This is a genomic window from Colwellia sp. MB3u-55, from assembly GCF_014076785.1.
Taxonomy (GTDB): Bacteria; Pseudomonadota; Gammaproteobacteria; order Enterobacterales; family Alteromonadaceae; genus Colwellia_A.
In genome coordinates, this window is sequence record NZ_JACGUS010000122.1 from 1 (window position 1) to 57,671 (window position 57,671).

The window sequence follows — 57,671 nt, forward strand, 5'->3', positions numbered from 1 at the left end:
TTAAAGAAAAACTCGTTTACCTAAAGTAAAGAGTTAGATATAAAACCCATTCGTTTATACCTTTGGAGCGTTGCTCCGTTGCTGCAGGCCTTGCCTGAAGCGAGATGCGCATGATACGCTTCTCAATTTTGATGTCAACGTTTTATTTAATTTAATTTGAAGTTTCTTTTCGAAGATTCAAACCTTACCTATAAAACATTAAGTTAACTACTTTACCCTAAAGTGATGTAGATAACTTATCAAAACGTTCGTTTGGGTTACCCCTTGGAACTGGAGCGCATTCTAGACATTTCTCGCTGGGCGTCAACCCTTTTTTGTAATAACTTTGAAATAAACATTTATTCGCTCGATTAACGTACAAACTGTATTTTTATTGTGGTTTAATCAAACAACTAATGCCTTTTTCTCATAAAGCTGGTGCTACAGACAGTTAATTACTGCTGTTATTTATCTTTCGAATTATCAACCGTATTAAAGTCTTCATCTTTGTCATCACCGACGACATCTTCTAATTTTAACTTATTAACAGAGCGGATAGTCGTAAACGGCCCCGAGCAAGCATAAAAGCCAAATACGATAAGTAAAACATTCTCTGGGCTAGAAGCGATAATGACGAAGGCGAGTACAATCAGCAAAACCACAAAAAAATTAACCTTCCCCTTCCAATCGACTTCTTTAAAACTGTTGTAACGAAAGTTACTGACCATCAATAATCCTGCAAGCATAGTAATAATGCCAACAACAATGCCATAGTCTTGGCCATTTATTTGATATTCTGCACCAACCCAGACCAAACTGGCAATAACTGCCGCAGCCGCGGGGCTTGCTAAACCTTGGAAAAAGCGTGCATCAGCAATACCAACCTGCGTATTAAAACGTGCTAAACGAAGTGCTGCACAGGCAACAAAGACAAAAGCGGCTAACCAACCAAATTTTCCGTAACTCGATAACGCCCAATTATAAGCGACAAGTCCGGGGGCTATACCAAAAGAGACCATATCAGCCATACTGTCATATTCGGCACCAAATTCACTTTGTGTATTTGTCATCCGAGCAACGCGCCCATCTAAACCATCAAATATCATGGCAATGAATATTGCTACAGCTGCACTAATAAAATGACCATTCATTGAGGAAACTATGGCAAAAAAACCAGAAAAAAGTCCTGCGGTTGTTAATAGGTTCGGTAATAGGTAAATACCTTTCGAAGGACTACTGGTATTTGTTTTTTTATCATTCATTATTGTTACAACGCTTGTTTAAAAATATATAGGTATAGTTACTCAAAACTAACATAAAAAACTATTATGGGTATATTAGAGAGTAATAGCATAATAATTCCTCGTTATAATTTGTAAAGTCCCAATTGTATTGTTATATAAAGTATTAGGGCTTTTCTTTATGTTGTTAATAGGTGATCAATGAGTTTTCGTATTCTGTTATTTGGGCTGATATTTTATTTTGGCTTTTGTTCGGCGAGTGAACTAATGGTCTATCGCTGGGTAGATGAAAACAATGTTGTTCATTTTAGTCAACATCAACCTGTTGGTGGTGAGTACACCCAATTTCTAGTGTCTAATCAGTCAAGTGTAACTAGTCGCGCAGACATTATTACAAACCCGCTAGTTTCAGATGACGATGTGATCTCTCAACAAAATCAAGATAACCTCACGGCGACTATAAACAGACCTGAAAAATGTCTAGAGGCACAAGAAAATATTGCCATGTTAATGGCTTTTGATAAGGTCCAATATACGGATGAAAAAGGCAGTAAACAGATATTAACAAAAACAGAGAAACAACAGCAATTAGCGATAAACCAAAAACGCACAGAAGTTTACTGTGCGTCTTTAAGTGACATGCCATAATAAAAAATTTGCTAGTGAGTAAAAACTAATTCTCCGTCACTGACTTCAATACTTATTTCTGCCTTGTTTTTAAAAGCTCCTGACAATATTTTCTGAGCTAATGGGTTTTCAATTTTTTGTCTAATTACCCTTTTCAAAGGTCTTGCTCCAAATAGAGGATCAAATCCAGCCAAAGAAATCAGCGCAAGTGCTTCTTGGCTAATTGATAGCTTAATATCTTGGTCTGCTAAACGATCTCTTAGACCATCAATTTGTATTGCTGCTATTTTTTCTATCTGTTGTGATATTAATGGATGAAAAACAACTGTTTCATCAATGCGATTAATAAACTCAGGCTTAAAATGTAAACTCACTTCTGACATTACCTTAGATTTCATTTCTTCATACTGACCATCATCAGCAAATTTTTGAATGTGATCAGAGCCAATATTAGAAGTCATAATGATAACAGTGTTTTTAAAATCAACGGTTCGCCCTTGGCCATCCGTTAAACGTCCATCATCGAGCACTTGTAATAATATATTAAAAACATCACTGTGCGCTTTTTCAATTTCGTCAAGAAGAATAACAGAATAAGGTTTGCGTCGAACAGCTTCCGTTAAAAAGCCCCCTTCTTCATACCCTACATATCCGGGAGGAGCCCCCACTAATCGAGAAACTGAATGTTTTTCCATAAATTCAGACATATCGACACGAATAAGTGCATCTTCACTGTCAAAAAGATAATGGGCTAATGCTTTCGTAAGTTCGGTTTTACCCACACCAGTAGGACCTAAAAATAAAAACGATCCTATCGGCTGGCTTGGATCGGCAAGCCCAGCTCTTGAACGTCGGATAGCATTCGAAACACTGATAACCGCTTCGTTTTGTCCTATAACACGCTGATGTAAGTTATCCTCCATTTGCAGTAACTTATCGCATTCTTCTTCAAGCATCTTAGAAACAGGAATACCCGTTGCTCGACTTAATACGTCAGCAATTTCAACTTCAGTGACTTTATTTTTTAATAACGTCATTTCTTGCATTTCGGCTTGGCTTGCTAAGTCGAGTTGTTTTTCTAATTCCGGTATTTTGCCATATTGTAGTTCTGACATTTGGTTAAGGTCGCCCAATCGTCTGGCAGCCTCTAAGTCAAGTCGAGCTTGTTCTAGATCTGTTTTAATAGCCTGTGTACCATGTAAAGCAGCCTTTTCGGTTTTCCAAATTTCATCTAACTCATCAAAATTAGTCTGACAAACGCTTAGATCCAATGAGATAAGTCCTAAACGTTTTTTAGAAGCCTCATCTGAATCTTTCTCTAATGCCCGTTGTTCTAATTTCAGTTGAATAATGCGCCGCTCTAATCGGTCTAAGTCTTCAGGCTTAGAATCTATTTGCATACGAATACTAGAAGCCGCTTCATCGATAAGATCAATCGCTTTGTCGGGTAATTGTCTATCACTGATATAACGATGTGACAAAGTAGCAGCGGCGACTATGGCTGGATCGGTAATATCAACACTGTGATGAAGTTCGTAACGCTCCTTTAAGCCGCGCAATATGGCAATCGTATCTTCAACACTAGGTTCTTCGATTAATATTTTTTGAAAACGACGCTCTAAAGCTGCATCTTTTTCAATATATTTACGATATTCGTCCAATGTTGTCGCGCCGACACAATGTAAATCACCACGGGCAAGTGCTGGTTTTAACATATTTCCTGCGTCCATCGCACCATCTGACTTACCTGCACCGACCATAGTATGAAGTTCATCAATAAATAAAATGACTTGCCCTTCTTCTTTGGCTAGCTCACTCAATACCGCCTTTAAACGTTCTTCAAATTCACCACGATATTTTGCGCCAGCAACCAAAGCCCCCATATCCAATGACAATACCCGCTTACCTTTTAACCCTTCAGGAACTTCGTAATTAATGATACGTTGTGCTAACCCTTCGGCGATGGCTGTTTTACCAACACCTGGCTGACCAATTAATACCGGATTATTTTTCGTACGACGTTGTAAAACTTGTATCGTGCGACGTATTTCATCATCTCGCCCAATAACGGGATCTAGTTTGCCCTGCTCAGCAAGCTCTGTTAGGTTCACCGTATATTTATCAAGGGCTTGTCGAATATCTTCAGCATTAGGCTCATCAACTTTTTGACCGCCACGCACATGTAATATTGCATCTTGAACACGTTGTTCACTTGCCCCGAGCGACTTTAATATTTGACCTAGCTTACCTTTGTCTTCAATAGCGGCAAGGATAAAAACATCAGAAGATATATACTTATCACCCATTTTTTGTGCGAACTTATCGCAAAGGTTAAGTAAGTTCCCCATAGCAGAAGAAAGTTGTACGTCGCCACCCGATCCAGACACTTGCGCAAGTTGTTCTATAACTGTTTCTACTTGTGTTCGCAGTGAAAGAACATTAATTCCTGCACTTTTCAATAGGGGTATAATGCTACTCGCGTTTTGGTTTAATAGCGCTAACATGATATGCACGGGTTCTATAAATTGATGATCCCGACCTAATGCTATTGACTGTGCATCTGAAATAGCGACTTGAAATGCTTGGGTTAATCTGTCTAAACGCATGAGGCTCTCCTGCCTAACAAAGAAAAATATTCTTTTATACCTTATAGATAAGGATATAATTGAAATTTTTCAAGGAACAAAGTGAAAAGCTTTTGATTTGAAATAAGATTTAGTTTGTTTTTTAAACTTATTGTCGACAAATGATGGAAACCATTCGTCCGGTAATGGTATCTCGTCGATAAGAGTAATACTGCTGTTCATTAGAATAGGTACAATGGTTTAAATGATGAACCTTATTAATACCAAGCGTATTTAGTTGGATTCTTGCTATCATTGCTAAATTAACTAGGTATTTAGCTTTATGTTTTTCTAGCGCTAATGGTTCATTTATAGCTGTGAAAGCCGATACAAATTTTTCTGACTGACTTTCAAAGGCACACTTTACTTCTTGCCCTACTTCAAAAGCATATTCACCAATACAAGGCCCCAACCAAGCAATGATATTTTTATTGTCTGTTTTCATATTATTGACGGTATTGGTAATAATATTTTTAGCTAAGGGTTTCCAACCACCATGAATCGCAGCAACTTCACTGCCGTCTATCGCAGTTAATAATATCGGTAGACAATCAGCGGTCATCACGGCTAAAGCAATATTCTTCTGCGGAGTGATTATAGCATCAGCCACTAAAGGCGTTTTTGAATAAGATTCTATGGTCACAACTTTATTACCATGAACTTGTTCAAGCCATTGAATTTTTGTATTAAGCGGTAAGTATGCGAGTAACGAAGCTCTATTTTTGTTGACATTAACCAAGTCATCACCAACATGTTCGCCCAAGTTAAATTGGCCGTATACTGAAGAATAGCTGTGATTAAAAGATAACGATTTTTTTTGAGGATGGAGTCTTGTCGTAGTAAAAGCCAGTACATTTAGTACTGGCCATTCTATATTGTAGAGACTGTTATAAATAGTCGTCTGTTGCGTTGATTTTCGAATCTTCACGCAAAACATTTGTTAAATTAACCATGTCATCTGGAATAGGTGCATGCCAAGTCATTTCTTCACCCGTTATAGGGTGAAATAATGACAACATTGCCGCATGTAATGCTTGGCGCTTAAAACTACGCAATAAATCCCGCAAATCTTCTGTCGCATTTTTAGGAGGACGAGGACGACCACCGTAATTAGGATCTCCAATCAATGGATGGGTAATATGCGCCATATGAACACGAATTTGATGTGTACGACCCGTTTCAAGACGTAATCTTAAACGTGTGTGCAAACGGAATTTTTCCATTACACGATAATGCGTTACCGATGGACGTCCAAAAGGACTAACAGCCATGTGTGTTCTTTTAGTTGAATGGCGACCTATAGGTTCATCAACCATACCACCAGCTGTCATTAGACCATTAGCAATCGCTTCATACTCACGCGTTATTTCACGTTCTTGTATAGCATCGACTAAGTTTGTTTGCGCTGCAATTGTTTTAGCAATAACCATCAAACCCGTTGTATCTTTATCTAGTCTGTGGACGATGCCGGCACGAGGGACAACATCAAGCTGTGGGCAATGATACAGTAAAGCATTAAGTACCGTGCCATCAGGATTACCTGCACCTGGGTGAACTACAAAACCAGCAGGTTTATTAATAACTATAATATCGTCATCTTCATAAACAATATTTAAAGGAATATTTTGTGGTTCAAATCGCACGTCGCCTTCAACTTCAGTTGATATTTTGATCACTTCCCCACCAAACATTTTCTCGCGTGGTATTATCAAAATAGCGCCGTTTAAAGTAACGTGACCTGCTAAGATCCATTCTTTTATGCGAGAACGAGAATATTCAGGGAACATCTCAGCTAATGTTTGGTCGAATCGTTTACCTAAACAAGTTTCAGGAACCGTATCTGTATGTTGAATTATTTCAGCCATTAAAATTTCTATTTAACTCTCTATAAATTTACTATGAATTAGCGCTGTGCAAGGCAAGTATGCTAGGTTAGAATGCCAGTGTTTATTTTACCTCTTTGCTCTATTAATTACATTAAGTAATTTGCAAAGGGCGTATATTTATTTAACTAATACCTTTAACTAAAACAAAGTAGTGATAACAAAGTCTATGCAAAATTTGACAATAAAAATGATAATACTAGTGCTTTCATTAGGGCTAGCGGCGTGTTCATCATCAAACAAAACCGACATTGAAAAAGTACCAGACAAGTCAGCACAAGCATTGTTCACCGATGCTAGAACTGCGCTTGATAGTGGTTTATATCAACGAGCTATCCAGATTTTATCAGCAATTGACTCACGCTTTCCATTTGGTCCTATCTCTCATCAAGTGCAATTAGACTTAATTTACGCCTATTATAAGAGTGGTAATTCAGCTCAAGGTATTGCTTTGGCGGATCGATTCCTGCGTTTAAATCCTGATCATGTCAATCTTGATTATGTTTATTACATGCGAGCGTTAATCAATATTTCAACTGAAGAGAATCTTTTTCAAGAGTTAGCAGGCATTGATCGTTCCGACAGAGATCCAACGGCTGCTCGCGAAGCATTCAAAGACTTTAAAACGATTTTGACTGAGCTACCGCAAAGTAAATATGCCGCTGATGCACGCAAACGTATGATTGGTATAAAGTCACGTTTAGCTAAGTATGAATTGACCGTCGCTCGTTTTTATATGAAACGTGATGCTTGGGCATCAGCAGCAAATCGTGGTAAGTACATTGTTGAATACTTCTCGCCTAGCCAGGAAGTGGAACAAGCCTTAGAGATTATGATTGAGTGTTACGACAAGTTAGATTTAATGGATTTAAAAATTAATGCGAAGCAAGTCTTAGCAGCAAATTATCCAAATAATAAGTTTTTAACTCGTTAAATTTTAACTGTTTGTTAGCATTGAAATAGAAGCTATAAAAATTTTCTTTATCAATGGTAACGTTTAAATGATTAAAAAGCCCATTGAGATATAATACTCAATGGGCTTTTTTTATGATGAGATTAACTGATAAAATTAAATAGCGGCTTCATCTTCTTCACCCGTACGGATTCTGATCACCCGCTCAACATCAGTGATAAATATTTTTCCATCACCAATTTTACCGGTTTGCGCTGTTTCTATAATAGCATTAACACAACGCTCAACTTGTTCTGTGGTGACAACAATTTCTAATTTTACTTTCGGTAAGAAATCGACCATATATTCTGCACCACGATAGAGCTCAGTGTGCCCTTTTTGTCGGCCAAAACCTTTAACTTCTGAAACAGTCATACCTGTGATGCCAATTTCACTTAATGCTTCACGCACATCATCCATTTTGAATGGTTTGATAATTGCTTCTATTTTTTTCATTGTTTTTATCCATTAACCGCGAAATATACTTTGAATTGTACACAATTATATCAAATAAACCCAAGCGCTATATTTGTTGTAAGCGATTTAAATTTCAGATAGCGAACAAACTAGTTAATACCGGTTACCTATATATTGAAGTATCACAGGTATACGTTACACTAAGATAATTTAACTTATCGAATAACTATCAAAGGAAGTTGAATGGAAACGCAATTGATCATAAATGAAATGAGAGTATTACCTCAAATAGATGCCGTGTTTGAGATAAAGCGCCGTATTGAATTTATCAAAAAAACACTTAAGACTGCCGGACTAAAAAATTTAGTGCTAGGCATTAGTGGTGGTGTCGACTCTTCTACCTGTGGACGTCTTGCACAACTTGCTATTGATGAGCTCAATTATGAAGAAAGAATAGCTAACAATAATTCGATATCGCCCTATCAATTTATTGCGGTTCGTTTACCTTATGGTGTGCAAGCAGATGAAGACGATGCCCAGCTCGCTTTGGACTTTATTCAACCAACACATAGTTTAGTAACCAATATTTTGAATGCAGTTAATGGCATTCACATCGAAACGCTTAACGCGCTTAACCAAGCAAATATCTTATCGGCAGACGATGCACGAATCGATTTTTCAAAAGGTAATGCCAAAGCTAGAAGCCGAATGGTAACGCAATATCACATTGCAGGTATTATTGGCGCACTTGTTTTAGGGACAGATCATTCAGCAGAAAACATCACCGGATTTTTCACTAAATGGGGTGATGGTGCCTGTGATTTAGCGCCTTTATTTGGTTTGTCTAAGCGCCAAGTACGCTTATTAGCAGAAAATTTAGGTGCGCCAGACTTATTAATTAATAAAGCTCCAACCGCGGATCTTGAAGAATTGGATCCGGGAAAAACTGACGAAGATGCACTAGGTATGAGTTATGAACAGTTAGATGATTTCTTGGAAGGCAAACCAGTAGCAGCAGAGGTGCAAGCACTTATCATTAATATTTATCAAAAAACCCAACATAAGCGATTACCTATTCCAACAATCTACGATTAACTTTTAAGCGTTAAACTTGTAAATTTAACGTTAACAGCTATACCTAGTAATACATCTACTCTAGCCAACGGACGGCTTAATGTTATGTCATACTTATCGTTTAAAATAATGGGTTTCACTCTTATTGAAACCTTAATCGCGCTAGCTATATTAATTGTTCTTACCGCTATAGCTGTTCCTACGTTTGCAGATTTAAGGATAAGAATACGTGTTGATAATGAGATCACAGCCTTACATCGACTATTATTATTAACAAGAAATCATGCGGTTAATCAGGAACGTTTTGTTACTGTTTGCCCACTTACCCCTTCTAATCAGTGCTCAAACGAATGGCATAAAACACTGACTGTATTTTATGATGATAACAAAAACAAAGCGCTTGATGCCTCAAGTGCTGAAGTGATTATAAAAATAAAATTAGCTATAAAATCAGGCGATAAATTACAGTATGCTCAAGGTAGAACAGCATTAATTTACGCACCCAGTGGACGGCTTGCAGTGTGGGGAGGTAATGGTACTTTCCGCTATTGCCCAAAATCACACAGTAATAGATCAAGAGGAATTATCATTTCAGGCGCTGGACGGTTTTATTTATCGAGCGACCAAAATATGGATGGAACCGATGAAAATCGTAGCGGTCGACTCATTCGCTGTCACTAATCTATGACAACAAGCGCTTTAAAAGGTATATAGCTTATTATCATTCCAACAATAACAAGCCCTGATATCGATAACAGCAACCTAGCGAAAGAGTGACTTAAGTGATATAACTTAATTATCTTGAAATATTCTCACACAGTTTTGAATATGATGTAATCCCCATGAGACTAACTCAGTGCTCTCATGGGTATAACAAGAAATTAAGGCTTATATTATGAAGTATGATTATTTGCAATCAAACAAAAGGCGACAGGGCTTTACACTCGTTGAATTGATGATAACTATCGCTATTGGAGCAACGTTAATGGCGATAGCGCTACCAAAATTCAATAGTTTTTTAGTTGAAACACGCGTTGACAATGAAATTTCTCATTTACAAAGACTACTATTAACAGCAAGAAATACCGCCATAAATGCAGAACAATCGGTTACCTTGTGCCCACTTAATGCAAGTAATCGTTGTGATACTAATTGGCAAAACGAAGTCAGTGTTTTTATTGATATAGATGGCGATAAAACTTATGAGCCCGCCAGTGACGAAAGAATAGTTGCAGTAAAAGCTAAGATAAAAACTAATGACAAACTTCAGTACGGCCAAGATAGCATTATATACAGACCTACAGGCAACATCATGGGTGGCGTTAGTGCTAGCCCATTTAAATATTGTCCAAAAGACTACCCGGCCAAGTCAAGAGGTATTACAGTAACTACCTCTGGACGTTCCTACGTTACCTCAGACACAGATAGCGACGGCATTGATGAAGACCGCTCAGGCAATGAGATTACTTGCAGCTAAGTCTCCTATTTAACGAGCAGTGTTTTCATCTAATTTTTTTGAAAGTGCATTGGAAAAATCATCATTTGATTTAACACATTCCTTTACTTGATGAACTTTCTGCTTTTGCTTTGAAAAGCCAGTTGCTATTTTTTTGCTGACTAACCAATCAGCATATTTTGACAGTTTATTGGAGTCAATAATGCCAAAATGAATAATGTCTGTCCCGCCCATTAGTTCAACATGACATTTAACCTTAATTTTTGTCGATTTGTCTGTCGTCTTTGCCACGCTATCAATACTTATAAAAAATAGACTTACAAAAAGTAAGTTAAGTGCTAAGCAATGCTTAAATAACAATTTCATTATATTACTCCCAGCAATTGGTGGATGTAGCTGTTTTCTGGCCACTATCGGTTACCGATAAAGTTAAACAAGAAGAATCATTAGTCGCTTGCGTACCTCTCGCAGTAGCTTTAAGGGTATATGTTACCCCAACTACTGCAGCATCAATGCTATAAAAGCCCGAGTCGGTAATATAAGGATCTGCAGGCGCACCTAATTTTTTCATATCTGTGGTATATGCTCGATGGTCAATAAAATACTGTTCTTGCAAACTTGCTAAGCGCAATAATTCACGTTGGCCCTCGCTACGATTTGCCCTTGAAATATTATCAATATATGACGGATAAGCAATCGAAGCTAGAATACCCACTACAGCAACCGATATCATTAGCTCAAGCAAAGTGAAACCTTTAGCTCGTCCCTTATTTTTACTCACTATCATTAATTTGACTCCGTTACATAAAGGTAAATTCTTGACGTTTCTAGGCTAACGCCTAACGGAATAATTTTCCCAGCTAATAGTTTTATCGTGGCAATGACTTCTGCTTCCTCTTCATCAGGCGGACAATCGCCTTCGCAAGGTTCTTGAGGCGCTTTTGGGTCTTTAGTAATAATAATTGAAGGAGTATCAGGAATACCGGCCGCTATTTCCCATGTTCTCCAGTCATAGACAGTCGTGCCAAGCGCTAGGTCCACAGCATATAAAATACCCGAACCATCACTTAATTCACAACTGTTAGGATCAGTAGAGACCGCGGCAGGCGTAAATGAAGTGAAGTAAGCAACGCCATTAATAACGATGGCTGAGGCCGTGTTTTTCTCACCATCACCAACGAAATCCATAAACCAACCTTTTTTATTACCGACGTTTATTTCAAGTGTCTGTAAATTTTCGGCAGTCAATGCCTGCCCAAACGGGTTGTTTGTATAGTCATAAAGATCTGTCGCTAAAATAGCAGTGGGTATTGCCAATTGTGGGTGCGTAGGTGAAGTAACAAATGATGTAGTTACAATATTGGCATCTTTAAGCATGAAAAATTTATCGTCAGTATCATTGGCCGCAGGTGTTGATCGGTCGCCACTACCAATAAGTATCGCTTCGTAGGGCCTTTCCTGTTTTGTTACCACGGTTGAACTAGTACCATTAGTATCAACTGATGTAGTTTCTATCGTATCTGCAATATACGTTCTAGCAATTGAAGGTTCGCTAAAAAAGCGTCGATCTGTCGCATGAGTTGTTCCACCCAACTCAGCTAATTTAAAAGCAGTCCATGGCGATGTTCCACTAAAGGGAGCATCGCCTGGCATATCAACACGCCAAAAATTTCCACCGGTATCACCAAAATAAAGACGATCGGTTAAGCCATCAGAATCACTGTCTAAGATAGCGAGGCTAGAAGGCACGCTATCAGTTATCTCAGTAAATTGAGTATTAGTCGCACTCGTTGCATCAGGGCTTAAACTCCATTTTAGTACACCTGTTTCTGCATCAACCATATAAACAGCTCGGCCTAAGGTATCATCTGCCCCAACAGTTAAGTTATCTTTAGTTGTGTCATACCCGCCAGCAAAAAAGAGTACAGGTTTTGGTGTACCATTTTCTATATTAAGCGCTGAAAACCCTATTTTAGGTTGCGACCATGATTGTCCTAAATGGCTAAATCCTGGTGAGTTTGCATCTAGGTGCCACAATAACTTAGGAGTATCGGGGTCACTAACATCCATAGCATAATATGAAGAGCCACCACGGCGTAAACCAAAAAATATCCATGCTTTATCTCCACTTGCACTATCAATAGACCCATCACCATTGACGTCCAGTAAGTATGAAACGGCTGGGCTGTCTATGCCGTATGATTTACCTGATGACGTAAAATTTTCACGTAAAGCTTTTATTTTTGAAAAAAATTCTTTAGGCATAAAAGCCCAATTTTCATCAACTGTTGCTCCATTATCGTCAAACATATGTAAAACGCCGGCATTGGTGCCAACTATTATACGAATATCTTGATCATTACTTGCACCACCATAATTAATAACTAATGGTTTAGAGTGCAATGGGTCACCAAAAACATCACTGCGGATATCTGTAGTTGAATTATCGTTGTCTTCATCATCAACATCAATTCCCTTGGCCCAATTGAGCATGTCACCAATGTCATCAATTTCAGTAACCAATTCACTTGCTAACGTGGCTTCGTCACCGTAGGATGTTTCGGCATTCGTTCGTGTAAGTGGCATTAAGGCACCATTAACACCAATATCACTGACAATAACGCGTGTAGATTTAGTACGTAACATTTCAGCTACACCACCTTTTTTAACATCGTTACCATCTGCATTGGTATCTGTACTCCAAAAGGTTTTGGCATTTTTTGAAATATTGCCATTATCATCAATAGCACCAGCACCCGTTCTATCAACTTGCTGGCCATCGGTCACTTTTAGTTTTTTTAAATTTCCTTGCCACCTTGCACCATGATCAGGAACGAACATCGCATAATAAACTGAATCTAACGTTTCAGTTCTATCAAAATTATTTGAGGCAACCGAAGGAGCTGTAAAGCTAGTATTCACTTCCAAAATATTGGTTAATGCCGATTGAAGTGAAGCCAGTAAAGCACTGGGATCTTTAGCCGGGTAATATTGACCACCCCCCAATTTTGCAGCTTCACGTAATAACGCTCCCGCATCATCAATAGCATCTTGGCCAAACCCTATCGTAAAGAGTGTTGATGATTGCACATCAGGTAAGGTGCTATGTAAATCATGGGTGTGCATCCAACCAGCAAGTGCCGCTAAATAGTTATTAGTACCATTAACGTTAAACGGTAGGCCAATATCAGGTAAGTTTTGAATATAAGTGTTAGCGGCAAGATCCCTAGTCGGTTCCCCATCTGTAATCATAATCACATAAACTTCATTAGTACATGAATTAAAGGGTGATTGATAAACACCCGCATCTTCAATTGAGGTATCTCTTGGCGGTGTATTACCTTTGTAGCTACTGCCAGAATTAGAGTCGTTATTGCCAAAATCCACCGACAGGCCACTAAAATAACGTGACGCTTCATAAAGAGATTCACAAAGCGGGGTATTCGTTTCACCATCAATCTCTAAATCAATAATATTTACTAATTCAGCGCGAGCTGCTGCGGTCATTTCTTGAATACCAAAAACGACTCTGCCACCATCGCGAACAAATTCGCCAGAATGATTATAATTAAAAACTTGTAAACCAAAATCAACAGAAGGTGCCGATTCAATTAAATCAGTAACGGTATCTTGTGCTATTTCCAAACGGGTACGATTAACCTGCTCAAGCGTTTCACTGTTTGCCCAACGCAAATAGTTGTCAGTGTAAAGGGTTACAACTTCGCCTGACCAGACAACATTTGAGTTATTGGCGTTTGCCGTATAATAAACAGGACTTTGTTTCGAACCCTCTCCATCGATGGGAAAGCCATCGGGTAAATCAACGACAGAACCGTTATTTGTTTTTATACCTGCATTATCCTCAGGGTTTGCAGGCACTAAATTAACATCATCTTCGCAGTCAATGACATCAATATTAGCACCATTGTTATCGGGGATTTCTTGCCAGCTACCTGAGTTTCCTTGAAAGGCATATTCACGAATGTGTCCGGTATAAAAGCCAACAGATGCTAAACGTTCACGGGCAGTTGCACAGCTATTAATAGCATCAAGAAAACGACGGCTTTCACTAGGACTATCTGGAACAAGGGAAGAAGAGCCATCAATGCCACTTCGAGTAAAATAAATAAATTTACTTGATAAGGAGTTATCGCTTCCAACCGCGGGGTAAACTCTATTAGGATCATAGGGTTCATCGACTGACTCTAAACTATTCATGCTGCCAGAATTATCAAAAATAATCAGTACTTGTGGTTTATTACCGGTACGCTGAGCTGCATCACCAATATAGAGTTCAATATCTTCACTATAAGAAGCAAGAGATGTAAATATCAATGCGCTACATAATAATTTTTTCATGATCAATTCCCCACATTAAGTAGTTGTTGCGATACACCAGAATTAACTTCTATGGTGCTTTTGTTGGTGCGACCATACAGTCGAGTGACCTGCACTTTAAGTACATTACACTTAAATACCTGTACGGAAGAAGCTGCTCGAGAGTGGGGGCAATCGGCTGCAATCTTATACGGATTAGCCAGCGTAATTTCTGCACTGGTATTACTTGCACTACTCACTACGGGTGAGAGTGGAAATTTGGCGATTTCAGAAGCAAAAGCATTGGTTCCACTTATTTGCGTGACTTCTTTATAAATAACTTCATCAATAGCACTAACCGCTTCTTGGGTAGCAACCACCTTTTCTTCACTTGCTCCTGACATTTTCATATCAATAGTGGTATTTTGCATTAATGCGGCAGCAACAGCGGTTAAAGCAATCAAAAAAACTAGTGAAACGATTAGCACAACACCGCTTTGTTTGTGACCTAGTTTTAAATTACCAGAATAAATTAAACAACGGTTTCTTATAACTTTTATGGCCATGAGTCGACCCTCGCATTGTAAAGTGTGATGGTAGAACTAAATAATAAACGTCGATAATTATCCCCTTTACCTTCACCATCAATAAAGTTGATAGGAAGATCACCAAGCTGATAAGTGTTAAGGTTTTCATAATCTCTGTCAGGCAAGATATTTCGCGCTAAGACAAAAATCTTAACCGCAAGTATCCGTACATTACTTTCATTATCCCAGTAAGCTGTTGTCATGTTATCTGCAGAAATAAAAGCATTGACGATACCGTTGTTGGTCGTATCTACGCCATACATAAAGCGGATGTATTCAATGCCTTCAACGACCATATCAAGATTCATCACCGAAGCTTTATTTTGTAATCGACCTTGCACTAGAACCGGCACTTTATTGGTGCCTTGATTATCTTCACGCACATAGTAAATGTGCTGCTGATATTCCCAGATCTTGCCCAAATTTAATGTTGGTATGGCAGCGCCACCCGCAAATATCGCAGCCGTATTAGGGTTTGAAATGATATAGTAATTGTCACTAGAAATATCGGCTAGCGCTGTCGTTGATGAAACAGCCCTTTTTAATTGCAATACATCGGAATCAATTTTAGCATTGGTAATACAGCCCATTAAGTTGACATTGTTGACTGTTTTCCCCCATAAGGTTCTAAAATGGCCAATAGCTGCAGGAAAACTGGCATTATTTACGCCTTCACCAATACAATCACCAGAAACTGTTGATGGTAAAGGTGAACTTACCAAGCCACTTACATCGAGGTTTCCTGATAAGTCGCCCCAAAAGCTTTGTCGTAATAAGTCATCACTGAGTAAGCTAATCGCATACCTGCCATTTTCTTGTAACTCTCCATAACTGGTGGTCTCAACAGTGGTCGTTTTCATACCAACAAAAACACTTAATATACCTAGCAGCAACATTAAACCTACCGCAAGCGATATAAATATTTCGATTAAACTAAAACCTCGTTGAGCCTTAACCATTATTATCTCTTACTAAAAAAATCAATATTGTCTATAATTCTAAGCATTAACATCACGATGAACGTTAACAGTGATTGCTTTGCGTGCCTTAATATATAAAAGCTTCAACCGTAACTTGTCGACGTTTACGGGTACTTGTACCACACGCGTTGGCCAGTGTTGCAGCTGCAGAACTATTGTTATCGGCGTCATAACCATCAGCCGTTGCGACTCTGCCCTGCCAGCTGATCACAACAGTAACTGCATTTTTATTATGATCAATACAACCGACAGCACCAACTAAGCCACCGGTATTTTTACCACCAGCAGTAACATCAGCGCCCATAAGTTTGACTTCCCATTCATACAAATCATTGGTGGTCATTTGTGCACTTGTACACAAGGAAGCAACTGAATTACACCTAACGTCAGCATCAGGCGGAGTATTTAATGCTGCGCCATAAACACCTTGATAACTCTCTAAAGTAAGAATATCAGAATCATTACTGCGCATTCGTTCGATAATATCTTGAGCTAACGCTGAGGCTACAGAGCGTTGCATCGCATCAAAACTGCCTTTCTTAGCTGACGCCTGCATGGCAACTGCACCAAAAATCCCCGTCACTAAAATAACTAAAGCGACTAAAACCTCTATTAGTGTCATGCCCTTTTGTACTTGGGGTGGTTTTCTTTTAGGATAACTCGTCCTAAGTGTGCTGTTACCCATGAGACTCCTTAATACACTGACAAAAATTGCTGACTACCCAGAAAAATAATGCTTTAAAATATAGAGTGAATGGGAGATAAATAAAAGAAACAGCATTGATGAGTATACTTTTAAGTGACAAACACAAAACAGACCCAAATAGAATTTTAAAGGCCAAGAAAAACGAAACTAAGCAGAGCGCTAAGAATTCGACGGATAACTTATATGTGTTAAAAGTCACTAACGTGAACCGCATTAACTCATACCTTAAAAATCTATTATTGAATAGTCTATTTACATAGTGACTATTCAGAATAATAAGGTTAAGTCATGAATGTTGTTATTAAAATGCTTTAAATTTAAGCACTCATATAACGGATAAAATTACATTCAACCACTTAACCTGATATTTTAAGATTAGCGCAATTCTATAGGTACCGCAAATACTGTGTTCTCTTTGCGACCAGGATATTCGATAACCTCTTGACCACCAAAGTCTTTTAGTGCGTCAATAACTTGTTGGATAAGTATTGCGGGTGCAGAAGCTCCGGCAGTAACACCAATTTTATTAACATTTTCAAGCCATTGTGGTTGAATATCGGCAAAAGTATCAATCAGGTAGGAAGGTGTGCCCAACTTCTCAGAGAGTTCACGTAAGCGATTAGAGTTAGAGCTATTTTTGGCGCCAACAACTAACAGTAAATCAACTTGTGCAGAAATAGTACGTACCGCATCTTGACGATTTTGTGTTGCATAACAAATGTCGTCCTTGCGGGGGCCTTTAATTAAAGCGAACTTATTTCTCAACGCGTCAATAACTTCTGATGTATCATCAATGGATAAAGTCGTTTGGCTACAATAATACAATTGAGTAGGGTCTTTTACTTCAAGTGTTGCTACATCAGCAACAGACTCAACTAAATATATCCCCCCTTGCTTACTCTCATATTGTCCCATCGTACCCTCAACTTCAGGGTGTCCCGCGTGACCAATAAGAATGCATTCAATATTTTTACGACTGGTACGTGACACTTCCATATGTACTTTAGTTACTAACGGACAAGTAGCGTCAAATACTTTTAGACCTCGGTCTTTAGCTTGTTTACGTACTGCTTTAGAGACGCCATGAGCACTAAAAATAACGGTATTATCGTCAGGAACTTCAAAAAGTTCATCAACAAATATCGCGCCACGGTCTTTTAAGCCATCAACAACAAACTTGTTATGTACTACTTCGTGGCGTACATAAATAGGCGCACCAAATAAGTCTAGCGCTCGGTCTACGATACTAATCGCTCGATCTACGCCAGCACAAAAACCACGAGGGTTAGCTAAAATAATTTCCATAATTTGTTCCTGAGAGACTCAAAAGTCCTAAGAGTTAACGATTATAAAACTTCAACAACGTCAATAACAAATGTTACTGCTTGTCCCGCTAGCGGATGATTAAAGTCAATAGTGACCGATGTACCGATCACTTCTTTGACCATACCAGGTAACTCTATATTGCCAGGTTGTGTGAAAGTAATGATACTGCCCACTTCTGCTGGTACGTCACTACCAAATTTATCTGCATCAACGTAATGGAAATTATCTGGATTAGGTTCGCCAAAGGCATCTTTTGCTTCGAGGGTAAATTCTTTAGAATCTCCAGCGGCAAGGCCTAACAATTGCGCTTCAAAGGCAGGAGAAATACTGGCATCACCCATAATAATTTTAGCAGGCTTTTTGTTTACTTTGGTACTGTCTGCCGCTGAGCCATCAGATAATTTCATAGTGATATGAGCGATAACTTTAGATTTATCAGTAATTAACATTGTCATTTTATTTCTCGTCTACTTTTGTCTTAGTAATTTCAGTTTTTTTGGCTGAATCACCATTTTTAAAGGAATCAAAAATCATCAATGCCGCGCCAATAAAAATAGCAGAGTCTGCGACATTAAAGGCTGGCCAATGATTATCGGCAATATAAAAGTCTAAAAAGTCGATAACATAGCCAAATAATGCCCGGTCAATTAAGTTGCCCACAGCACCACTGAGCATAAACGCTAAAGCGATACTTAATAGTGCATTATTCTTTGGCGTTTTAGCCAACCACACTAAAAAAACCACACTGGCAATAGCAGCAATAATGGTAAAGAACCAACGTTGCCAACCGTCTTGGTCAGCAAGAAAGCTAAAGGCTGCCCCTGGGTTTTGTACATATCTCAAATCAAAGAAAGGTAAAATGTTCATCGACTCATATAAATCAAATGAGTTAACAACCAGTTGCTTGGTTACTTGATCAATAATCAAAAATAACACGGTTAACCATAACCATTTAAAACCCGTTTCTGTAAAAAGTTTATTCATTTTCATATTTCTACTGTGCTAATAGTTGTTGTTATTTAACTAATAAGATAGTTAGCATGTTTTTTGAATGTCTGACCTAAGCCTTTTCAACAAAACTAATTGATGAACTATTGGCTTATTCAAAGCTAGTTCATTCAAGAATAAAGCTAAAGTACACAGCCTAGTTAACTAGATGAGTACTTTTTCTGCAATTCTTGGATGAAATAGCAAAGAATACACAAATATTTAGGCGAATTGGCGTTCCTCGCCCTCACCCTCTATGTTGGTAATACAACGTCCACAAAGTTCTGGATGTTTTTCATCTTCCCCAATGTCTTCAGTTACATGCCAACAACGCTCACATTTGGTGCCTGTTGCTGGTGCAACCGTTAACCATAAGCCTTCAATCTCAGTTGCTAAAGCGCCCGTTGGTGCACTGTCAACCACTTCAACCGTAGCTTTAGAGGTGATCAAAACAAAGCGAAGTTCTTCGCCTAATTGTTGTAATTTTTCAGCAAGCTCTGCATTGGTGTATAAAACAACTGCTGCTTCAAGCGCTTTACCCACTTGTTTTTCTTTACGGGCATTTTCTAATGCTTTATTTACTTCGGTGCGAACAAGTAAAATTTCATTCCAGTAATCATTGTTTAAGGTATTACTTGTTTCTGCCTTAGGCAAACCATTAAACCAAACACCGGTAAAAACGAATTCATCACGCGTTTCGCCTGACGGTGTTGGTAGCGCTTGCCAAATTTCTTGTGCAGTAAAAGATAAAATAGGAGCCATCCAACGAGTCATCGCTTCAGCGATTAAATACATAGCGGTTTGACAAGAGCGACGAGCCTTACTGTCTTCTTTCGCTGTATATTGACGGTCTTTAATAATATCTAAATAGAAGCCACCTAATTCTGTGGTACAAAAGTTCATCAGCTTATGAACAACAACATTAAATTCGTAGTCATCATAAGCGCTAACAATTTCTTTTTGCAGTTGTGCAGCTTTATCAACAGCCCAACGGTCAAGTGCAACCATATCGTCAAAAGCGACTGAATCAGTTTTAGGATCAAAACCATTAAGGTTTGATAATAAAAAACGCGAGGTATTACGAATACGACGGTACGCATCGGCTTGACGCTTAAAGATTTCATCAGAGACAGTAATTTCTTGCGTATAGTTAACTGAAGCTACCCATAAACGCAAAATGTCTGCACCTAACTTACTGGTGATTTCTTTTGGTGTAATAACATTGCCTAATGACTTAGACATTTTGTGACCGTTAGTATCAACGGTAAAGCCATGTGTTAGTACTTGCTTATAAGGCGCTTTACCATTCATCGCTACCGATGAAATCATTGACGACATAAACCAACCACGATGTTGATCTGAACCTTCAAGGTATAAATCTGCAACGCCATCAAATTCTTCACGTGCATTAACAACGGAGTAATGAGTCGTTCCAGAGTCAAACCATACATCTAAGGTGTCTGGTACTTTAATATATTCTTTAGCGTCATCACCAATAAGCTCAGCAGCGTCTAAATCAAACCATGCTTGAATGCCTTTTTCTTCAACACGCTTAGCAACCGTTTCAATCAGTTCAATGCTGCGTGGATGTAAAGCACCCGAGTCTTGATGAATAAATAATGCCATTGGCACGCCCCAAGTACGTTGACGTGAAATACACCAGTCAGGGCGACCTTCAACCATCAATTCGATACGGCGTTGACCCCAATCAGGGATCCATTGCGTTTTTTCAATTTCGTTTAATGAATCTTGGCGTAAACCTTTTTTATCCATGCTAATAAACCATTGTGGTGTAGCACGAAAAATTAAGGGTGTTTTGTGGCGCCAGCAATGCGGGTAAGAATGCTCTATTGCATGGTGGTGTACTAAAGTGCCATGTTCTTTCAATGTTTCAACGACATTGGCATTGGCTTTAAAAACATGTTGGCCAGCAAACAATGGTGTATCTTCTAAATAAACACCATTAGCGCCAACAGGGTTAGCTACTTCAAGGTTATATATTTTGCCCACCACGAAATCTTCAACACCATGACCAGGTGCTGTATGTACACAACCCGTACCAGAGTCAGTCGTTACATGCTCGCCTAAGATCATTGGTACAGTAAAATCATAAAATGGGTGTTTAAGTTGCACTAAATCTAAATCGCTACCTTTACAAAACCCTAATGCATGATATTTATCAATTCCAAAACGGTCCATACATGCGGTCACTAGGTCCGACGCTAAAATATAACGTACTTTGCCCTGCTCGGTTTCACATTGTACTAAAGTGTATTCAACGTCGGCATTAACAGAAACTGCTCGGTTAGCCGGAAGTGTCCAAGGTGTAGTGGTCCAAATAACAACCGATACTTCACCTTCACCTTGATGATTTTCAGGGTGATCAAACTTATCAGCAACACTTTGGTCAACTACAGTGAATTTTACGTCAATCGCTGGCGATTGTTTATCTTTGTATTCAACTTCAGCTTCAGCCAAAGAAGAACCACAATCTGTACACCAATGCACAGGTTTAAACCCTTGATGTAAATGACCATTCTCAGCTATTTTACCTAAAGCACGTATGATATTGGCTTCAGTACCAAAATCCATAGTAAGGTAAGGTTTTCCCCAATCAGCAAAAATCCCTAAGCGTTTAAAGTCTTCACGCTGACCAATAACTTGCTTGGCTGCATATTCACGACATTTTTCTCGAAAGACACTGGCAGATACTTTATGACCTGGTTTACCAATTTTTTTCTCAACCATTAATTCAATCGGTAAACCATGGCAATCCCAACCAGGCACGAACGGTGCATTAAAGTCAGATAACGTTTTTGATTTAACAATAATATCTTTAAGAATTTTATTAACAGAATGACCTAAGTGAATATCACCATTTGCATACGGAGGACCGTCATGCAAAATAAATGATTTCTTACCTTTTTTAGCCGCTCGAATTTGGCCGTACAGATCTTTTTCAGCCCACTCTTTCAGCATATTTGGTTCACGGTTTGCCATGTTACCTTTCATCGCGAAAGAAGTAGCTGGCAAGTTTAGGGTTTGTTTATAATCACTCATTTAAATCATTATCCGTTGTTATATTCGCTAACTGGTGGTTAGCCTCTAATAAGTTAATAGTAAAATCGACATTGGCTTGATATCAATTTTACTATTAACTCACGTATCTGTTTACTTATAGATCTTGAACAAAGGCTTTTGCCTGCTCACTATCTTGTGATATTTGCTTAGTTAATTCATCTAGTGATGAAAACTTTATTTCATTTCTTAATTTATTTAGCATAACCACTTCGATGGTTTGACCATAGATGTCTTCATTGAAGTTAAAAATATGTACTTCTAGCTGCTGCCTAATACCAGACACTGTTGGTCTTGAACCAATATTAGCCACACCATAAAAGCATTCTTTAACAGTATTTACTTTTACCACAAAAACACCGGAGATAGGTGAAACTCGTCTTTTTAATAAAACATTTGCGGTAGGAAACCCTAGTTTTCGGCCACGCTTATCACCATGAAAAACCCGTCCGATAATAGAATAAGCACGACCTAGCATTCTTTCTGCGTCAGCTAATTGATTATTCTCTAAAGCATTACGTATTTGAGTACTGCTAATCCGACAATTTTCAAGTTTGAAACTTGCGGTATCAGAAACAGCAAAATCAAATTTTTCACCGGCTTGTTTCAACAGACTAAAATTGCCTAAACGGTTTTTTCCAAAGCAGAAATCGTCGCCAATAATTAAATGTTTAATGCCTAGCTGTTGAACTAATAAAAGTTCGATAAACTCTGACGCGCTTTTATGGGCAAATTCTCGATGAAAATTAACACAAATTAAACGTTCTACACCCAAATTTTTCAACAGAAAATATTTATCTCTTAAACGTGTCAATCTTGCAGGAGCCGTCTCAGGAGAAAACAACTCTTGCGGCTGAGGCTCAAAAATCATCACTGCTGGTGTACAATTCAATACTTTAGCTTTTGCAATTAAAGCTTTTATAACGCGAGCATGTCCTAAATGAACACCGTCAAAATTGCCTATGGTTAACACACAGCCATGATCTTCAGCTTGAATATTGTGGATACCGCGTATTAACTGCATTTAATTAAAAAACCTAAATTTGACTGACATTAGTATACTAGTGTCGCCATTAATGAATAAAAACCTATAAATTATATATCACTCAGGCTTAAGAATCAGCACCTGAAGCTAATTTCATCAATTTATTTTTCAGTTACTTTAACTTTGAAATCTTTCACTCGAATTCCCAGTGCAGCAATAGAAATAAAATAACTGAGCATACCTAAAGTAATGCAAATAAGTAATTGTTGAATTTGCAAGGTGGTTTCCATCGCTAACCAAACTGTAAACGGGGGTGATAACGTAAAAACAACCACTGCCATAATCCCTGCAGAAAAGATAAGCCGCACAAAAAACCACCACGTTGTTTTAGACAATGCAAAAATATTATTACTTTTTAAACCATGGTAAAGCATTAACGCATTGAGTGTTGCCGACATAGCTGTCGCAATGGCCAAACCTACATAACCAAAAAAAGGTGCCAACATCAGATTGAAAATCATATTAGCCGCCATCGCTTTAATACCTATTTTAACGGGGGTTTTAGTATCTTGGCGTGCGTAATAAGCCGGTGCTAATATTTTAATAAACATAAAGCTGATTAAACCCGACAGGTAAGCAAATAAGGCATAAGAGACTTGTAAAACAGTTTCTTGAGAAAACTCACCACGCATAAATAAAATCATAATAATCGGCTGAGCTAATACCATTAACCCTGCAAGTGCGGGCCAGCCAAATAAAGAAACAATTTTTAAGCCCCAAGTAATCGTCTCACTAAACTCTTCTTTGTCTTGCTTAGTATGCAATTTAGCTAAACTGGGCAAAATAACGGTAGCTATACCAATACCAAATAACCCTAAGGGAAATTCTAATAAACGATCGGCGTAATAAAGCCAACTAATCGAGCCAGTGACTAAGATACTGGCTATTAGGGTATCAAGCAGTAAATTAATTTGCGTAACAGAAACGCCAAACAAAGCAGGAACAATAAGTTTGCGGATTTTTTTTACACCTTTCGCGTGCCAAGCCCATTTTGGTTTAACAAAGGCACCGGCTTTAATTAAAAAAGGTATTTGAAATAAGAACTGAGCTAAGCCCCCTAAAAATACGCCCCAAGCTAATGCAAAAGCAGGATTGTCGAATAAGGGTGACAAGTAGATTGCACAGCCAATAATGCAAACATTAAGTAAAACAGGGGTGAAAGAAGAAACAGCAAATCGACCAAAAGTATTTAAAATCGCGCCGGCAAGTGCGGTAAAGCTAACAAACCATAAATAGGGGAAGGTAATTTTTAGTAGTGATGCGGCTAACTCAAACTGTTGGGCTTTGGGACCATCGTTAAGCCAATCTACAAACCAACCAAAACCAAATAAAATCACAAATAACGGCGAGGCTATCATGCCAATAAGCGTTACTATGGTAACAATTACACCTAAGGTGCCTGAAACTTGAGCGATTAATTTACGTGTTTCACCTTCTTTCAAACTCAGCCCATCGGCCTCATCTTTGGTATGATATTCACTCAATACAGGTACAAAAGCTTGTGCAAAAGCACCTTCGGCAAATAATCGACGTAGAAAATTGGGAATTTTATTGGCAAAGAAAAAAACATCAGACGCTAAACCTGCACCAATAATGTTCGCAATAACAACGTCTCTAACTAAGCCGAGCACACGAGAAATCAAGGTCATAAAACTCACTATAAGACCTGATTTTATTAACTTTTTACTCAATGCATAGCTCCAATAAATCGATATAAATCATCATATTCCAAGATGTAATTTTTCATTAATATTATGCAGCTTTTTACCTGTGATAAACAAGTAAATGCAAAGAAGTTTTTAATCTATTTTAAATCCTGTAAATAACAGGTAAAATAGCGCCATTATTTAGTAACCAATAATGATAATTATTATATAATAGTAAATTCATCGTTATTAAGTAAATTAAACCGGTAAAAGGTTTGACAATCGAGCTAAAAAAAGGCATATTTCCTCGCCTTAAATTTAGGCTATATATACAATCATATTTTAGGAGTTCACCTTGGCTAATTCAAAGCAGGCGAAGAAACGCGCGGTTCAATCAGAAAAACGCCGTCAACATAATGCAAGTCGTCGTTCAATGATGCGCACTCTATTCAAAAAAGTACTCGCTGCAATTGAAGCTGGTGACAAAGACACAGCATCTAAAGAATTTGCTGCTGCACAACCGATCTTAGATCGTTTTGCAAGCAAAGGTCTTATTCACAAAAATAAAGCTGCTCGTAGTAAGAGTCGTTTAAACGCTGCTATTAAAGCGCTTTAATTTTTGTTATTGAATTAAAAAACCAGCTTATGCTGGTTTTTTTTTGCCTATTATTTAATTTTTTTACCCCGCCAATAAAACAAACTCACTAAAACCTGATCCCATCCCATAGATTAAGACCTTGCGCATCCTGCCATTTTTGGTAATCTCTTTGCGTTATATATACATATTCAAAAAATACGTGAGAATAAAAATGAGACTAACAAAACTCGCTACTGGCCTTTTGCTTGCCACTAGCCTATTAAGCGCTTGTAGTGAAAATAATAAACAACCACGTTCAGCGCCTACTTTATTAGCAGAAGCCAAAAGTCGTTTAGACATATATAAGCCAGTAACACTTAGTGCTGATTTGAGCCACTTGTCTGAAAACCAGAAAAAAATGATCGTATTGCTTATTGAAGCTTCAGATATTATTGATGAACTTTTCTGGCAACAGGCTTTTGGTGAAGACAAAGCAAGCTTCCTTGCTAGTATTGATGATGAAAAAGTCCGTGAATTTGCCCGTATCAATTATGGTCCTTGGGATAGATTAGATGGCGATAAACCTTTCCTTTCTGGATATCAAGCAAAAGCGGCTGGCGCAGAGTTTTACCCTAATGACTTAACCAAAGCTGAATTTGAGCAAGCAGATTTTGCTGACAAAAGTGGCTTATATTCGGTCGTTAAGCGTACCAGCGATGGACAATTAACGTCAGTGGCTTTTTCTGAGCTTTATAGCGATAGCATTAATCGTATTGCGGCTATATTGGAAAAAGCATCAAGCTTTGCTGATGATAAAGAATTTGCAAATTACTTAAATTTACGTGCGACAGCAATCCGTCATGATGACTTTCAAGCGTCTGATTTTGCTTGGATGGATATGAAAAACAATCCTATTGATGTCGTTATTGGCCCAATAGAAACCTACGAAGATCAGCTTTATGGTTACCGCGCTGCTTTTGAATCTTATGTGCTCATTAAAGATTTAGCCTGGAGTGAAAAACTCGCTAAATATGCTGAATATTTACCCGAATTACAAAAAGACTTACCCGTTAAAAAAGCCTATAAAAAAGAAGTACCCGGCTCTGATGCAGACTTAAACGCATACGACGTCATTTATTATGCAGGTCATTCTAATGCCGGTAGTAAAACCATTGCGATTAATCTCCCCAATGACGAAAAAGTACAGTTAGAAAAAGGTACACGCCGTTTACAGCTTAAGAATGCGATGCAAGCCAAGTTCGATAATATTATGTTACCCATTGCTAGTACCTTAATCGTTGCTGAGCAACGTGAAAATGTAACATTCAATGCCTTCTTTGCTAATACGATGTTTCATGAGGTTGCCCATGGTTTGGGTATCAAAAATACGATTAATGATAAGGGCACAGTACGCCAATCATTAAAAGAACATGCGTCAGCACTAGAAGAAGGTAAAGCCGATATCCTTGGGCTTTATATGATCCGCCAGTTACTCATTAAAGGCGCCATTGAAGAAGGTACATTGCAAGATTATTACACAACCTTCTTAGCGGGGATTTTCCGTTCAGTGCGCTTTGGCGCAACATCTGCTCACGGTAAAGCCAACATGGTACGGTTTAATTACTTTGCTGAGCAAGGGGCGTTTACTCGTAACTCGCAAGGGTTATACTCTGTCAACATTGATAAAATGACTGCCGCTATTAATTCGTTGTCTGAGCTTATTTTAACTCTACAAGGTAATGGTGATTATGAGGGTGTAGCTGCACTTGTTGCAAAAAGCGGTGTCATTAAAGCCGATTTAGCAGAAGACTTAGCGCGTATTGAAGCGGCTAATATTCCCGTTGACATTACCTTTAAGCAAGGTAAAAAAGTGTTGGGTTTATAGTTTTATAAATATAATATGTGTTCTTAACTAAAGTCTAATTAAAACCTATCTAAAGCCTATCTACTACGATGGGCTTTTTTTAAATAAAAACAGGAGGTATTTAAATTTATAAACATTTAGAAGAAAAAGTCGAGTAAAAATAACAACGAACCTTGCAGCACCACACAAACCGTACATCATGAAAGCAAAAATAATTCGATGAGTTTAAACAGGCTTTATAAACAGAATAACTCATACTGACCAGGAGAAATTATTTTAAGTGTCGATTCGATAAAAACATCTTTTTTTATCAATAGAAGTGGACAAGTTGTTTTCAAATCAACCGGCTCAAATATTGACGATCCAAAATTAGAATTAGCGGTTAAAGAAATCATTAAACCCAAATAAGCACAATATTAGCTAAAATAATGCTACTGACATCAGATCAAGTCACTACCGGTTATAAACTAAAACAAAGCTGCTGTGTTTCTTTATTATTATGCTCAGCAAAACCTAGGGTTAATCCTATTAAACGTATTCCCCTAGATTGGCTGCGCAGCAGTGCTTTTAACAGTAATTTTTTAAAGGTGTTTTCATCACATTGGCTGCTTTGCTGTTCAACTGTTGTTTGGGTAAAGTCATTAAACTTAAGTTTAATCCCTTGCTTACTAATAACCATATGTTGATGTTTTTCTAATCTCACTAAAAGCTTCTCATATAAAAGCTCAACGGCACTTTCACACTCTTTTTCACCAGACAAATCTTGAGAAAAAGTGGTTTCTATCGCTAATGATTTTCTTACTCTGTCGGTTTCTAATTGGCGATGATCAATACCAAAACTACGTTGGTACAATGCAGGCGCAAACTTGCCGACAATAGGTGTTAATACGGCGACAGAACTTGCTCGTATATCTGCACATGACGAAAAGCCGTAACCCAATAACTTTTGTGCGGTTTTAGGGCCAATACCCGGAATTTTTTTCAACGGTAAATTTTCAACGAAACCACTAACATCTGCGGGTGTAACAACGCATTGACCATTAGGTTTGTTTTCATCACTGGCAATTTTAGCGATAAATTTATTAGGGGCAACACCTGCCGAGGCGGTTAGATTGAGCTCATTAAAAATATCACGACGTATTTGCTCCGCAATAAGCGTCGCACTGCCGTTAAACTCTTTGTTATTGGTAACATCTAGAAAAGCTTCATCAAGCGACAATGGTTCAATCAACTGAGTGTAACGTTGAAATATCGCCCTTATTTGTGCAGAAACTTCTTGGTAAACAGCCATTCTTCCTGAAACAATAACTAGCTCAGGGCAAAGTTGCATCGCCTTAATTGCTGGCATTGCCGAGCGAACACCAAATTTTCTTGCTTGGTAATTACACGTACACAAGACGCTTCTGGGCCCTGTACCACCGACCGCAAGTGGCACATTACGTAAAGACTCATTATCACGCATTTCAACAGCTGCATAGAAACAGTCCATATCTATATGTATTATTTTTCGGCTTTGAGTCATATTTTAGTCATGTTTTAATTATAGTAATCATGTTTATCAAAAGTCCCTTATTTCGCTGTGAAAAAATAAAGCATATTTTCGCTATGGACAACTCAACCTAGACTGTATACAAACACAGTATAAACTTTTAAGTTAATAGTTCAATACTGAAATAATAATTTGACCGCTGTTAATTTCATACTAAATACGTTAATTTGTCGCTTTATTTTTTATCAATGACTAGCTGATATTACTTTTATGATTACGCGCCTTTTACAAACAACTTTTGCCCTATTACTACTTTTATCACCTGCACTAGTGAATGCTCACACCAATGAAGCTAACCAAGCAGAGCTAAACTTACTTGTAGAGAATAACTACCAACTTAGTATCGATATTGATGTTTTGCATGTTATTAAAAGTCATCAAAAATCATCAGTAGATGAGGCAGATTTAATTAATTATCTGAAAAACCTCTCTTTAATTGAAATAAAGCAATTACTCTCAAAAATATTACAAATGATAAATCAACAAAGCGCTTTTATTATTGATGAAGAAAATGTACTTGTTGCCCCTTTTTCAGGGCTAACGGTATTTGAATTAAAAGCAATACTTGGCTCTGACTCACCAAATAAAATCATTAAGCTATTTTCGCAGGGTCAATTGCCACAAAAAAGTAAAAAAGCAGCCTTGATATTTTCGCCTATTTTAGGGGATGTCTTATTAACAGTTAGCCGTTCAGAGAAATCTTTAGTGCTATCCGGCCAGAACAGCCATCACTTTTCTACTGATGACATCAAGGGTGGTGTACGTAAACTTTCAACAGCCGAAATTAAACTGCTTAATATTGTTGAGTATATCTATCAGGGGTTTGTCCATATTCTGCCACAAGGGCTTGATCATATTCTCTTTGTACTCGCGCTATTTTTATTAGCCACTAAGACATCGACACTGCTCTGGCAGGTAAGTGCCTTTACGCTTGCCCATACCATTACGCTAGCTTTGGGTATCTTTGGTATTATCAACCTTCCTAGCTGCATTGTAGAGCCACTTATTGCCTTATCAATTGCTTACGTGGCTATTGAGAATATTTTTTATCACAAACTGACAAAGTGGCGCTTACCCATTATCTTTGCTTTTGGTTTACTGCACGGTTTAGGGTTTGCAGCAGTACTTGTTGAACTGGGCTTACCCAAGAGTGAGTATATCAGTAGCTTGATTTCATTTAATATTGGCGTTGAGTTCGGTCAAATAACGGTCATTGCCTTGGCTTTATTAGCGACGCGCTGGTTTGCTAAAAAACCTCAATATAGACAATACGTGGTGATACCGTTAAGTGTGCTTATCGCCGTTATCGCTATTTATTGGTTTATCGAAAGAACCTTTTAATACGAAACACAGGGCATATCGTCGCTTAATATTGAGTCGTAAAATGAACAACGGCCTTAAACCTACTTTATAGAGATTTAAGACCGTTGCCGTATAAACTAATTGATAATGGCTATATTAATTACTCAGGTTCATAATCCAAGTTAGCTGACAGCCAACGCTCTGCTTGTGGCAATGTCATCCCTTTGCGAGTAGCATAATTAATCACTTGGTCTTTAGCGACTTTAGCGACCGCAAAGTATTTTGATTCTGGATGAGCAAAGTACCAACCACTAACCGCGGCTCCAGGCCACATGGCAAAACTTGAGGTGAGCTCCATGCCGATGTTTTCTTCAACATTGAGTAGTTCCCACAACAAACCTTTTTCAGTATGCTCTGGACAGGCAGGATAACCCGGCGCAGGTCTAATACCTTGATATTTTTCACGAATTAAATCATCATTAGCAAGCGACTCTTGTGGGGCATATCCCCAGTATTCTTTGCGAATTTTTTCATGGAGATATTCAGCACTCGCTTCTGCTAATCGGTCGGCAACAGCTTTAACTAAAATACTATTGTAGTCATCATGTTGAGCGGCGAACTCCTTCACTAGGTCATCACAACCATAACCTGCAGATACCGCGAAAGCACCAACATAATCTTTAATACCCGACGTTTTATCGGCGATATAATCAGCCAAACAACGGTTAAACTGCCCTGCTGGTTTTTTACTTTGTTGACGTAATTGATGTAATTTCATCAATGGTTTATCTCGGTTTTCATCTGCAAACAATATTAAATCATCTTGTTGACGATGAGCTGGAAACAGACCAAAAACCGCTTTTGCCGTTAACTTTTTACTGTTAATAATATCGTCTAATAAAGCATTAGCATCATTAAATAGATTAGTTGCCTCTTCGCCGACCACTTCGTGTCGTAAAATAAGCGGATATTTGCCTGATAATTGCCAAGTCATGAAAAATGGCGTCCAATCGATGTAGTTTCGAATGACATTTAAATCAAGATTATCAAGTACCGTAATACCAAGTTTATTGGGTATTTTAGGGGTATAGTTTTCAAAACTTATCGGCGCAGCATTAGCGCGTGCATCTTCTAGTGATATTAAGCTTGAACGTGGTCCTTTTTTATAATGACGCTCACGCACCCGCACATATTCATCATCTTGACGCGCTAAAAATGCCGCACGTTTCTCACTATCATCTGAAAGTAAAGTACTAACGACTGAAACTGAACGCGACGCATTAGGCACATATATCACCGGATGTTGATATTGTTGCTCTATTTTAACGGCAGTATGAGCTTTTGATGTTGTCGCGCCACCAATAAGTAACGGCAAGTCAAAATTAAGACGTTTCATTTCTTTAGCGACATGCACCATTTCATCAAGTGACGGTGTTATCAAACCTGATAATCCAATCACATCGACTTTTTCGGCTTTCGCCACGCGCAAGATATCATCACAAGAAACCATGACACCTAAATCAATAATTTCGTAGTTGTTACACTGCAAGACAACACCAACTATATTTTTACCAATATCGTGGACATCACCCTTTACTGTTGCCAGTAAGATTTTACCGTTTGATTTTATTTCAGTTTTTTCAGCTTCAATAAATGGATTTAAATGAGCAACAGCTTGTTTCATCACGCGGGCTGACTTTACCACTTGTGGCAAAAACATTTCGCCAGCACCAAATAAATCGCCAACGATATTCATACCATCCATTAATGGTCCTTCAATGACATCAAGAGGTCGTTCAGCCACTAGCCTTGCTGCTTCAGTATCTTCGACAATAAATTCATTAATGCCTTTAACCAAAGAGTATTCTAAACGCTCTTTAATCGGTAGCTCACGCCAGGTTAAATCAGCCTTATTGTTTTTGCTCCCCGCTTGCCCGCGATAAGACTCAGCCACATCAAGTAAGCGTTCTGTTGCGTCGTCATCACTATTTTGTATAACATCTTCGACAGCAAGGCGGAGATCGTCAGGAATATCTGAATAAATAGCTAACTGACCTGCATTTACAATGCCCATGTCCATACCATTTTTTATTGCGTGGTATAAGAACACCGCATGAATCGCTTCACGTACTGGGTTATTACCACGAAATGAAAATGACACGTTAGAAACACCGCCCGAAATCATCGCATGAGGCAGGTTTTCTTTTATATCGGCAACCGCTTCAATAAAATCTACTGCATAGTTATTATGTTCTTCGATACCGGTTGCTACCGCAAAAATATTCGGATCAAAAATAATGTCTTCTGCAGGAAAGCCTATTTCATTGACTAAAATTTCATAAGCACGTTTACATATTTCATACTTACGTACCCGTGTGTCTGCTTGACCTTGTTCGTCGAAGGCCATAACAATAACAGCCGCGCCATAACGGCGTAAAAGTTCAGCTTGTTTACGGAAGTTTTCTTCGCCCTCTTTTAAGCTGATTGAGTTAACAACCCCTTTGCCCTGAATACATTTCAAGCCTTCTTCTAAAATATCCCATTTAGAAGAATCAAGCATAATAGGCACTTTCGCGATATCTGGCTCACCAGCAATTAAATTCAAATAACGGATCATCGCCGCTTTTGAATCAAGCATGCCTTCATCCATATTTATATCTATAATTTGCGCGCCATTGGCGACTTGTTGCAGAGCAACTGCGACCGCTTGTTCGTAATTTTCTTCGGTAATTAAGCGCTTAAATACAGCAGAGCCAGTAACATTGGTTCGTTCACCAACGTTAACAAACAATGAAGTTTCATCTAGGGTTAACGCTTCAAGCCCGGACAGACGACAAGCAATTTTCCTGGCGCTAATTTCCCTAGGTGTTACATTGGCAACCGCATCGGCCATACCTTTTATATGCGCCGGCGTTGTACCACAACAACCACCAATAATGTTAAGGAATCCCGACTCAGCCCACTCGTTGACATGAACATTCATATCTTCGACGCTGAAATCGTATTCACCAAAGGCATTAGGCAAGCCTGCATTAGGATGAGCTGAAACAGCAAAGTCTGATATTCGACTCAATTCTGCCACATATTGTCTTAGTTCAACCGGACCTAATGCACAGTTCAAACCAAATGAAATAGGTTTTGCGTGGCGTAATGAATTATAAAAAGCTTCAGTTGTTTGCCCAGATAATGTTCTACCTGATGCATCAGTAATAGTACCAGACACCATTACTGGTAAACGTAACTGTAATTCATCAAAAACAGTTTCTACCGCAAAAACAGCGGCTTTAGCATTTAAGGTATCAAAAATAGTCTCGATAAGAATAATATCTGAGCCACCTTCAATCAGTGCTTTAGTTGATTCTATATAGGCATCTTTTAACTGATCAAAAGTCACATTACGATAAGCCGGATCGTTAACATCGGGTGAAATAGAACATGTTCTGTTGGTTGGCCCTAAAACACCGGCAACAAACCTAGGCTTATCAGGATTTTTAGCGGTAAATTCATCCGCTGCTGCACGGGCTATTTGTGCCGCAGCTAAATTTATTGCCGCACTGTACGACTGCATATCGTAATCTGCCATCGCAATCGTGGTGGCGTTAAAAGTATTCGTTTCAAGAATATCAGCACCCGCTTCAAGGTATTCATAGTGAATAGCTTTAATTACCTCGGGTTGTGTAAGCACTAACATATCATTATTGCCTTTGACATCAAGATGCCAATCCGCAAATTGTTCACCACGATAATCTTGCTCTTCAAATTTATAGGCTTGGATCATTGTTCCCATAGCACCGTCTAAAATAAGAATTCTTTTTTGTATTTCTTGCTCAAGACGACTAAATGATGCTGATTTTTTCATACGATTTCTCTACTTTTACTTTCAAACTTAATTTGATGGCTACATATATCCGACACTGTTTATATTTCTGCATCTGGATGTATTGCTTTAATATTTGTTGCGTCTAGCTTGTACGGTGTGATCTGATAGACATAATAGTTTAACCAATTAGTAAATAATAAACTGGCATGACTACGCCATGAACTGTGTGGCACTTTTGTTATGTCACCATCAATGTAATAATTGTTGGGCATAACTGCATCAACATCAGCCTTAAGGTCACGTTGAAACTCTTCATCTAATGTGGTTGAGTCATATTCTGGATGGCCGGTTAAATAGACCTGCTGTTTATTTTTGCTCGCGACGACATAAACGCCTGCTTGTGGAGATTCAGCAATAATCTTTAATTCAGGAATTGAGAGGTAATCAGACTTATCAATATATCCAAATCTTGAGTGTGGGACATTAAAAAATTCTTCAAAGCCGCGGGTAAGCTGTTCTTTTTGGTCGATGGGGCTATGCTGAAAAACACCGGATAATTTTTCTTTTCTTAAATGTCGTCGCAATCCATAGTGATGATATAGAGCGGCATGAGCCGCCCAACAAGAAAACATTGTTGAGGTAACATTTTCTTCAGCCCAATCAAATATTTCACAAATTTTATCCCAAAAAGTTACTTTCTCATATTCCATTAACGCCAATGGCGCACCGGTTATAATTAAGCCATCGTATTGAGTATTTTTAATGTCATCAAAGAGGCGGTAAAAATTATCTAAGTGCTCTTTTGGCGTATGTTTGGATTCATTGGCGTGAATACGCACAAAATCGACATTTATTTGTAAGGGTGTATTAGACAATACCCGTAATATTTGAACTTCTGTTTCAATTTTATTAGGCATTAGATTGAGAATAGCGACTTTCATTGGTCGAATTTCTTGACTTGCCGCTCTACGCTCAGACATTACAAAGATATTTTCTTCACCTAAAATAGATAAAGCAGGTAATAAATCTGGGATTTTAATGGGCATAGCGTTTACCTAATCAAATAATGTCAAATAAGCATGAACACTTCGTTCTCTACTTTCATCTATTAACTTATATTCTGGCTATCAATTAACATAAAGGTTTCGACTAACTCGAGCACTACGGATGATAACAAATAAATAAATATTATCATTTGATGGTACGTGTATTTTTAGCTATGTCAACATCTAAACGTATAGACGTCTATAATGTTTTTTACGTTAATATTATTTGTCATCTATAGCCTTAGCGAGTAAATATTGGTGTAACTAGCCTAATAGAGTGTTGCGTAGAAAAATGGGGAGGTATTCGATCAGTAAATAGGCTATCAGCCTATTAAATAAAAATGAAACAAGAGAAAAAAATCATTAATTAAATATAAAAAAGCCACTGTAAATACAGTGGCTTAATAATAGTTTAAACTTTTAATGTTTATTCTACAGCTTCTTCTTCTTTATCTTCTTTAGGTGGTTTCTCACTTGCTCTTACACTTTTAATTAACAGTAAGTCGCGTAAACGCTTATCAAGCTCTTTTGCCATTGCAGGTTTTTCTGCTAAAGATTTAGCTGCATTTGCTTTACCTTGACCAATGCGATCGCCATTGTAGCTATACCAAGAACCAGCTTTTTCAACCATGTTATGCAAAACACCTAAATCAATTAATTCACCTAAGCTATTAATACCTTGGCCATATAAAATCTGAAATTCAGCTTGTTTAAAGGGAGGCGCTATTTTGTTTTTAACTACTTTTACGCGGGTTTCGTTACCAATAATTTCGTCGCCTGCTTTTACAGCACCAATACGTCGAATATCTAAACGAACAGAAGCATAAAATTTAAGTGCATTACCACCCGTTGTGGTTTCAGGGGAACCAAACATCACACCAATTTTCATACGAATTTGGTTAATAAAAATAATCATGGTATTTGATTTTTTCAGATTACCCGTTAACTTACGCATTGCTTGTGAGAGCATACGAGCTTGTAAACCCATGTGCGAGTCGCCCATATCGCCTTCAATTTCAGCTTTGGGTGTAAGGGCAGCAACAGAATCGACAACAATAACGTCAATAGCACCTGAACGCGTTAGCATGTCACAAATCTCTAACGCTTGCTCACCAGTATCAGGCTGAGAAACAAGTAACTCATTAATATTAACACCTAGCTTTTCAGCATAAATTGGGTCTAATGCATGCTCGGCATCAACGAATGCACAAACTTTACCATTACGCTGAGCTTCAGCAATAACTTCAAGCGTTAACGTTGTTTTACCACTTGATTCAGGACCATAAATTTCAACAACACGCCCAAGTGGCAAGCCACCAGCACCTAATGCAACATCAAGCGCTAATGAACCTGTAGAAATGGTTTCAACATCCATGGTGTTGTTATCACCAAGCTTCATAATTGAGCCTTTACCAAATTGTCTTTCGATTTGACTTAATGCTGCTGCTAATGCTTTTTCTTTATCATCTTTCATATTTATTCCGCCGATGTTGCTAAGATTTCGTTTGATGAGGCAAGTATACTGTATGATCATACAGTATCAAGCTTTTTTACAACTATTTTCATTTTATTATCAAAAAATAAAAAAGGTGACTTTTAAGCAATTGATAAATAATAAAATAATCAACAACGATAACTTTCAACCATTGCCCACCAAAAAGTTACTATTTATATTGTTAGTATAAAATCATTACATAAACCTTATAGTATTCAGTAAAAATTTTAGTTAAATAAATAGAGTCTAAATTTACCAGTTATGACATAATTACGACCTTACTCTTTCATTGAACTTATGAGTTACCGCATAGAAATGACGACAGCAAACTTAGACTTATCCTCACACACCCCTATGATGCGCCAGTACTTAACCATTAAAGCTGAGTTCCCTCATATTTTAATTTTTTATCGCATGGGTGACTTTTACGAATTATTTTTTGATGATGCAAAAAAAGCATCTGATTTGCTCGATATTTCATTAACCGCTCGCGGCAAGACAGGTGGCAATGCAATACCTATGGCGGGCGTTCCCTATCATGCGGTGGAGAATTATCTAGCAAAATTAGTACAACTGGGTGAATCTGTTGCCATTTGTGAACAAATTGGTGACCCAGCAACCAGCAAAGGCCCTGTTGAACGTAAAGTTGTTAGGGTTATTACTCCAGGTACGGTGAGTGATGAAGCATTATTACTTGATAAGCATGACAACCTAATTGTTGCGGTAAGTGAAGGTAATAATAAGTCATCGCAACGCTTTGGGCTGTCTTATCTTGATATGACCAGTGGCCGCTTTGTACTGACTGAGCCAAATACCATTGAACAGTTACAAGCTGAACTACAGCGTTTATCTCCTGCTGAATTACTATACAGTGAATCGTTCTCAGCGCCAGAGTTACTAAAAGGCTATCAAGGGTTAAGAAGAAGACCTGAATGGGAGTTTGATTTAGACACAGCTACTAATTTACTCAATACACAATTTGGCACTAAAGAACTTTCTGGTTTTGGTGTTGGTGATAAATTATTAGGCTTAATGGCCGCTGGTTGTTTATTTCAATATGTAAAGGAATGTCAACGCAGTGCGCTTCCTCACATTCGAGCCATTATTTGTGAGTCTTCTGCTTCTGGTGTAATTTTAGATGCGGCAACTCGTCGTAATTTAGAACTCACGCAAAACTTACAAGGTGGCTTTGAAAATACTCTAGCATCGGTATTAGACAAGTCAGCGACACCAATGGGTTCTAGATTACTAAAACGTTGGTTACATTTTCCTTTACGTGATTTAAACATATTAACTGCACGTCAAAATGCAATTAGTGAACTGTTGTCACAAGATTTAACGACTGAATTATTTAGCCAACTTAAATCTTTTGGTGATATTGAGCGTATTGTTTCTCGCATTGCCTTACGCTCTGCACGTCCAAGAGATTTTGCTCGCTTACGTAATGCTTTAAGTCAATTGCCTGAACTTCAGCAACATTTACAAACTTGTCAGCAAGCACATATCACTGAATTAGCATCAAAAAGCTTTCCAATACCCAACTTACACGACTTATTGCAGCATGCTTTAGTTGAAAACCCACCCGTTCTTATCCGTGATGGTGGCGTTATTGCCAAAGGCTATCATGAAGAACTTGATGTGTTACGTGACTTAAGTGATGGCGCAACTGAATTTCTTGCCCAACTCGAAGCACGTGAAAAAGAACGTACGGGTATTAGTTCCTTAAAAGTAGGTTATAACAGGGTTCATGGCTTCTTTATTGAAATGAGTCGTACTGCCGCGAACGATGTACCTGATGATTATATTCGCCGACAAACCTTAAAAAATAACGAACGTTTTATTACCAATGAACTAAAGCAACACGAAGAAAAAGTACTCAGTGCACAGAGTAAGTTTCTCGCCTTAGAAAAACGTTTATATGATGAATTGTTCGATTTAGTATTACCTGATTTAGAAAAACTGCAATTACTTGCTCAAGCTGTCGCAGAACTAGACGTTTTAAATACCTTTGCAGAACGTGCAGAAAGCCTAAATTATGTTAAACCAAGTCTAAGCCAAAATGACGGTATTGAGATCAAAGCCGGTCGTCATCCTGTCGTTGAGTTAATGACTAGTGAGCCCTTTATCGCTAACCCAGTCACATTAAATAATGAACGTAAGATGTTGATCATTACGGGTCCTAATATGGGCGGTAAATCTACCTATATGCGCCAAACAGCGCTCATTGTTTTATTGGCTCATATTGGTTGTTATGTCCCTGCTGATGCGGCAAATATTAGTATGGTTGATCGAATATTCACCCGTATTGGTGCTTCTGACGACCTAGCGAGTGGTCGTTCAACCTTTATGGTTGAAATGACAGAAACCGCAAACATTCTCCATAATGCAACAGAAAAAAGTTTAGTGTTACTTGATGAAATAGGCAGAGGAACCAGTACTTATGACGGTTTATCTCTTGCTTGGGCGTGCGCTGAAATGCTGGCGATTAAAACTAAAGCCTTTACTTTATTCGCTAGCCATTATTTTGAGCTAACTCTGTTAGCCGATCAGATACCAAGCTTGGTTAATGTTCATTTAGATGCGGTTGAACATGGTGATACCATCGTCTTTATGCATACCGTTCAAGAAGGCGCTGCAAGTAAGAGCTTTGGCTTACAGGTTGCACAACTTGCTGGTGTGCCCAAGACCGTTATTCAACGGGCTAAACAACGCTTGGCTGAACTGGAAAGACAACAAGCTCCTTCTGTTATCAATGTTGAACAACAACCCTTCGAGCAACTTTCATTTATTGATAACTCTCACCCCGTACTCGAATCATTGTCATCAATTGATGTAAACGATTTAACCCCCAAACAAGCATTGGATTTATTATTTGAGTTTAAAAGCAAAATTTAGCTCTTAATAATAAGTAAAAAAAACCAGCAATTGCTGGTTTTTTTATCGAAGCTAAAATATCTACGCTTGAAACAAAGCTTCAATCGATAAGTCTTGTTGACTTAAAATATCGCGTAAACGCTTAAGCGCTTCAACTTGAATTTGACGAACACGTTCACGTGTTAAACCAATTTCTACACCAACATCTTCTAATGTTGCCGCTTCATATCCTAATAAACCAAAACGACGGGCAAGTACTTCACGTTGCTTAGAGTTAAGTTCGTTTAACCAGTGGATAATATTATTTTTAATATCGGATGTTTGCAAGCTACCTTCTGGACCACCACTTTTATCATCAGGGATCACATCAAGTAATACTTTATCGTTTTCACCACCGAAGGGTGAATCGACTGAGGTCATACGTTCATTTAGACGCAACATTTTAGTGACATTAGCGACTGGCACATCAAGCGCTTCAGCAATATCTTCTGCAGTAGGTTCGTGATCAAGCCTTTGCACTAATTCACGCGAAGTGCGTAAATAAATATTGAGTTCTTTAACGACATGGATAGGGAGACGAATAGTACGTGTTTGATTCATAATGGCACGTTCAATTGTTTGACGTATCCACCATGTTGCATAAGTTGAAAAACGAAATCCACGTTCGGGATCAAATTTTTCTACCGCGCGGATTAAACCTAAGTTACCTTCTTCAATAAGGTCAAGTAGGGGTAAACCACGATTATTATAACGACGGGAAATTTTAACAACTAAACGCAGATTACTTTCGATCATACGTTTTCTTGAGGGTTCATCACCTTTAAGGGCAAGGCGAGAAAAGTACACTTCTTCTTCTGCGCTAAGTAATGGAGAAAATCCAATTTCGCTTAAATACAATTGGGTGGCGTCTAAATTCGATGGCACATCTTCTCTATCTTTAGATGATGCTCTAGTTGATTCTTTGTTATCTACACTAGTACTTACCAATTCTTTTTCTATACCCATGATGTATCTCCCGATATTTAGCAAAGCCAACTATCAATGATTAAATATGCACACTAACTCCAATTTATTATTATTATTATTTGTCGTTATTTAGACAGGTACTTCATAGGATTTACTGATTTACCGCGAAAGCGAACTTCAAAATGAAGCATGACTCTTTCAGCGTCTGTATCACCCATTTTCGCTATAACCTGACCCGCTTTTACCGACTGTTTTTCTTTCACTAAGATACTATCGTTATGAGCATAAGCACTAAGGTAATCATCATTATGTTTAACAATAATTAGCTGACCGTATCCTCGTAAAGCATCTCCGGCATAAACTACCACACCATCAGCTGTCGATTTAATCGAGTCACCACGTATACCTGCGATGTTTATTCCTTTATTACCTTGTTTTGCTGTAGAAAAACCTTCTGTAACTTTTCCTTGAGCAGGCCACAACCAACTTCTTATTTTTTGAGAAAAAATTGTGCCATTTGTAGAGGTTTTATTGTTTACTTTTTGCCCTCTTACATTTTTACCATACGCCTGCTTTTTATTTGATGCAACAGGTTTTTTTACCCTTGTTGGTATGTTACTTTTCTGCTTTTCATTGCGCGCTATATTACTAGTGGCTTGGCTCGAATTTTTAACTAAAAATAATTTTTGTCCGGGGAATATTTTGTAAGGAGATACCAGATTATTAAAAGTGGCTAAGCTACTAATATCAACATTAGCTCGCCAAGCAATAGAGTATAGAGTTTCACCTTTTTTAACGATGTACTCGCGACCCTTTAAGCTATTTTTAACACGCTTACTTAATGGAACTGAGCCTTGAACATCAACAACGGGGGCGGGTTTATGGTTAGAAGAACAACTTACCACAGACAAACTAAGCACTAAAAAAACCACATAAGTGATTGTTTTAGTACTTAATAGAACATAATTTTCACGATTTAAAATCAAAAAACCATCCTAGTGTTGTCTGTATTGATTTAACGTAAAACAAAATAAGCCACAATAATAAGCCCAACAATCAGCCAACCCAGTATATCTACCCATTGTCTTATCTTTTGTTCCATAGCGGCACCTCCCCAGCGAATAACACCGGCAACTAAGAAAAATCGCATCCCACGACCAATTGCTGAAGCGATTAAAAATGGCAGAAAAGCCATATGTAAGAAGCCAGCACTGACTGTGAATAGTTTATAAGGGATCGGTGAAAATCCAGCAATAAAGACGACCCAAACACCCCATTGCTGAAACCACAGCACAACGGCGTCAAAAGCATCTTGCTTACCCAAAGCGGTAATTGCTGGTTGTATCCAAGGTTCAAACATATAATAACCGAGTAAATAACCAACAGAACCTCCCAAAATTGAAGCTATCGTTGTTAGTGTTGCATAAGACCATGCTTTATGTGGTTTAGCCAGCACCATGGGTGCTAAAAGCACATCGGGGGGAATAGGGAAAAATATAGATTCAGCAAAAGTTATTAGTGCCAGTATTCTTGGCGCAAATTTATGTTCAGCAAAACGAAGTATCCATTCATACATTTTTGAAAAAATTTTCAATTAAATCATACCTTTTTTAGATAATAAAGACCGAGTAATATTGTTTAGTTTATTTATGCAAAGACCGCAATACTCTGCAGCAAATCTAGGGCTATGGCAGTAACGTACTCGCACAGTTTTTTATATCAAGCGATGAAATTAAATTAACGCACCGGGCACAAGCGGTACAAATTTAACCATTTCAACTTGTTGTTCTTTGTACTCATCGCCATGACGAGTAATAACTTTCAGTATTTGCGTATCTGTGCCAACAGGTATCACTAAGCGCCCACCATCAGCTAGCTGTTCGAGTAATGCCTTAGGCACTTCAGTTGGCGCTGCAGTAACAATAATCGCTTGAAAAGGAGACTTACTACTCCAACCTTGCCAGCCATCACCGTGCTTCATTGAGACGTTATTTAAATCTATTGATTGCAAGCGACGTTTCGCCTGCCATTGTAATGCCTTAATACGCTCGACCGAAAAAACTTTAGCAACCAATTGTGTAAGGATGGATGTTTGATAACCAGACCCTGTTCCTATTTCTAGAATGCTGTCAGGGACACCGTCCGCTAATAATAATTCTGACATTTTTGCCACTATATAAGGTTGAGAAATAGTTTGTCCCTGCCCAATAGGCAAAGCCGTATTGTCGTATGCTTTATGCGCTAAGATTTCAGGAACAAAAATATGACGAGGTGATTGAGCAATTGCTTGCAACACTCGCTGATCACGTATCCCTTCTGTGTATAATTTTTGCGCTAATAGCTCGCCGCTACGACGTGATTTACCGCTCACATTGCTCCCTACCCTTACATTCATAACCTGCTCTTTTTATTTTTTTTATTTTAAATTAACATGTGATTTATCTAAAATTTAGCAATAACTCAAGGGTAACTTAAATGATTAAGTCGCCAACCCAACGAGTGATCGATGCCAAACTATCATGGGCGGTCATATCAACGGTTAACGGGGTTATCGATGCATAACCATTGGCAATAGCATGAAAGTCTGTACCTTCGCCACAATCTTGCTCTTGGCCTAATCGACCGTACCAATATATATCACGTTGCCATGGGTCTTGCGTTTTTTCCATCATTTCTGCTTTATGACGATTACCCAAGCGTGTCACCTTGATACCTTTTAATTCACTAAGCGGAATATCAGGGACATTAATATTGATAATTTGATCAACGGCTAATGGGTGAGATTGTAAACGTTGAATAAATTTTGCCGTAACCACGGCAGCTGTTTGGTAGTTTTGTTCACTTTGACCCACCAAGGAAACAGCGATTGCTGGCATCCCCATGTGCCGCCCTTCGGTTGCCGCCGCAACCGTACCTGAATATAAGGTATCATCGCCTAGGTTTGCGCCACAGTTAATACCGGCAACAACTAAATCAGGTGTCAGCAGCTGACTGATGCCAAGATGAACTGAATCGGTTGGTGTGCCGTTTACTGAAATGAAACCATTGTCTAACGTTTGAATGCGTAGCGGATTCATTAGCGTTAAAGAGTTACTGGCACCACTACAGTTTCTATCGGGTGCGACTACCGTTACCTTAGCTATTTTTACTAATTCGTCGTGTAAAACTTTAATACCTAAAGCATGAACACCGTCATCGTTACTGAGTAATATTTTCATTAGTTTACCGCTCGCTCTGTCATATCTTGATAACTGATTAATTCACGTAAAATGGTGGTTGCATAACAACCAGAAGGTAAAAAGAAGCTCAATGTTATAGTGTCATCAACCGACTTTATACTGCCTTCAGTTAACGACAACCTAATTCTACGTCGTTCTTGCTTTAAGCCAAATTTAGCTAAACCTTGGCAAAAGTCAGCGTAACCATCGGCAACCTGTTGCTCTAGCTGTTGTGATTCACCTTGCGACATTAATTCGCCAGCGCCCCACAGCGCAGCCGTTAAGTCGATATCTTTTTCTTGAAAGCGTTGACGAATGGTTGCATCGATTTCATCAGCCAAAAATACCGACTGTGTGCCGCTTAACATAAAAACATCACCCGTTTGTAAAGATTCAAACTGATTTCTTTCAATACGAGTACTGATTATTTGATTAAATATTTCTGAGCGAGCCGCCGATAAATAAAGGCCACGTTTCTTTTTATCTTTTACTTTCTTACCTTGAAATAACTCCAACGCTCTTTCAAGGTTGCCGCCATTAATACCAAAGCGTTGTTCACCAAAGTAGTTAGGCACACCAAATTGGCTAACTGCTGCCCAGCGGCGTAAGACATCATCGGTATTACTGACATTACGTAACACTAATTCGAAGTGATTACCTGACAAGGCACCGATGCGTAATTTTTTGTTATGACGTTGTTGGGAAAGAACTTCGACACCTTCGATGGCTAAGTTACTTAAATCATAAATCGCTTTGCCTGGTAGGTGAATACCAAACCACTGCTCGGTAACAGCAAATCTGTCTTTTAAGCCGGCATAAGAAACTAAACCTTCTTTTACCTTAAAGTATTTAGCCAACTCACGGGCAACAACTAGCGTATTGGCGCCAGTTTTTCTCAGATGAATAAATAAATGCTCACCTTCGCCGCAAGGTTCAAAAGGTAATTTTTCAAAGACCTTAAAATCAGACATTTCACTACGAAGTTGACCAGTGGCATTCGGTTGGGTATATAAATATTGTAATGACTTGCTCATTTTATTGATTATTCTCTATAACGGCTGCAGAAGATTTTGTCAGTAAGACCACAGCGTGAACAGCCACACCTTCTTTACGACCTGCATAACCTAACTTTTCAGTCGTGGTTGCTTTTACATTCACTTGATCTAGCTCTGCTTGTAAGTCTTCACTTAAGCAAGTACGCATCGCCAATAAATGTGGTGCTATTTTAGGGGCTTGTGCAACGATAGTAATATCGGCATTACCGAGTTGATAGCCTTTTTCAATCATTAAACCGACAACATGCTTTAATAAAATTCGACTATCGATATTTTCATACTGGCCATCTGTATCAGGAAAGTGATTACCAATATCGGCTAAGCAAAGCGCCCCCAATATTGCGTCACACAAAGCGTGAATAGCAACATCACCATCCGAGTGAGCAATAAAGCCTTGCGGATAATCTATTTCTACACCGGCTAAAACAATAGGGCCTTTGCCACCAAATTTGTGTACATCAAAGCCGTGACCTATTCTCATGGTGTTTCCTGTAATGTTGGTTTTTGTTGCTGTTGTTTTTGCTTAGCTAAGAAAAAAGCAGCTAAAACGAGATCATCTGGATGAGTAATTTTTATATTTTCACTGCTTGCCGAAACTAACAGACTAGGTAAATTAGCCCGTTCAATTGCTGATGACTCATCAGTGAGTTCAGCTCCCTGATTAAGGCCATTAATAATCGCGGCTTTTAATTCTCGCACGGGAAACATTTGTGGTGTTAGCGCGTGCCATAAATGCTCTCGCGCTACCGTTGACAAAACTTGCGGACCATTTAACGTACTCAAAACCGATCGTTTCATGGTGTCTCGCACCGGTGCAGCTAATAATCCACCCACTTCTTTTGCTAGGCAACGAGCAATTAACGTTGAAATATCATCATGAGTAACACAAGGTCTCGCGGCATCATGCACCAATACCCAAGAATAGTGCTCAGGGTCAATCGCTGTTAATCCAGCCAGTACAGAGTCAACTCGTTCTTTGCCGCCAATAACCGTTTCAACCTGAGCATTATTGATCAATGAAGTTTGTGGGTAATATTCATCATTTGCACTAAGCGCGATAATGACTTTATTTATCGACGGATGACTTAACAGGCGTTCAATGGTGTGTTCTAAAATCGTTTTATTATCAATAGTTAAATATTGCTTAGGACAATTTGCTTGCATACGTTTACCTGCACCCGCAGCAGGAACAACAGCAATAAATTGTTGAGTGAGATCTTTTGAATTAATTAGCATAACGTTGTTATTCCGGATCTATTTGCATGGTGTTTTTTTCAGAGGGTATTACACGAAAAAATGTTTCGTTTTCTTTTATCATCCCTAACTCATTTCGGGCGCGCTCTTCAATAGCTTCGACGCCTGATTTTAAATCGTCGGTATCAGCATATAATAATTTATTACGTTGTTTTAGCTTGTTATTGTCCGCTATTTCACGTTTAACTTCTTGTTCCAAAGCTAGATAGTCAGGCACACTGTTTTTCCCAAACCATAGTCGGTGTTGTAATAACATCAGAAAAACCAGTAAAAGTACGGTTATAGCGCGCATAAAAACCTAATATAAAGCTTAAAATTCAGTCAAAAAAGTGCCAGTACGATTGCCATTATAAATGGGTGTTTGCTGGTGTAAACATTATTAACACATTAATAATGTTTAAAAATTAAATTGCTAACGATTGTTTAAAGTTACGCCAGTTAATAGCACAAGATAACAACAACTCACGTAAACTCGGTGTTAAAGGGTTTGCTCGGTGAGCATTTAACCAACAATGGCCACTACAAGCTGCAGTCATCACTTTCTTATTGGGTTTGAGTAATTGCCCTATTGCTTGGTTTTGTTCAAGTCCAGTTAAAGAAAACCAACCATGAAGATTGGTTCGAAAACGCTGTTGCTCAAGATCAATTCTGTCAATAGAGTCTAATAATATCGTGGCATCTTTTGCAATAGGCACCACTAGGCCATGATGCAACGTTGCCGATAAATACCACTGTTTTACTGACTCGCTGTCTTGACCATTTAATGGCATCTGTAAACCTTGTTTAGCTGACCAAGTTGCATTTTGCACATCAAGCTTTAGAGGTGTTTGCACTTGTAACATGGAATTTGCCGTACGCTTGATATAATGAGGTAAACTTTTTAATCGACCCTGCATCAATGGGGCTGATAAAAGAGGATCTATACTCAACTGCCCCAACTCTCTTTCGTATAGCGCATTACAAAGCTCAGCAAAATCAGCTGATTGATAGTCCCTTTGCCATATTGTGGTTTGTTCATTCATGAATAATTGAGTGCTTTTTAATACGTTACTGGGTAGAATTTAACCTGAAGTTTAAGCATAACCTATTGGGTGAAAAAGATAAAATAAAGCTACAGTCTTTATTTATGGCTATTATCATACACATTATTAGCTTTATCGCCCTTAATATTAACCAATAGCGCTATGCTGTTAATTGAACTCCACATAACCTAACACCGAAAACTCATGGAAAATATATGTTTGAAAAAGTAGCAAGTAAAAGCCCAGTAGTAGAAAAAACTATCTCTCTAGCGCCAACCGATTTATTACGACAAGAAATAGATCAGGTCAGTTATATTTATAATATCATTGTTAATTTTTTTGCTAATTATACCTTCCAATTGATTGGCGCCTTCATCATTTTCGCGCTCGGTTATATCGTCGCAGGCAAAATATCCAATGTTGTATTGAGACTATGTACAAAACATAAACTTGATATCACCTTAAGTCAGTTTTTGGCCAGTACCACCAAAATGCTTATCGTTATTATGATAACCGTTATCTCGTTAAGTAAATTAGGCATTAGTGTTACGCCATTTATAGCTGCCATTGGTGCCATTTCTCTTGGTGCAGGCTTAGCCTTACAAGGTTTATTAGCTAACTATGCAGCTGGTTTTAATATTATTATTATTCGCCCCTTCGTGGTTGGCGATACCATAACTGTGCGCGGTGTTACCGGCATAGTCAAAGAAGTTCTCCTGGCTTATACCATAATTCATGACCAAGACGGTGTTGCGATTACCATACCGAACAAACATATTGTTGGCGAGATATTACACAACTCCAAACATGACTCATTATTAGAGTTAACAGTGGGTATCGCTTATAAAGAAGATCCATTACAAGTGGTTACTATTTTAGAAAGAACGATAGAGGAACTCAATATCGTTGGTGAATCGCGCGAACCACAAATTGGTATTAGCGAATTTGCTGACAGCTCTATCAATATTTCGATACGCTTATGGACGCCCACGGCTAATTATTATGATGCTAAATTTAAAGCCTACAAAGCAATTTACTTAGCCCTGAAAGAAAACAATATCGAGATCCCGTTCCCACAACGCGATGTTCATTTAATCTCACAAGCTTAGTATAACAGTTGAATAAGTCTGACTTTCCACCATAAATTCAATGCATAAAAAAACCACTTATTGAGTGGTTTTTTTTCGAGGAAAATTGTAGCTGCGGATAATGTTCGAAACTAGCATGCCAAAATTAAAGCTCATCTACCGTTATCCACTCTGTTAGTTCGCTAGAATTTCTCAAAGCGAACTGCCTTTTAATCAGTCTCCCTGATGGATCAAAGAGTAAAAGCTCCGCAGGGCTAGCTTGATATTCAGCGATAAACTGGTCTCCCTCTGGGGTCCTAATTTTGGCGATAAGAAAGAGAACTTGGACACCAAGCTGATCACGAGCTTTATTCATCTGTTCAGTCTGGCTTATGCTAACTACAAGGTTTGGATCGTAAATAAACACTAGAGCCGGCAAGCCGGTGCCTATTTGCTCGTGAGTCATCTTAAAAGCTTTAGGCATCAACGTTACTGCAAATCCTATAAATATAAATATCAATACGATGACACTAATATAAATCCAAGGATTTCGACGAGTGGAGCTAAGGTTGTATTTTTCGTTGATGAACAATTCCTCTTTCTATTTTTGAAGCTATAACAGCCTATTAATACGCATTTCAGATTAAACCGTCGAAAATTTCAACGACAATCTTTTACGCACCACATTTTTTTATAATATATCTTATAAGTTATCAGCAATTTTTGTTGTATTCAACATCGTATATAACTTTGCATAACGAACCATGATATATCTGAGCCCAGACATGGTTCGTCATACATGTATTCCATGTAAATTAAAGGTAATAAAAACAATTTAATACCAATTAATTTGGGATAAACGAGGCTTCGCCATATATTTAAATAACATGCCAATAAATTTGGTTAGTGATTAATTAGATAACCTATGACTAATAATTTATAACTAATGTCTATAAAGCGCATAAGTGATTTTAAATATTGCTGACTGAATCTCTGATATTATGATCGAAAACGTGCCTTTTTACATAATTAAATGTTATGAGAGCCTTTTAAAAATAAACGACTGTAAGTAAGGCTAATCTCACCCTTACGCATAATCATAAAATATAACGAATAATTATTAGTTTAGCTGCTAATTGCTTTTAGAGCGAAGACGTCGCACGAAATTGACGATAGTCAATAAGTACTTCTAACAACGAAGTAGGAAGAAATAAACATGCTTTAGCTATGTTATTAAAGTAACCACTTGCCTAAATCAGTTATCCCTAAAAATAAAAAGCCACTCAAATGAGTGGCTTTTTATGACTATATTTATAACAAAAATAACGAATTAAAATGTGAGTTAGTTCAAACTACCACTAGGCAGACGCACGGAGTTGACGATAGTCAATGAGTACTTCTAATAACGTGGTAGGAAGAAATAAACATAGTTAATCGTTATTGGCCTTTAACTTCTGACAGGCCGTTGAATATAGCTTTATCACCAAGGTACTCTTCAATACGTAGCAATTGGTTATACTTAGAAACACGGTCTGAACGACAAAGTGAACCGGTTTTAATTTGGCCTGCCGCTGTACCTACCGCTAAATCAGCAATCGTTGCATCTTCAGTTTCGCCTGAACGATGAGAAATAACAGCAGTAAAGCCAGCATCTTTCGCCATTTTAATCGCTGCTAATGTTTCAGTTAAGGTACCAATCTGGTTAAACTTAATTAAAATTGAGTTGCCAATACCTTGTTCAATACCACGAGCTAAGATTTTAGTATTCGTTACAAATAAATCATCACCAACAATTTGTATTTTATCGCCCAATAATTTTGTTTGGTAAGCAAAACCATCCCAATCAGACTCGTCCAAACCGTCTTCAATAGAAACGATAGGGTATTCTTCGCATAGCGTTGCTAAGAAATCAGAGAATTCGTTAGCTGTAAATTGCTTACCTTCGCCTTTCAGATCGTAAATGCCTTTCTCGCTATCATAAAATTCTGAAGCAGCACAATCCATCGCTAACGTAATGTCTTTACCTAATTCATAACCGGCAGCAGAAACGGCTTCCTTAATAACGGCTAAAGCGTCAGCATTCGAGGCTAAATCTGGTGCAAAACCACCTTCATCACCAACTGCAGTATTTAAACCTTTTGCAGATAATACTTTTTTCAAGGCATGAAATATTTCAGCGCCCATACGTAATGCTTCACTGAAACTTTTAGCACTTACCGGTTGGATCATGAATTCTTGAATATCAACATTATTGTCTGCATGTTCACCGCCATTGATGATATTCATCATAGGTAAAGGTAATGAGTATTGACCTGGAGTTCCGTTTAAATCAGCAATATGTTCAAACAATTGTACTTTCTTTTCCATTGCGGCTGCTTTTGCATTTGCTAATGAAACCGCTAAAATAGCATTGGCACCAAATTTTTCTTTATTTTCGGTACCGTCTAAGTCGATCATGATTTGATCAATAGTGGCTTGTTCTAAAGCACTTTGTCCGATCAATGCCGCTTGAATGTCATTGTTTATCGCCGCAACCGCTTTTAATACGCCTTTACCTAAATAACGAGACTTATCGCCATCACGTAACTCTAACGCTTCACGTGAACCGGTTGATGCGCCAGAGGGTGCAGCAGCACGGCCCCAAGCACCCGATGCTAAAAAAACGTCAGCTTCAACGGTTGGGTTACCACGAGAGTCCATAATTTCACGGGCGATAATTTTACTGATATTCGACATTATAATTCCTTTAAATTGAGTGCACTAAGCGAATGAACCGCTATTAAGTTGGTAATAGTTTTAGTTTACATTTTACTGATAAAACATTTTGCCATAAATAATTATGCCAGAAAGCAAAACCGCAGCACTATGCTACGGTTTTATTAATTTTCAGGTTTAACTTGATTGCTGTTTTTGATGCTCAAATGAAGCAGCAATAAAGCTTTCAAACAATGGGTGTCCATCACGTGGAGTTGAATTAAACTCAGGATGAAACTGCCCAGCAATAAACCAAGGATGATCCGGTATTTCAATCATCTCAACTAATGTTTTATCCGTAGATAACCCCGAGAACACCAAACCAGCTTTGCTAATTTGCTCACGGTAGTTATTATTTACCTCATAACGATGACGGTGTCTCTCATAAATTGTTTCACTGCCATATACGTCATATGCCTTGGTACCTTTCACAATGTGGCACAATTGTGAACCTAAACGCATCGTGCCGCCTAAGTCTGAATTTTCATGACGGTATTCAACTTGGCCTTCTTCATCTAACCATTCATTAATTAAACCTACCACTGGATGTGGGGTTTCAGGGTTAAATTCGGTGCTATGAGCGTCAGTAAGACCAGCAACATTGCGGGCATAATCAATAAGCGCCACTTGCATACCTAAACAAATACCTAAATAAGGCACTTTGTTTTCACGAGCATATTTCGCCGCTAAAATTTTTCCTTCAACGCCACGAATACCAAAACCACCTGGCACTAGTATCGCGTCAACGGTTCCTAAAACATCGGTTCCTTTGCTCTCAAGATCTTGTGAGTCAATGTATTTAATGTTTACCGTTACTTGGTTTTTCAAGCCGGCATGTTTTAATGCTTCGTTAACAGATTTATACGCGTCTGGTAATTCAATATATTTACCTACCATGCCTATGGTAACTTCACCAAAAGGGTTAGCTTCTTGATAGAGTACTTTTTCCCATTCACTTAAATCGGCAACAGGTACATCAAGACCAAAACGTTTAACCACTAATTCATCAATACCTTGGGCTTTAAGTAACGCCGGAATTTTATAGATACTATCAACGTCACGCATTGATAAAACCGCTTTTTCAGCAACATTGGTAAACAAAGATATTTTTGCTCGCTCATTAGCAGGTACAGTGCGTTCACTTCGACACACTAAAATATCAGGGACGATACCGATTGAGCGTAGCTCTTTCACTGAATGTTGAGTTGGTTTTGTTTTAATTTCGCCGGCTGTTTTAATATAAGGCACTAACGTTAGGTGCATATACATCGCACGCTCACGTCCTAATTCTGTACCTAACTGGCGGATAGCTTCTAAGAAAGGTTGTGATTCAATATCACCAACCGTGCCGCCAATCTCAACCATAGCAACGTCATAACCTTCAGCACCCTCGATAACGCGACGCTTTATGTCGTTAGTAATATGAGGAATAACTTGAATAGTGGCACCTAAAAACTCACCTTTGCGCTCACGTGCAAGAATATCTTGATATATTCTGCCGGTGGTGAAGTTATTAAGCTTGGTCATTTTGGTACGAATAAATCGTTCATAATGCCCTAAATCCAAATCAGTTTCCGCGCCGTCTTCGGTAACAAACACTTCACCATGTTGAATAGGACTCATCGTACCCGGGTCAACATTAATATAAGGGTCAAGTTTTAACATTGTGACTTTTAAGCCGCGTGCTTCAAGAATTGCAGCAAGAGAAGCCGCGGCAATACCTTTACCAAGAGACGATACAACGCCGCCGGTTACAAAAATATATCTAGTTGTCATGTGATACCAAAAGTCAGAGTGAGCAGGAATTTTGTGTGTTTTACTTAAGTTGTTTTGCTGGCTTATTACGCGAATTAATGAGCGAATAATGAGGTAAGTTTAGTCATGATCTTGAAAAACGCACCAACCTAGCAGGACGGGAAAACATTATACTTAAAACTAGCTACCACGACAATATGATCAACCGATCAATTTCTGTTATTTTGACAAAAATGTTTAATCACTGTGTTTATTTTATCGATAAAAAGCTAACATATTGTTTTAATTCGCCCTAGGCTTTGGATACCCTTTATGACTTCATCTCGTTTAACCGCCGTACTTTGTGCCATCGATAAAATAAATAGTGAAGATCCCAATCAAACACTTGTTAATGGGCATCCTCAAGCCAATGAATTACTTTATGGTCAATACATGACCTCTTGTCTTGAGCAGTATTTTCCTCAGTCAAATGAATTATTACAAATAGCTGTGCGGGCACAGCATATTAAACGCTGGGACTTAAAGCGTACCCAATTTGATGAAGGCAAAGCTGGCTATTATCAATGGCGAATTTCCCAAGGAAAGTTCCACGCTGAACTCACTAAGTCATTAATGATAGAAAATGATTATTCTGAGCATGAGGCTGAATTGACCGCTTGTATTTTAAGAAAAGAACAGCTCAAAACAAATGCCAACACGCAAACGTTAGAGGATGTCGCTTGCTTAGTATTCTTACAATATTACTTTGACGCTTTTGCCGCTAAATATACCGAAGCAGACAACGAAGCTAAAATCATTAGGATAGTAAAGAAAACTTGGGGAAAAATGTCAGCGCGTGGCCACGAAATAGCACTTTCATTAACACTACCTAACCATTTAGCGACCTTAGTGGGTAAAGCACTCGCTGATCAATAATTAACCGTTAAGTTTGCTCCACCTCCGCTGAAAGAGGCAAACGCCATAGAAAAATAAAGGGGCGTGTTACGGCCAGATTTTGTTGCACAACGAGACCTAGTATAATGATTAATAGGTCTCACCATAAAACAGCAACCGCTATTATCGCTCGGTATTCCAACTAAATAAGTAAGAGCCTAACGCTAAAAAGATAGTACTCATAATCAAAAGTGCGGTCAGGTGATAACTGATATCAGCTAAGGTTGCACCTTCGGTGATCACTTTTCTAGCTCCAGCCACTAAATGAGTTAAAGGTAAAAAGTCAGCAAAAACTTTTACCGCATTGGGCGCACCTTCTAAACTAAACCAAACACCTGATAACAACATCATTGGCCATGAGGTCAAATTAAGTAAACCGCCAATAAGCTCTTCACTCTTACTTCTGCTCGCAACCAGCAAACCTAAAGATATTAAGCTAATAGCGCCTAAAACTGCGATGATAAATAGATCAAAATAGCTGCCCAGCATGTAAAAATCAAAAAAGAAATTACAGCCAATATAAACAACACTCGACATAAACATCACAATAAAAATGCGTGACACTAATTGTGCTGATACAAATTCAAACGCTGAAAGCGGTGTCGCTTTTAAACGCTTTAATACCGCATTTTTACGATAACGTACTATGACGTAACCAACACCAAATAGGCAACTGAACATCATGTTCATTCCAAGGATCCCAGGCAGCACCCAATCGACATAACGAATTTTCTTACCATAGGTTTCTAGGCGTTGAAAGTTATTGTGCTGTCCTAAAAAGATTTTTTCAACCAGGTAACTGTTTGGCGAACCTTGGTTAACCCAATAACTTTTTTGGCTAAAGTCGACTAAAAAATCAATAGCATGCTGTTCTAATTTTACGGTTGCTAACGCCTTATCTTGATAGTCGATAAAGTCAACGTAACGTGTTTCCATAAAACTTGATTGAACGGTTTTACTGTCGATAACCCCCACTTTGTAAACAGCTTTTCCGTCACCAGCAAAAACAAAAGATAAACCTGCTAACATGAGAATAGGGAAAAACAAATTCCATCCTAATGATGAACGATCGCGAAAAAATTCAATATTACGGGCTTTGACTACCGCAAAAAAACGTTTAAAATTCATATCTTTTATTCTCTCAATGAATGGCCAGTTAATTTTAGAAAAAGATCATCAAGATTAGGAGACTTTACTTGTAAACCTTCTAATGGAATTTTCTCAGCAATTAACAAGCTAATAGTTTCTTCCACATGTTGCGTCGTTATTTCGACGCGCTCGTGTTCGATAGTCCACTGATGTTTTTCAATTAATGGCTGAGGTACTTGCTCTTGAGGTAAATAAATAAAGACCTCTTGAAAATGCTTAGCAAGTAATCTATTCGGTGTACCACTTTCAATAATTTTACCATTGTCCATAATAACCACTTCATCACAAAGTTGTTCCGCTTCGTCCATGTAATGAGTGGTTAAAATAACCGTCTTATTTTGGGCTTTAATATTTTTTATTAACTGCCAAAAATTACGTCTCGCTTGTGGATCAAGCCCAGTGGTGGGCTCATCAAGAAAAATAATATCGGGGTCATTAATTAGCGCCAGTGCTAATAATAACCGTTGACGCTGTCCACCCGACAACAAACGATTATCTCTATCTAAAAAATCTTTTAAGCCACAAAGCTCAATTAATTGCTGATGAGGTACAGTGTTGTCATAAAATGCGGTGAATAGATTTAAGGTCTCTTGTACCGTTAAAAAATCTTGCAAAGCAGTACTTTGAAATTGAATGCCTATTTGCTGACTTATATCCTTACCTATGCTTTTTCCTGAATAAAGCACTTCACCACTGGTCGCTGGAATTATCCCTTCCATTATTTCAATGGTCGTCGTTTTTCCTGCACCATTTGGCCCTAACAAACCAAAACAATGCCCTTTAGTAATGGTGAAACTAATATCATCAACCGCTTGCACACCTTTATAACTTTTAACTAAATGATTAACTTCAATAACATCGTTTTTTGTTTGACCAACCCGTTGCTGACTCTGTGTCATAACTTTCCTAATAATACCTAATGCTTACTCGTTATTGTAATGGGATATGTGTAAAAATCACATCACTAAAAATAATAAAACATCACCACAATGCAAATGATAACAATTATCATTTGCATTGTGGTAACTATTACATTAAATTAAATCTAACGTCATCGGCTAAGCAAAGGAGTTTCATCATGGGTGCGCAACAATATTCTATCAATAGAAAAAATATCCAAGACAATTATCACCAAATACACACTGAGAAGGCAAAAGTTGAATTACCCATCATATTATTAGAAAAGTTAATCTTGTCTGGCGCTTTGCCTGGTAATGAGTGCAGGTGCTTAGATGATGCTGCGCGTAAAACATTGTGGCAATCACTCTTACAAAGCAGCTTGCAGGGAGAGCAATCAAGATGTCGTTAACTTATTCAGCGAGCTATCATAAAGACAGTATTCATTGCGCTATTGCTTATTCAAGTGAGCTTTATCAAATAGAAGATTGGTTGAGCGTATTAACCAAAACTTATGCACAACATCCCAGTAATGAATTAGCAAAGGTGATCAGCTATTATTTAACTCGCCTTATTAAACATGACGACTTCACGGCTTTCGCCAGTCAGCCTTGTCATTATTTTACTATGCTTAAATTTTGGCAACAACAGATCGCCTAGGCGATTGAATAGCTAGTGCGCTTGAGCCTGCGCAATGTAATCAATTAAGGCCTGATTTAGCATTTTTTTACCGGTTAATTGATGATTCTTACATACTTCATCAACGGACTTTTTCTGTAAAACACGCTCGATTAACACGAGTATACTTGCTTGATAATTTTCTTTACAGTGTAAAAGACACCAATAATGTAACGCTTTTACGCAATGACTAAACTGCCGTTTTTGTTGAATAAAGTCGCTAATACTGTTCAGCTGATGGGCGCTTAGCTGTGGTAAACTTTTATCAGGGCAATGATGTAATATTTGCCACACTAACTTAGGCGATAAACCTTTGTATTCATCGGTGAGTAAATAATCGAATGAACTATAAAATTCACTGGCAATCTTTCGTTGAAAAAATTGCCCCCGGTCGCTCATTGCAGAAACCACTAGCGCGGAATGCTCACCACTGGCTTGGTCTTTAGTGAAACCTATTCGAGCAATTTGATAATCAGCATCTTGCCAAAACTTAAGTAACTGCGCATTGGCACCAAAACTCGCGCCAATAAAATCAATTTGCTGCTTTTTTGCAAAATTTTCTAGCGTTTTAATAAAACAACGGCCAAAACCATATCCTTGATATTGTGGATGAATAGCTATGCGTAAAACCCGTAGATATTGATAACTAAAACTTTCACTAAAACCACAATGAGTCAATAAAGACTGGGGAATAAACTGATTTTTTAGTCGACGTTGATTTGTTGCTATCGCTTGAATATCGCCTACTTTATTACACCCTTCTTCAAGAAGTAAGGCAACACCGACAATATCATCACCTAATTTGGCAACAAATAATTGTAGCGCTTTATTGTCGAGTAATAGCGTAATATCGTTTGGTGACGTTTGATAATGAGCGGTTACCAGCACAGCAAAAACTTGCTTTAATAACACCGTGTCTTCAATCAACGAGGTTGATGACACTTGGCTAAAAGATAACGATTCTTTAGCCAACTGCACTGTCGATGATTGGCTTAAGGTTGCTTTATTCAAAGAAATTTCGCTTACAGGCTGAGTTAGTAACGGCAATTCTGTTAACTTGGCATTGAGTAAACAACTTTCAAAAACAAAGACTTCTAGCGGATCGTCTTGACGCCAGCGAATAGGCTGATGCATATGAAAGCTTCGCCACTGCGGCACTTGCTTTGTTAATGCATGTTGAAACTTTACCGTAAAGCCGCGCCCTGCTCCTTCATAACCATGAACCGTACTTGAAAAAACAACACGAGAAAAAAGAGCAGTTAAGCTTGTTAATAAAGGTACCGGAATGGCGGCGGCTTCATCAACCAGTAATAGTGAAACATTCAATGAATCATTGCGGCGAATGAGTTGGTCGACCGCAACAAAGGTTATCGAACCCAAGGGGTGAACCAAAGCGGTTTTGCTGGTATTAGCATAGTCAAATTTTTCGCCAAGTGCCGCTAATGAACAAGCAAGTTGACGGTAAAAAACC

General features: G+C 38.3%; 50 protein-coding genes (1 of these 50 running past the window's edge). 13 read left to right on the forward strand and 37 right to left on the reverse strand.

Going from position 1 to position 57,671, the window contains the following annotated elements; translation table 11 throughout:
• Window positions 1–443: 443 nt before the first annotated feature.
• Window positions 444–1,241 carry a CDP-diacylglycerol--serine O-phosphatidyltransferase gene (gene pssA, locus H4J66_RS16215; RefSeq protein WP_182176012.1) on the reverse strand — a complete coding sequence of 266 codons (798 nt, stop codon included), beginning with the start codon at window positions 1,239–1,241 and terminating at the stop codon, window positions 444–446.
• 180 nt (window positions 1,242–1,421) lie between these two features.
• Between pssA and H4J66_RS16220 the strand changes: the two genes are divergently transcribed.
• Window positions 1,422–1,868 (forward strand): DUF4124 domain-containing protein, encoded by a 447-nt coding sequence (locus tag H4J66_RS16220; RefSeq protein WP_182176013.1) that lies wholly within the window; start codon window positions 1,422–1,424, stop codon window positions 1,866–1,868.
• A gap of 11 nt (window positions 1,869–1,879) precedes the next feature.
• On the opposite strand, the gene clpB is transcribed toward H4J66_RS16220, so the two are convergent.
• From clpB to rluD, 3 genes are all read right to left on the reverse strand, one after another.
• Window positions 1,880–4,453 (reverse strand): ATP-dependent chaperone ClpB, encoded by a 2,574-nt coding sequence (clpB, locus tag H4J66_RS16225; RefSeq protein ID WP_182176014.1) that lies wholly within the window; start codon window positions 4,451–4,453, stop codon window positions 1,880–1,882.
• A gap of 127 nt (window positions 4,454–4,580) precedes the next feature.
• Window positions 4,581–5,399 (reverse strand): peptidoglycan editing factor PgeF, encoded by an 819-nt coding sequence (gene pgeF, locus H4J66_RS16230; protein WP_182176015.1) that lies wholly within the window; start codon window positions 5,397–5,399, stop codon window positions 4,581–4,583.
• Window positions 5,359–6,336, reverse strand: a complete 978-nt coding sequence (gene rluD / locus H4J66_RS16235) for a 23S rRNA pseudouridine(1911/1915/1917) synthase RluD (protein WP_070374469.1) — start codon at window positions 6,334–6,336, stop codon at window positions 5,359–5,361. Before rluD ends, pgeF begins: the two co-directional genes overlap by 41 nt.
• Window positions 6,337–6,523: 187 nt before the next feature.
• Here rluD and H4J66_RS16240 point away from each other — a divergent pair, with 187 nt between their 5' ends.
• Window positions 6,524–7,288: an outer membrane protein assembly factor BamD gene (locus H4J66_RS16240; RefSeq protein ID WP_070374470.1), complete on the forward strand. Its 765-nt coding sequence runs from the start codon at window positions 6,524–6,526 to the stop codon at window positions 7,286–7,288.
• A gap of 135 nt (window positions 7,289–7,423) precedes the next feature.
• Here the strand turns inward: H4J66_RS16240 and glnB are convergent, their stop codons facing one another.
• Window positions 7,424–7,762: a nitrogen regulatory protein P-II gene (gene glnB / locus H4J66_RS16245; protein WP_070374471.1), complete on the reverse strand. Its 339-nt coding sequence runs from the start codon at window positions 7,760–7,762 to the stop codon at window positions 7,424–7,426.
• A gap of 204 nt (window positions 7,763–7,966) precedes the next feature.
• Here glnB and nadE point away from each other — a divergent pair, with 204 nt between their 5' ends.
• The 3 genes from nadE (at window position 7,967) to H4J66_RS16260 (ending at window position 10,274) form a co-directional block, all read left to right on the forward strand.
• Window positions 7,967–8,818 carry an ammonia-dependent NAD(+) synthetase gene (nadE, locus tag H4J66_RS16250; protein WP_182176016.1) on the forward strand — a complete coding sequence of 284 codons (852 nt, stop codon included), beginning with the start codon at window positions 7,967–7,969 and terminating at the stop codon, window positions 8,816–8,818.
• Window positions 8,819–8,902: 84 nt separating this feature from the next.
• On the forward strand, window positions 8,903–9,478 hold the full coding sequence (locus H4J66_RS16255; protein WP_182176017.1) for a GspH/FimT family pseudopilin: 576 nt from the start codon (window positions 8,903–8,905) through the stop codon (window positions 9,476–9,478).
• Between the two features lie 214 nt (window positions 9,479–9,692).
• Window positions 9,693–10,274: a GspH/FimT family pseudopilin gene (locus tag H4J66_RS16260; protein WP_182176018.1), complete on the forward strand. Its 582-nt coding sequence runs from the start codon at window positions 9,693–9,695 to the stop codon at window positions 10,272–10,274.
• Between the two features lie 9 nt (window positions 10,275–10,283).
• On the opposite strand, the gene H4J66_RS16265 is transcribed toward H4J66_RS16260, so the two are convergent.
• From H4J66_RS16265 to murJ, 12 genes are all read right to left on the reverse strand, one after another.
• Complete coding sequence (locus H4J66_RS16265; protein ID WP_182176019.1) at window positions 10,284–10,619, reverse strand: TapY2 family type IVa secretion system protein; 336 nt, start codon at window positions 10,617–10,619, stop codon at window positions 10,284–10,286.
• 4 nt (window positions 10,620–10,623) lie between these two features.
• Window positions 10,624–11,040, reverse strand: coding sequence for a type IV pilin protein (locus tag H4J66_RS16270; RefSeq protein ID WP_182176020.1), 417 nt, complete (start codon window positions 11,038–11,040; stop codon window positions 10,624–10,626).
• Window positions 11,040–14,612, reverse strand: coding sequence for a pilus assembly protein (locus H4J66_RS16275; protein WP_182176021.1), 3,573 nt, complete (start codon window positions 14,610–14,612; stop codon window positions 11,040–11,042). Before H4J66_RS16275 ends, H4J66_RS16270 begins: the two co-directional genes overlap by 1 nt.
• 2 nt (window positions 14,613–14,614) lie before the next feature.
• Window positions 14,615–15,136, reverse strand: a complete 522-nt coding sequence (locus H4J66_RS16280) for a PilX N-terminal domain-containing pilus assembly protein (RefSeq protein ID WP_182176022.1) — start codon at window positions 15,134–15,136, stop codon at window positions 14,615–14,617.
• A complete protein-coding gene (locus H4J66_RS16285) occupies window positions 15,127–16,116 on the reverse strand; it encodes a PilW family protein (RefSeq protein ID WP_182176023.1) in 990 nt (329 codons plus the stop codon). Before H4J66_RS16285 ends, H4J66_RS16280 begins: the two co-directional genes overlap by 10 nt.
• Window positions 16,117–16,204: 88 nt before the next feature.
• On the reverse strand, window positions 16,205–16,822 hold the full coding sequence (gene pilV / locus H4J66_RS16290; RefSeq protein WP_182176024.1) for a type IV pilus modification protein PilV: 618 nt from the start codon (window positions 16,820–16,822) through the stop codon (window positions 16,205–16,207).
• Window positions 16,823–17,218: 396 nt separating this feature from the next.
• On the reverse strand, window positions 17,219–18,148 hold the full coding sequence (gene ispH / locus H4J66_RS16295) for a 4-hydroxy-3-methylbut-2-enyl diphosphate reductase (RefSeq protein ID WP_182176025.1): 930 nt from the start codon (window positions 18,146–18,148) through the stop codon (window positions 17,219–17,221).
• A gap of 41 nt (window positions 18,149–18,189) precedes the next feature.
• Window positions 18,190–18,624 (reverse strand): FKBP-type peptidyl-prolyl cis-trans isomerase, encoded by a 435-nt coding sequence (gene fkpB / locus H4J66_RS16300; RefSeq protein WP_182176026.1) that lies wholly within the window; start codon window positions 18,622–18,624, stop codon window positions 18,190–18,192.
• A gap of 1 nt (window position 18,625) precedes the next feature.
• Window positions 18,626–19,153 (reverse strand): signal peptidase II, encoded by a 528-nt coding sequence (gene lspA / locus H4J66_RS16305; protein ID WP_182176027.1) that lies wholly within the window; start codon window positions 19,151–19,153, stop codon window positions 18,626–18,628.
• Window positions 19,154–19,378: 225 nt separating this feature from the next.
• On the reverse strand, window positions 19,379–22,216 hold the full coding sequence (gene ileS, locus H4J66_RS16310; protein ID WP_182176028.1) for an isoleucine--tRNA ligase: 2,838 nt from the start codon (window positions 22,214–22,216) through the stop codon (window positions 19,379–19,381).
• A 115-nt stretch (window positions 22,217–22,331) separates the two neighbouring features.
• Entirely contained in the window at window positions 22,332–23,258 is a 927-nt protein-coding gene (ribF, locus tag H4J66_RS16315; protein WP_182176029.1) for a bifunctional riboflavin kinase/FAD synthetase, read from the reverse strand.
• 122 nt (window positions 23,259–23,380) lie between these two features.
• Complete coding sequence (gene murJ / locus H4J66_RS16320; RefSeq protein ID WP_182176030.1) at window positions 23,381–24,970, reverse strand: murein biosynthesis integral membrane protein MurJ; 1,590 nt, start codon at window positions 24,968–24,970, stop codon at window positions 23,381–23,383.
• Between the two features lie 310 nt (window positions 24,971–25,280).
• On the opposite strand from murJ, the gene rpsT reads away from it, so the two are divergent.
• Together rpsT and H4J66_RS16330 are read left to right on the forward strand one after the other, a co-directional pair.
• A complete protein-coding gene (gene rpsT / locus H4J66_RS16325; protein ID WP_070374488.1) occupies window positions 25,281–25,541 on the forward strand; it encodes a 30S ribosomal protein S20 in 261 nt (86 codons plus the stop codon).
• 193 nt (window positions 25,542–25,734) lie between these two features.
• A complete protein-coding gene (locus H4J66_RS16330; RefSeq protein ID WP_182176031.1) occupies window positions 25,735–27,387 on the forward strand; it encodes a dipeptidyl-peptidase 3 family protein in 1,653 nt (550 codons plus the stop codon).
• Window positions 27,388–27,826: 439 nt separating this feature from the next.
• Here H4J66_RS16330 and dinB read toward each other — a convergent pair whose 3' ends face one another.
• On the reverse strand, window positions 27,827–28,888 hold the full coding sequence (gene dinB / locus H4J66_RS16335) for a DNA polymerase IV (RefSeq protein ID WP_182176032.1): 1,062 nt from the start codon (window positions 28,886–28,888) through the stop codon (window positions 27,827–27,829).
• A 237-nt stretch (window positions 28,889–29,125) separates the two neighbouring features.
• Here dinB and H4J66_RS16340 point away from each other — a divergent pair, with 237 nt between their 5' ends.
• Window positions 29,126–30,256 carry a HupE/UreJ family protein gene (locus H4J66_RS16340; RefSeq protein ID WP_182176033.1) on the forward strand — a complete coding sequence of 377 codons (1,131 nt, stop codon included), beginning with the start codon at window positions 29,126–29,128 and terminating at the stop codon, window positions 30,254–30,256.
• Window positions 30,257–30,377: 121 nt separating this feature from the next.
• Here the strand turns inward: H4J66_RS16340 and metH are convergent, their stop codons facing one another.
• From metH to recA, 3 genes are all read right to left on the reverse strand, one after another.
• Window positions 30,378–34,076 carry a methionine synthase gene (metH, locus tag H4J66_RS16345; protein WP_182176034.1) on the reverse strand — a complete coding sequence of 1,233 codons (3,699 nt, stop codon included), beginning with the start codon at window positions 34,074–34,076 and terminating at the stop codon, window positions 30,378–30,380.
• A 59-nt stretch (window positions 34,077–34,135) separates the two neighbouring features.
• Window positions 34,136–35,083: a homoserine O-succinyltransferase gene (gene metA, locus H4J66_RS16350; protein WP_182176035.1), complete on the reverse strand. Its 948-nt coding sequence runs from the start codon at window positions 35,081–35,083 to the stop codon at window positions 34,136–34,138.
• 427 nt (window positions 35,084–35,510) lie between these two features.
• Complete coding sequence (gene recA, locus H4J66_RS16355) at window positions 35,511–36,557, reverse strand: recombinase RecA (RefSeq protein WP_182176036.1); 1,047 nt, start codon at window positions 36,555–36,557, stop codon at window positions 35,511–35,513.
• A 336-nt stretch (window positions 36,558–36,893) separates the two neighbouring features.
• On the opposite strand from recA, the gene mutS reads away from it, so the two are divergent.
• On the forward strand, window positions 36,894–39,473 hold the full coding sequence (gene mutS, locus H4J66_RS16360; protein WP_182176509.1) for a DNA mismatch repair protein MutS: 2,580 nt from the start codon (window positions 36,894–36,896) through the stop codon (window positions 39,471–39,473).
• 60 nt (window positions 39,474–39,533) lie between these two features.
• Here the strand turns inward: mutS and rpoS are convergent, their stop codons facing one another.
• The 10 genes from rpoS to H4J66_RS16410 all read right to left on the reverse strand — a co-directional run bounded on the left by rpoS (window position 39,534) and on the right by H4J66_RS16410 (window position 46,967).
• Complete coding sequence (rpoS, locus tag H4J66_RS16365; RefSeq protein ID WP_182176037.1) at window positions 39,534–40,457, reverse strand: RNA polymerase sigma factor RpoS; 924 nt, start codon at window positions 40,455–40,457, stop codon at window positions 39,534–39,536.
• Window positions 40,458–40,543: 86 nt separating this feature from the next.
• On the reverse strand, window positions 40,544–41,404 hold the full coding sequence (locus H4J66_RS16370) for a peptidoglycan DD-metalloendopeptidase family protein (protein WP_220463330.1): 861 nt from the start codon (window positions 41,402–41,404) through the stop codon (window positions 40,544–40,546).
• 29 nt (window positions 41,405–41,433) lie between these two features.
• A complete protein-coding gene (locus H4J66_RS16375) occupies window positions 41,434–42,012 on the reverse strand; it encodes a YqaA family protein (RefSeq protein WP_182176038.1) in 579 nt (192 codons plus the stop codon).
• Between the two features lie 138 nt (window positions 42,013–42,150).
• On the reverse strand, window positions 42,151–42,789 hold the full coding sequence (locus tag H4J66_RS16380) for a protein-L-isoaspartate(D-aspartate) O-methyltransferase (RefSeq protein ID WP_409049367.1): 639 nt from the start codon (window positions 42,787–42,789) through the stop codon (window positions 42,151–42,153).
• A 100-nt stretch (window positions 42,790–42,889) separates the two neighbouring features.
• On the reverse strand, window positions 42,890–43,636 hold the full coding sequence (surE, locus tag H4J66_RS16385; RefSeq protein ID WP_182176040.1) for a 5'/3'-nucleotidase SurE: 747 nt from the start codon (window positions 43,634–43,636) through the stop codon (window positions 42,890–42,892).
• On the reverse strand, window positions 43,636–44,670 hold the full coding sequence (gene truD, locus H4J66_RS16390; protein ID WP_182176041.1) for a tRNA pseudouridine(13) synthase TruD: 1,035 nt from the start codon (window positions 44,668–44,670) through the stop codon (window positions 43,636–43,638). The genes surE and truD overlap by 1 nt, the downstream gene beginning before the upstream one ends.
• Before the next feature lies 1 nt (window position 44,671).
• The gene (gene ispF / locus H4J66_RS16395) at window positions 44,672–45,172 is read right to left on the reverse strand and encodes a 2-C-methyl-D-erythritol 2,4-cyclodiphosphate synthase (protein WP_070374503.1); all 501 of its coding nucleotides are present in this window, start codon (window positions 45,170–45,172) and stop codon (window positions 44,672–44,674) included.
• Entirely contained in the window at window positions 45,169–45,927 is a 759-nt protein-coding gene (ispD, locus tag H4J66_RS16400) for a 2-C-methyl-D-erythritol 4-phosphate cytidylyltransferase (protein WP_182176042.1), read from the reverse strand. Before ispD ends, ispF begins: the two co-directional genes overlap by 4 nt.
• Window positions 45,928–45,934: 7 nt before the next feature.
• Complete coding sequence (gene ftsB, locus H4J66_RS16405; protein ID WP_182176043.1) at window positions 45,935–46,237, reverse strand: cell division protein FtsB; 303 nt, start codon at window positions 46,235–46,237, stop codon at window positions 45,935–45,937.
• 112 nt (window positions 46,238–46,349) lie between these two features.
• Window positions 46,350–46,967 (reverse strand): hypothetical protein, encoded by a 618-nt coding sequence (locus tag H4J66_RS16410; protein ID WP_182176044.1) that lies wholly within the window; start codon window positions 46,965–46,967, stop codon window positions 46,350–46,352.
• A gap of 215 nt (window positions 46,968–47,182) precedes the next feature.
• Here H4J66_RS16410 and H4J66_RS16415 point away from each other — a divergent pair, with 215 nt between their 5' ends.
• Window positions 47,183–48,076, forward strand: a complete 894-nt coding sequence (locus tag H4J66_RS16415) for a mechanosensitive ion channel family protein (protein ID WP_182176045.1) — start codon at window positions 47,183–47,185, stop codon at window positions 48,074–48,076.
• A gap of 124 nt (window positions 48,077–48,200) precedes the next feature.
• On the opposite strand, the gene H4J66_RS16420 is transcribed toward H4J66_RS16415, so the two are convergent.
• The 3 genes from H4J66_RS16420 to H4J66_RS16430 all read right to left on the reverse strand — a co-directional run bounded on the left by H4J66_RS16420 (window position 48,201) and on the right by H4J66_RS16430 (window position 52,564).
• Window positions 48,201–48,626, reverse strand: a complete 426-nt coding sequence (locus tag H4J66_RS16420) for a hypothetical protein (RefSeq protein ID WP_220463331.1) — start codon at window positions 48,624–48,626, stop codon at window positions 48,201–48,203.
• An 845-nt stretch (window positions 48,627–49,471) separates the two neighbouring features.
• Entirely contained in the window at window positions 49,472–50,770 is a 1,299-nt protein-coding gene (gene eno, locus H4J66_RS16425) for a phosphopyruvate hydratase (RefSeq protein WP_182176046.1), read from the reverse strand.
• A 156-nt stretch (window positions 50,771–50,926) separates the two neighbouring features.
• Window positions 50,927–52,564, reverse strand: coding sequence for a CTP synthase (locus H4J66_RS16430; protein ID WP_182176047.1), 1,638 nt, complete (start codon window positions 52,562–52,564; stop codon window positions 50,927–50,929).
• A gap of 291 nt (window positions 52,565–52,855) precedes the next feature.
• Here H4J66_RS16430 and H4J66_RS16435 point away from each other — a divergent pair, with 291 nt between their 5' ends.
• Entirely contained in the window at window positions 52,856–53,458 is a 603-nt protein-coding gene (locus H4J66_RS16435; protein ID WP_182176048.1) for a DUF4202 domain-containing protein, read from the forward strand.
• A 141-nt stretch (window positions 53,459–53,599) separates the two neighbouring features.
• On the opposite strand, the gene H4J66_RS16440 is transcribed toward H4J66_RS16435, so the two are convergent.
• On the reverse strand, window positions 53,600–54,604 hold the full coding sequence (locus tag H4J66_RS16440; RefSeq protein ID WP_182176049.1) for an ABC transporter permease: 1,005 nt from the start codon (window positions 54,602–54,604) through the stop codon (window positions 53,600–53,602).
• Between the two features lie 5 nt (window positions 54,605–54,609).
• Window positions 54,610–55,524, reverse strand: a complete 915-nt coding sequence (locus tag H4J66_RS16445) for an ABC transporter ATP-binding protein (RefSeq protein ID WP_182176050.1) — start codon at window positions 55,522–55,524, stop codon at window positions 54,610–54,612.
• Window positions 55,525–55,703: 179 nt separating this feature from the next.
• On the opposite strand from H4J66_RS16445, the gene H4J66_RS16450 reads away from it, so the two are divergent.
• Window positions 55,704–55,934: a hypothetical protein gene (locus H4J66_RS16450; protein WP_182176051.1), complete on the forward strand. Its 231-nt coding sequence runs from the start codon at window positions 55,704–55,706 to the stop codon at window positions 55,932–55,934.
• Entirely contained in the window at window positions 55,925–56,182 is a 258-nt protein-coding gene (locus H4J66_RS16455) for a hypothetical protein (RefSeq protein ID WP_182176052.1), read from the forward strand. The genes H4J66_RS16450 and H4J66_RS16455 overlap by 10 nt, the downstream gene beginning before the upstream one ends.
• A 12-nt stretch (window positions 56,183–56,194) precedes the next feature.
• Here H4J66_RS16455 and H4J66_RS16460 read toward each other — a convergent pair whose 3' ends face one another.
• Window positions 56,195–57,671: the 3' portion of a GNAT family N-acetyltransferase gene (locus H4J66_RS16460; protein ID WP_182176053.1), read on the reverse strand. The gene runs 746 nt beyond the window's last position; the window shows 1,477 of its 2,223 coding nt (coding positions 747–2,223); the start codon falls outside the window, past its right edge; it ends in the stop codon at window positions 56,195–56,197.

Excerpts from the sequence above, each read along its gene's own strand:
- H4J66_RS16440 (WP_182176049.1), bottom strand. The coding sequence starts at position 54,604 with ATGAATTTTAAACGTTTTTTTGCGGTAGTCAAAGCCCGTAATATTGAA.
- dinB (WP_182176032.1), bottom strand. The coding sequence starts at position 28,888 with ATGACTCAAAGCCGAAAAATAATACATATAGATATGGACTGTTTCTAT.
- H4J66_RS16415 (WP_182176045.1), top strand. The coding sequence starts at position 47,183 with ATGTTTGAAAAAGTAGCAAGTAAAAGCCCAGTAGTAGAAAAAACTATC.
- ispF (WP_070374503.1), bottom strand. The coding sequence starts at position 45,172 with ATGAGAATAGGTCACGGCTTTGATGTACACAAATTTGGTGGCAAAGGC.
- ftsB (WP_182176043.1), bottom strand. The coding sequence starts at position 46,237 with ATGCGCGCTATAACCGTACTTTTACTGGTTTTTCTGATGTTATTACAA.
- metH (WP_182176034.1), bottom strand. The coding sequence starts at position 34,076 with ATGAAAAAATCAGCATCATTTAGTCGTCTTGAGCAAGAAATACAAAAA.
- H4J66_RS16265 (WP_182176019.1), bottom strand. The coding sequence starts at position 10,619 with ATGAAATTGTTATTTAAGCATTGCTTAGCACTTAACTTACTTTTTGTA.
- H4J66_RS16275 (WP_182176021.1), bottom strand. The coding sequence starts at position 14,612 with ATGAAAAAATTATTATGTAGCGCATTGATATTTACATCTCTTGCTTCT.
- metA (WP_182176035.1), bottom strand. The coding sequence starts at position 35,083 with ATGCCCATTAAAATCCCAGATTTATTACCTGCTTTATCTATTTTAGGT.
- rpoS (WP_182176037.1), bottom strand. The coding sequence starts at position 40,457 with ATGGGTATAGAAAAAGAATTGGTAAGTACTAGTGTAGATAACAAAGAA.
- H4J66_RS16430 (WP_182176047.1), bottom strand. The coding sequence starts at position 52,564 with ATGACAACTAGATATATTTTTGTAACCGGCGGCGTTGTATCGTCTCTT.
- H4J66_RS16330 (WP_182176031.1), top strand. The coding sequence starts at position 25,735 with ATGAGACTAACAAAACTCGCTACTGGCCTTTTGCTTGCCACTAGCCTA.
- H4J66_RS16280 (WP_182176022.1), bottom strand. The coding sequence starts at position 15,136 with ATGGCCATAAAAGTTATAAGAAACCGTTGTTTAATTTATTCTGGTAAT.
- rluD (WP_070374469.1), bottom strand. The coding sequence starts at position 6,336 with ATGGCTGAAATAATTCAACATACAGATACGGTTCCTGAAACTTGTTTA.
- eno (WP_182176046.1), bottom strand. The coding sequence starts at position 50,770 with ATGTCGAATATCAGTAAAATTATCGCCCGTGAAATTATGGACTCTCGT.
- fkpB (WP_182176026.1), bottom strand. The coding sequence starts at position 18,624 with ATGACAATGTTAATTACTGATAAATCTAAAGTTATCGCTCATATCACT.
- H4J66_RS16455 (WP_182176052.1), top strand. The coding sequence starts at position 55,925 with ATGTCGTTAACTTATTCAGCGAGCTATCATAAAGACAGTATTCATTGC.
- H4J66_RS16445 (WP_182176050.1), bottom strand. The coding sequence starts at position 55,524 with ATGACACAGAGTCAGCAACGGGTTGGTCAAACAAAAAACGATGTTATT.
- H4J66_RS16255 (WP_182176017.1), top strand. The coding sequence starts at position 8,903 with ATGTCATACTTATCGTTTAAAATAATGGGTTTCACTCTTATTGAAACC.
- ispD (WP_182176042.1), bottom strand. The coding sequence starts at position 45,927 with ATGCTAATTAATTCAAAAGATCTCACTCAACAATTTATTGCTGTTGTT.
- pilV (WP_182176024.1), bottom strand. The coding sequence starts at position 16,822 with ATGGGTAACAGCACACTTAGGACGAGTTATCCTAAAAGAAAACCACCC.
- H4J66_RS16220 (WP_182176013.1), top strand. The coding sequence starts at position 1,422 with ATGAGTTTTCGTATTCTGTTATTTGGGCTGATATTTTATTTTGGCTTT.
- glnB (WP_070374471.1), bottom strand. The coding sequence starts at position 7,762 with ATGAAAAAAATAGAAGCAATTATCAAACCATTCAAAATGGATGATGTG.
- H4J66_RS16260 (WP_182176018.1), top strand. The coding sequence starts at position 9,693 with ATGAAGTATGATTATTTGCAATCAAACAAAAGGCGACAGGGCTTTACA.
- truD (WP_182176041.1), bottom strand. The coding sequence starts at position 44,670 with ATGAGCAAGTCATTACAATATTTATATACCCAACCGAATGCCACTGGT.
- mutS (WP_182176509.1), top strand. The coding sequence starts at position 36,894 with ATGACGACAGCAAACTTAGACTTATCCTCACACACCCCTATGATGCGC.
- H4J66_RS16240 (WP_070374470.1), top strand. The coding sequence starts at position 6,524 with ATGCAAAATTTGACAATAAAAATGATAATACTAGTGCTTTCATTAGGG.
- nadE (WP_182176016.1), top strand. The coding sequence starts at position 7,967 with ATGGAAACGCAATTGATCATAAATGAAATGAGAGTATTACCTCAAATA.
- recA (WP_182176036.1), bottom strand. The coding sequence starts at position 36,557 with ATGAAAGATGATAAAGAAAAAGCATTAGCAGCAGCATTAAGTCAAATC.
- H4J66_RS16450 (WP_182176051.1), top strand. The coding sequence starts at position 55,704 with ATGGGTGCGCAACAATATTCTATCAATAGAAAAAATATCCAAGACAAT.
- ribF (WP_182176029.1), bottom strand. The coding sequence starts at position 23,258 with ATGCAGTTAATACGCGGTATCCACAATATTCAAGCTGAAGATCATGGC.
- H4J66_RS16340 (WP_182176033.1), top strand. The coding sequence starts at position 29,126 with ATGATTACGCGCCTTTTACAAACAACTTTTGCCCTATTACTACTTTTA.
- ileS (WP_182176028.1), bottom strand. The coding sequence starts at position 22,216 with ATGAGTGATTATAAACAAACCCTAAACTTGCCAGCTACTTCTTTCGCG.
- clpB (WP_182176014.1), bottom strand. The coding sequence starts at position 4,453 with ATGCGTTTAGACAGATTAACCCAAGCATTTCAAGTCGCTATTTCAGAT.
- H4J66_RS16410 (WP_182176044.1), bottom strand. The coding sequence starts at position 46,967 with ATGAATGAACAAACCACAATATGGCAAAGGGACTATCAATCAGCTGAT.
- ispH (WP_182176025.1), bottom strand. The coding sequence starts at position 18,148 with ATGGAAATTATTTTAGCTAACCCTCGTGGTTTTTGTGCTGGCGTAGAT.
- H4J66_RS16435 (WP_182176048.1), top strand. The coding sequence starts at position 52,856 with ATGACTTCATCTCGTTTAACCGCCGTACTTTGTGCCATCGATAAAATA.
- lspA (WP_182176027.1), bottom strand. The coding sequence starts at position 19,153 with ATGAATAAACTTTTTACAGAAACGGGTTTTAAATGGTTATGGTTAACC.
- surE (WP_182176040.1), bottom strand. The coding sequence starts at position 43,636 with ATGAAAATATTACTCAGTAACGATGACGGTGTTCATGCTTTAGGTATT.
- H4J66_RS16270 (WP_182176020.1), bottom strand. The coding sequence starts at position 11,040 with ATGATAGTGAGTAAAAATAAGGGACGAGCTAAAGGTTTCACTTTGCTT.
- pssA (WP_182176012.1), bottom strand. The coding sequence starts at position 1,241 with ATGAATGATAAAAAAACAAATACCAGTAGTCCTTCGAAAGGTATTTAC.
- H4J66_RS16285 (WP_182176023.1), bottom strand. The coding sequence starts at position 16,116 with ATGGTTAAGGCTCAACGAGGTTTTAGTTTAATCGAAATATTTATATCG.